Origin of the sequence: Sphingomonas sp. CCH21-G11 (assembly GCF_001555965.1) — a bacterium.
In the GTDB taxonomy this organism is placed as follows: domain Bacteria; phylum Pseudomonadota; class Alphaproteobacteria; order Sphingomonadales; family Sphingomonadaceae; genus Sphingomonas.
In genome coordinates this window covers 57672-113997 of the sequence record NZ_LSHX01000010.1, presented here as the reverse complement: position 1 = coordinate 113997, position 56326 = coordinate 57672, and the positions used below count along the sequence as shown (strand labels likewise).

54 protein-coding genes and 2 tRNA genes (2 of these 56 only partly in view) are annotated in these 56326 nt (G+C 67.8%); 26 read left to right on the top strand and 30 right to left on the bottom strand.

Features of this window, described 5'->3' with window-relative positions; translation table 11 throughout:
- Nucleotides 1–349: the 5' portion of a NepR family anti-sigma factor gene (locus AX676_RS18205; protein WP_156437835.1), read on the bottom strand. The gene continues 14 nt to the left of window position 1, outside the view; the window shows 349 of its 363 coding nt (coding positions 1–349); it begins with the start codon at nt 347–349; the stop codon falls past the left edge of the window.
- Nucleotides 350–434: 85 nt separating this feature from the next.
- Between AX676_RS18205 and AX676_RS02050 the strand changes: the two genes are divergently transcribed.
- The 3 genes from AX676_RS02050 (at nt 435) to AX676_RS02040 (ending at nt 2206) form a co-directional block, all read left to right on the top strand.
- Nucleotides 435–1241, top strand: coding sequence for a response regulator (locus tag AX676_RS02050; RefSeq protein ID WP_066482537.1), 807 nt, complete (start codon nt 435–437; stop codon nt 1239–1241).
- Between the two features lie 90 nt (nt 1242–1331).
- On the top strand, nt 1332–1469 hold the full coding sequence (locus AX676_RS18000; protein ID WP_197417178.1) for a hypothetical protein: 138 nt from the start codon (nt 1332–1334) through the stop codon (nt 1467–1469).
- Between the two features lie 98 nt (nt 1470–1567).
- Nucleotides 1568–2206: a sigma-70 family RNA polymerase sigma factor gene (locus tag AX676_RS02040; protein ID WP_066482815.1), complete on the top strand. Its 639-nt coding sequence runs from the start codon at nt 1568–1570 to the stop codon at nt 2204–2206.
- Between the two features lie 29 nt (nt 2207–2235).
- Here the strand turns inward: AX676_RS02040 and AX676_RS02035 are convergent, their stop codons facing one another.
- Entirely contained in the window at nt 2236–2436 is a 201-nt protein-coding gene (locus AX676_RS02035) for a hypothetical protein (protein ID WP_066482536.1), read from the bottom strand.
- 65 nt (nt 2437–2501) lie between these two features.
- Here AX676_RS02035 and AX676_RS02030 point away from each other — a divergent pair, with 65 nt between their 5' ends.
- The 7 genes from AX676_RS02030 to AX676_RS02000 all read left to right on the top strand — a co-directional run bounded on the left by AX676_RS02030 (nt 2502) and on the right by AX676_RS02000 (nt 9449).
- Nucleotides 2502–5204: a bifunctional [glutamine synthetase] adenylyltransferase/[glutamine synthetase]-adenylyl-L-tyrosine phosphorylase gene (locus tag AX676_RS02030; RefSeq protein WP_066482535.1), complete on the top strand. Its 2703-nt coding sequence runs from the start codon at nt 2502–2504 to the stop codon at nt 5202–5204.
- Nucleotides 5201–5683 carry a peroxiredoxin gene (locus AX676_RS02025; protein WP_066482533.1) on the top strand — a complete coding sequence of 161 codons (483 nt, stop codon included), beginning with the start codon at nt 5201–5203 and terminating at the stop codon, nt 5681–5683. The genes AX676_RS02030 and AX676_RS02025 overlap by 4 nt, the downstream gene beginning before the upstream one ends.
- Nucleotides 5680–6477, top strand: coding sequence for a ferritin-like domain-containing protein (locus tag AX676_RS02020; protein WP_066482528.1), 798 nt, complete (start codon nt 5680–5682; stop codon nt 6475–6477). The genes AX676_RS02025 and AX676_RS02020 overlap by 4 nt, the downstream gene beginning before the upstream one ends.
- A 95-nt stretch (nt 6478–6572) precedes the next feature.
- Nucleotides 6573–7787, top strand: coding sequence for a M23 family metallopeptidase (locus AX676_RS02015; protein ID WP_231726532.1), 1215 nt, complete (start codon nt 6573–6575; stop codon nt 7785–7787).
- A 63-nt stretch (nt 7788–7850) separates the two neighbouring features.
- Nucleotides 7851–8189: an iron-sulfur cluster insertion protein ErpA gene (gene erpA / locus AX676_RS02010; protein ID WP_066482809.1), complete on the top strand. Its 339-nt coding sequence runs from the start codon at nt 7851–7853 to the stop codon at nt 8187–8189.
- Between the two features lie 15 nt (nt 8190–8204).
- A complete protein-coding gene (xth, locus tag AX676_RS02005) occupies nt 8205–8975 on the top strand; it encodes an exodeoxyribonuclease III (RefSeq protein WP_066482522.1) in 771 nt (256 codons plus the stop codon).
- A 228-nt stretch (nt 8976–9203) separates the two neighbouring features.
- Entirely contained in the window at nt 9204–9449 is a 246-nt protein-coding gene (locus tag AX676_RS02000; protein ID WP_066482520.1) for a hypothetical protein, read from the top strand.
- Nucleotides 9450–9577: 128 nt separating this feature from the next.
- Here AX676_RS02000 and AX676_RS01995 read toward each other — a convergent pair whose 3' ends face one another.
- Nucleotides 9578–10735 carry a hypothetical protein gene (locus AX676_RS01995; protein WP_066482517.1) on the bottom strand — a complete coding sequence of 386 codons (1158 nt, stop codon included), beginning with the start codon at nt 10733–10735 and terminating at the stop codon, nt 9578–9580.
- A gap of 123 nt (nt 10736–10858) precedes the next feature.
- On the opposite strand from AX676_RS01995, the gene AX676_RS01990 reads away from it, so the two are divergent.
- Complete coding sequence (locus tag AX676_RS01990; RefSeq protein ID WP_066482515.1) at nt 10859–11965, top strand: fatty acid desaturase family protein; 1107 nt, start codon at nt 10859–10861, stop codon at nt 11963–11965.
- A 4-nt stretch (nt 11966–11969) separates the two neighbouring features.
- On the opposite strand, the gene lptG is transcribed toward AX676_RS01990, so the two are convergent.
- From lptG to AX676_RS01950, 8 genes are all read right to left on the bottom strand, one after another.
- The gene (gene lptG, locus AX676_RS01985) at nt 11970–13067 is read right to left on the bottom strand and encodes an LPS export ABC transporter permease LptG (protein WP_066482511.1); all 1098 of its coding nucleotides are present in this window, start codon (nt 13065–13067) and stop codon (nt 11970–11972) included.
- A gap of 19 nt (nt 13068–13086) precedes the next feature.
- Nucleotides 13087–14277 (bottom strand): LPS export ABC transporter permease LptF, encoded by a 1191-nt coding sequence (gene lptF / locus AX676_RS01980; RefSeq protein ID WP_197417179.1) that lies wholly within the window; start codon nt 14275–14277, stop codon nt 13087–13089.
- A 66-nt stretch (nt 14278–14343) separates the two neighbouring features.
- Nucleotides 14344–16347 (bottom strand): ATP-binding protein, encoded by a 2004-nt coding sequence (locus tag AX676_RS01975; protein WP_156437833.1) that lies wholly within the window; start codon nt 16345–16347, stop codon nt 14344–14346.
- Between the two features lie 80 nt (nt 16348–16427).
- Nucleotides 16428–17696 carry a serine palmitoyltransferase gene (gene spt / locus AX676_RS01970; protein WP_066482507.1) on the bottom strand — a complete coding sequence of 423 codons (1269 nt, stop codon included), beginning with the start codon at nt 17694–17696 and terminating at the stop codon, nt 16428–16430.
- Nucleotides 17697–17737: 41 nt separating this feature from the next.
- Nucleotides 17738–17983, bottom strand: a complete 246-nt coding sequence (locus tag AX676_RS01965) for an acyl carrier protein (RefSeq protein ID WP_066482804.1) — start codon at nt 17981–17983, stop codon at nt 17738–17740.
- 73 nt (nt 17984–18056) lie between these two features.
- Nucleotides 18057–18956 carry an SDR family oxidoreductase gene (locus AX676_RS01960; protein ID WP_066482802.1) on the bottom strand — a complete coding sequence of 300 codons (900 nt, stop codon included), beginning with the start codon at nt 18954–18956 and terminating at the stop codon, nt 18057–18059.
- A gap of 5 nt (nt 18957–18961) precedes the next feature.
- The gene (proB, locus tag AX676_RS01955) at nt 18962–20062 is read right to left on the bottom strand and encodes a glutamate 5-kinase (protein ID WP_066482506.1); all 1101 of its coding nucleotides are present in this window, start codon (nt 20060–20062) and stop codon (nt 18962–18964) included.
- A 33-nt stretch (nt 20063–20095) separates the two neighbouring features.
- Entirely contained in the window at nt 20096–20671 is a 576-nt protein-coding gene (locus AX676_RS01950) for a hypothetical protein (protein ID WP_156437832.1), read from the bottom strand.
- A gap of 87 nt (nt 20672–20758) precedes the next feature.
- Here AX676_RS01950 and AX676_RS01945 point away from each other — a divergent pair, with 87 nt between their 5' ends.
- Nucleotides 20759–21832, top strand: a complete 1074-nt coding sequence (locus AX676_RS01945) for a winged helix-turn-helix domain-containing protein (protein WP_066482503.1) — start codon at nt 20759–20761, stop codon at nt 21830–21832.
- A gap of 104 nt (nt 21833–21936) precedes the next feature.
- Here AX676_RS01945 and obgE read toward each other — a convergent pair whose 3' ends face one another.
- Both obgE and AX676_RS01935 read right to left on the bottom strand, forming a co-directional pair.
- Nucleotides 21937–22986, bottom strand: a complete 1050-nt coding sequence (obgE, locus tag AX676_RS01940; RefSeq protein ID WP_066482502.1) for a GTPase ObgE — start codon at nt 22984–22986, stop codon at nt 21937–21939.
- 135 nt (nt 22987–23121) lie between these two features.
- Nucleotides 23122–23715, bottom strand: coding sequence for a TetR/AcrR family transcriptional regulator (locus tag AX676_RS01935; protein ID WP_066482500.1), 594 nt, complete (start codon nt 23713–23715; stop codon nt 23122–23124).
- 55 nt (nt 23716–23770) lie between these two features.
- Between AX676_RS01935 and AX676_RS01930 the strand changes: the two genes are divergently transcribed.
- Nucleotides 23771–24637, top strand: a complete 867-nt coding sequence (locus AX676_RS01930; RefSeq protein WP_066482495.1) for a metal-dependent hydrolase — start codon at nt 23771–23773, stop codon at nt 24635–24637.
- Nucleotides 24638–24915: 278 nt separating this feature from the next.
- On the opposite strand, the gene AX676_RS01925 is transcribed toward AX676_RS01930, so the two are convergent.
- The 3 genes from AX676_RS01925 to rplU form a co-directional block, all read right to left on the bottom strand.
- Nucleotides 24916–25452 (bottom strand): GNAT family N-acetyltransferase, encoded by a 537-nt coding sequence (locus AX676_RS01925; RefSeq protein WP_156437831.1) that lies wholly within the window; start codon nt 25450–25452, stop codon nt 24916–24918.
- 180 nt (nt 25453–25632) lie between these two features.
- On the bottom strand, nt 25633–25902 hold the full coding sequence (rpmA, locus tag AX676_RS01920; protein WP_066482492.1) for a 50S ribosomal protein L27: 270 nt from the start codon (nt 25900–25902) through the stop codon (nt 25633–25635).
- Between the two features lie 28 nt (nt 25903–25930).
- Nucleotides 25931–26305 (bottom strand): 50S ribosomal protein L21, encoded by a 375-nt coding sequence (rplU, locus tag AX676_RS01915; protein WP_066482490.1) that lies wholly within the window; start codon nt 26303–26305, stop codon nt 25931–25933.
- A 350-nt stretch (nt 26306–26655) separates the two neighbouring features.
- On the opposite strand from rplU, the gene AX676_RS01910 reads away from it, so the two are divergent.
- Entirely contained in the window at nt 26656–29214 is a 2559-nt protein-coding gene (locus AX676_RS01910; protein ID WP_082730951.1) for a TonB-dependent receptor plug domain-containing protein, read from the top strand.
- A gap of 95 nt (nt 29215–29309) precedes the next feature.
- Nucleotides 29310–29385: transfer RNA gene (locus AX676_RS01905), tRNA-Glu, on the top strand.
- Nucleotides 29386–29408: 23 nt separating this feature from the next.
- On the opposite strand, the gene hspQ is transcribed toward AX676_RS01905, so the two are convergent.
- On the bottom strand, nt 29409–29780 hold the full coding sequence (gene hspQ, locus AX676_RS01900; protein ID WP_066482486.1) for a heat shock protein HspQ: 372 nt from the start codon (nt 29778–29780) through the stop codon (nt 29409–29411).
- A 134-nt stretch (nt 29781–29914) separates the two neighbouring features.
- Between hspQ and AX676_RS01895 the strand changes: the two genes are divergently transcribed.
- Nucleotides 29915–30004 (top strand) — tRNA-Ser (locus AX676_RS01895).
- A gap of 27 nt (nt 30005–30031) precedes the next feature.
- Here AX676_RS01895 and AX676_RS01890 read toward each other — a convergent pair.
- Entirely contained in the window at nt 30032–31174 is a 1143-nt protein-coding gene (locus tag AX676_RS01890) for an SDR family oxidoreductase (protein WP_082730950.1), read from the bottom strand.
- A 153-nt stretch (nt 31175–31327) separates the two neighbouring features.
- Nucleotides 31328–34258, bottom strand: coding sequence for a TonB-dependent receptor plug domain-containing protein (locus AX676_RS01885; protein ID WP_231726110.1), 2931 nt, complete (start codon nt 34256–34258; stop codon nt 31328–31330).
- 520 nt (nt 34259–34778) lie between these two features.
- Here AX676_RS01885 and AX676_RS01880 point away from each other — a divergent pair.
- Both AX676_RS01880 and AX676_RS01875 read left to right on the top strand, forming a co-directional pair.
- A complete protein-coding gene (locus AX676_RS01880; RefSeq protein ID WP_082730949.1) occupies nt 34779–37190 on the top strand; it encodes a penicillin acylase family protein in 2412 nt (803 codons plus the stop codon).
- Nucleotides 37187–38797, top strand: a complete 1611-nt coding sequence (locus AX676_RS01875; protein WP_066482484.1) for an N-acyl-D-amino-acid deacylase family protein — start codon at nt 37187–37189, stop codon at nt 38795–38797. The genes AX676_RS01880 and AX676_RS01875 overlap by 4 nt, the downstream gene beginning before the upstream one ends.
- 90 nt (nt 38798–38887) lie before the next feature.
- Here AX676_RS01875 and dinB read toward each other — a convergent pair whose 3' ends face one another.
- The 5 genes from dinB to AX676_RS01850 form a co-directional block, all read right to left on the bottom strand.
- Nucleotides 38888–39985: a DNA polymerase IV gene (gene dinB, locus AX676_RS01870; protein ID WP_066482482.1), complete on the bottom strand. Its 1098-nt coding sequence runs from the start codon at nt 39983–39985 to the stop codon at nt 38888–38890.
- A gap of 238 nt (nt 39986–40223) precedes the next feature.
- Nucleotides 40224–41636: an efflux transporter outer membrane subunit gene (locus AX676_RS01865; RefSeq protein ID WP_066482479.1), complete on the bottom strand. Its 1413-nt coding sequence runs from the start codon at nt 41634–41636 to the stop codon at nt 40224–40226.
- Nucleotides 41633–42613 carry an efflux RND transporter periplasmic adaptor subunit gene (locus AX676_RS01860; RefSeq protein ID WP_066482477.1) on the bottom strand — a complete coding sequence of 327 codons (981 nt, stop codon included), beginning with the start codon at nt 42611–42613 and terminating at the stop codon, nt 41633–41635. The genes AX676_RS01865 and AX676_RS01860 overlap by 4 nt, the downstream gene beginning before the upstream one ends.
- 4 nt (nt 42614–42617) lie before the next feature.
- Nucleotides 42618–43328: an ABC transporter ATP-binding protein gene (locus AX676_RS01855; RefSeq protein WP_066482475.1), complete on the bottom strand. Its 711-nt coding sequence runs from the start codon at nt 43326–43328 to the stop codon at nt 42618–42620.
- Nucleotides 43325–44443 (bottom strand): ABC transporter permease, encoded by a 1119-nt coding sequence (locus AX676_RS01850; protein WP_066482474.1) that lies wholly within the window; start codon nt 44441–44443, stop codon nt 43325–43327. The genes AX676_RS01855 and AX676_RS01850 overlap by 4 nt, the downstream gene beginning before the upstream one ends.
- Before the next feature lie 147 nt (nt 44444–44590).
- On the opposite strand from AX676_RS01850, the gene AX676_RS01845 reads away from it, so the two are divergent.
- Together AX676_RS01845 and AX676_RS01840 are read left to right on the top strand one after the other, a co-directional pair.
- Nucleotides 44591–45241, top strand: coding sequence for a TetR/AcrR family transcriptional regulator (locus AX676_RS01845; RefSeq protein WP_066482471.1), 651 nt, complete (start codon nt 44591–44593; stop codon nt 45239–45241).
- Between the two features lie 38 nt (nt 45242–45279).
- On the top strand, nt 45280–45615 hold the full coding sequence (locus AX676_RS01840) for a hypothetical protein (RefSeq protein WP_156437830.1): 336 nt from the start codon (nt 45280–45282) through the stop codon (nt 45613–45615).
- A gap of 99 nt (nt 45616–45714) precedes the next feature.
- Here the strand turns inward: AX676_RS01840 and AX676_RS01835 are convergent, their stop codons facing one another.
- Nucleotides 45715–48207, bottom strand: coding sequence for a PhoX family protein (locus tag AX676_RS01835; protein ID WP_066482467.1), 2493 nt, complete (start codon nt 48205–48207; stop codon nt 45715–45717).
- Between the two features lie 313 nt (nt 48208–48520).
- Here AX676_RS01835 and AX676_RS01830 point away from each other — a divergent pair, with 313 nt between their 5' ends.
- The 3 genes from AX676_RS01830 to AX676_RS01820 all read left to right on the top strand — a co-directional run bounded on the left by AX676_RS01830 (nt 48521) and on the right by AX676_RS01820 (nt 49751).
- Nucleotides 48521–48922 carry a hypothetical protein gene (locus tag AX676_RS01830; RefSeq protein ID WP_066482465.1) on the top strand — a complete coding sequence of 134 codons (402 nt, stop codon included), beginning with the start codon at nt 48521–48523 and terminating at the stop codon, nt 48920–48922.
- Nucleotides 48919–49377: a hypothetical protein gene (locus tag AX676_RS01825; RefSeq protein ID WP_066482463.1), complete on the top strand. Its 459-nt coding sequence runs from the start codon at nt 48919–48921 to the stop codon at nt 49375–49377. The genes AX676_RS01830 and AX676_RS01825 overlap by 4 nt, the downstream gene beginning before the upstream one ends.
- Before the next feature lie 71 nt (nt 49378–49448).
- Complete coding sequence (locus tag AX676_RS01820; protein ID WP_066644403.1) at nt 49449–49751, top strand: hypothetical protein; 303 nt, start codon at nt 49449–49451, stop codon at nt 49749–49751.
- On the opposite strand, the gene gspD is transcribed toward AX676_RS01820, so the two are convergent.
- The 5 genes from gspD to gspG are packed head-to-tail and all read right to left on the bottom strand — an operon-like array spanning nt 49745 to nt 53949.
- Nucleotides 49745–51820 carry a type II secretion system secretin GspD gene (gene gspD, locus AX676_RS01815; RefSeq protein ID WP_066482461.1) on the bottom strand — a complete coding sequence of 692 codons (2076 nt, stop codon included), beginning with the start codon at nt 51818–51820 and terminating at the stop codon, nt 49745–49747. The genes AX676_RS01820 and gspD overlap by 7 nt on opposite strands.
- Before the next feature lie 10 nt (nt 51821–51830).
- The gene (locus AX676_RS01810) at nt 51831–52637 is read right to left on the bottom strand and encodes a type II secretion system protein N (protein ID WP_066482458.1); all 807 of its coding nucleotides are present in this window, start codon (nt 52635–52637) and stop codon (nt 51831–51833) included.
- Entirely contained in the window at nt 52634–53011 is a 378-nt protein-coding gene (gene gspI, locus AX676_RS01805) for a type II secretion system minor pseudopilin GspI (RefSeq protein WP_066482456.1), read from the bottom strand. Before gspI ends, AX676_RS01810 begins: the two co-directional genes overlap by 4 nt.
- Nucleotides 53008–53466, bottom strand: coding sequence for a prepilin-type N-terminal cleavage/methylation domain-containing protein (locus AX676_RS01800; protein WP_066482453.1), 459 nt, complete (start codon nt 53464–53466; stop codon nt 53008–53010). The genes gspI and AX676_RS01800 overlap by 4 nt, the downstream gene beginning before the upstream one ends.
- Nucleotides 53467–53472: 6 nt before the next feature.
- A complete protein-coding gene (gene gspG / locus AX676_RS01795; RefSeq protein WP_066482450.1) occupies nt 53473–53949 on the bottom strand; it encodes a type II secretion system major pseudopilin GspG in 477 nt (158 codons plus the stop codon).
- Between the two features lie 90 nt (nt 53950–54039).
- On the opposite strand from gspG, the gene gspL reads away from it, so the two are divergent.
- The 3 genes in view from gspL to AX676_RS01780 are tightly spaced (each overlapping or abutting the next) and all read left to right on the top strand, a layout consistent with a single transcriptional unit that may run on beyond the window.
- Nucleotides 54040–55143 carry a type II secretion system protein GspL gene (gene gspL / locus AX676_RS01790; protein WP_066482788.1) on the top strand — a complete coding sequence of 368 codons (1104 nt, stop codon included), beginning with the start codon at nt 54040–54042 and terminating at the stop codon, nt 55141–55143.
- Nucleotides 55143–55622 (top strand): type II secretion system protein GspM, encoded by a 480-nt coding sequence (gene gspM, locus AX676_RS01785; RefSeq protein ID WP_066482447.1) that lies wholly within the window; start codon nt 55143–55145, stop codon nt 55620–55622. Before gspL ends, gspM begins: the two co-directional genes overlap by 1 nt.
- Nucleotides 55619–56326: the beginning of a GspE/PulE family protein gene (locus AX676_RS01780; RefSeq protein WP_066482445.1), read on the top strand. Its footprint extends 819 nt past the window's final position; the window shows 708 of its 1527 coding nt (coding positions 1–708); its start codon is at nt 55619–55621; its stop codon lies off the right edge, out of view. Before gspM ends, AX676_RS01780 begins: the two co-directional genes overlap by 4 nt.

The following is a 56326-nucleotide window of genomic DNA, read 5'->3' as shown; positions in this document are numbered from 1 at the left end:
GCAGCAGGTCGAGCATTTCGTCGGGAACCGCCTCGTCGATCGTCTCGCGATAGACAGCGCGCAGCGCGTCGCCGACATCGCCCGGGGTCTTGGGCTTGGCCTTTTCCCTGCGCGCGTCCTCGTTCGATGGCTTTTCCGTCATCTTGTCTTTCCGACCACTCGCCGACTGCACCACGTCCCCCATATCCCAATTTTTCCAGGCGCGGCGTATCCGCCCGTCATCGAACCTCGTATCGAACGGAGCGATGCGCGACGCCCCTTCCGGCCACAGTAACTGCGTCGGATTGACGATGAAACAAAAACCGCGTTCGATGGTTCCATGTTTTCGGTGCATTGTGGGGGTGCGCATTGTCCTCCATGGAAACCACGATTGAAGTTGGCTTGCGCCGTGCACCGTCAGGGGTCACGTCGCGCTATGGGAGATTGACGATATTATGTCGCTTGGACAGCAGCTTGCGCCGCACCTTCCGTTTCTGCGCCGTTACGGCCGCGCGCTGACGGGAAGCCAGCAGCAGGGGGACCGTTACGTCCGTACCGCGCTGGAGGCGATCGTCGCGGCCCCCGATGAATTTCCGCGCAACGTCGATCCCAGACTGGGCCTGTACCGCACGTTCCAGGTGATCTGGAATTCAGCCAACAGCGACGTATCGGACGATTTCCCCGGGGACGGGCCGGACGGCGAGAACGAGTCGATCGCGCGGGCGCGACTGGCGCGGGTCGCACCGCTGTCGCGGCAGGCGCTGCTGCTGACCGCGATGGAGGGCTTTACCTCCGAGGACACGGCATTCCTGATCGACTCGTCCGCCGACGAGGTCGAGACGCTGGTCGCGGAGGCTTTGGCCGAAATTGAGCGACAGACGCGGGCGCGCGTTTTGATCATCGAGGACGAGCCGATGATCGCGATGGACCTCGAGGGGATCGTCCGTGACCTCGGCCATGACGTAACCGGGGTTGCGGTTACGCGCGACGAGGCGGTGGCGCTGGCCATGGAGGATCGGCCCGGTCTGGTCCTCGCCGATATCCAGTTGGCCGACGACAGCAGCGGCATTGATGCGGTCAAGGACATTCTGAGCGAGTTCAACGTACCGGTCATTTTCATCACCGCGTTCCCGGAACGGTTGCTGACCGGGGAGCGCCCCGAGCCCACCTTCATGATCACGAAGCCGTTCCAGCGGTCGACGGTCAAGGCAGCGATCAGCCAGGCGCTGTTTTTCGATCAGGCGACGGTGCCGGCGCAATAACGAACGGATATTTGTCGTCGTTCGGGGGTCGAAACGAATTGTTTGCGGGTCCAACGCGGAGCCAATTCGATTTTCGTCGGTTATAGCGATATGACTGATCCCCGAAACGAACCCCATATTGATGGGGAAAAGGCACGGGCTGGCGCGACGCCGCACATGACCCGATATATCCTGGCGATCTCGCTGACGCTGATCGTCGTGATTTTTGCCGTGTTGTTCTGGAAATAGGTGGCTACGGTCCGGCCGGGACGACGCAAGCGGACTGATGCGGCATGGCGTTCCCATCCCGCAATCCGGGCGTTGACTGACTTTTTCGTGCGGGAATGATGGTGTCAGAAGAAGTGCAATCGCAAGACGAGCCCGCAGCTGACGTTCCCCACGTGGCGTTGTCCGACGCGGCGTTCAAGGAAGAACTGGGCAATGTCATCCCGCATCTGCGCGCCTTTGGCCGTTCGCTGTCGGGCAATCGCGATCTCGCCGATGACTTGGTGCAGGAAACCCTGATGAAGGCATGGGCGGCGCGTCAGCGTTTCCAGGCCGGCACCAACATGCGCGCATGGACCTTTATCATTCTGCGCAACCTTTATCTTTCCCAGATGCGGCGTTCGCGCTTCAAGGGCGAGTGGGACGATCTGGTTGCCGACCGGCTCCTCGCCGCGCCGGCGAGCCAGGACCGGCACGTCGAACTGGGCGACATGCAGCGCGCGCTGCTGCTGCTTCCCCAGGCGCAGCGTGAGGCGCTCATTCTGGTCGGCGCAGGTGGCTTCGCTTATGAGGAAGCCGCCGAAATCTGCGGCGTCGCGGTGGGCACGATCAAGAGCCGCGTCGCGCGCGGCCGCGTCGCGCTGGAGGCATTGATCGAGGAGGGTCAGTTGCCTTCCCGTCAATCGTCCCGCGACGAGAGCGGCGAAAGCCCGCTCGACGCGATCATGGGTGAGGTAGAGGAGCTGAGCCGGGATCATTGACCGGCGCAGCGATAAATGCCGCGCGGGGATCAGCCGTGCTCGTGACCCCCGCCGCGCCGTGATGATTGGTCGATCGCCGCGAGGAGTTCGATCCAATCGTCCGGCAGCGTGTCGTCCGGATCATAGGCGTCGCGCAATGCTGCGCCGATCGGATCGCGCGCACGCGGGCGCGTCACCTGGATCAGGTCCGGTTGCCTGGGATCGGCAGCAGGGGCGCGTGGCTTCGACATGCCGGGATTAACGGGCCAACGGGAAATTTGTTGCTCAAATCCGCGATTTTGTCGAAGCCGCGATCATGCTTGATCCCGATCGCAACGATCCTGCGGCGCTGGCGGAGGCGGTAGACCGCGCCTGCCGCCACGCCCCGTTCCTGGCCATGATCGCCGAACGCGAACCGGAAATCGTCAGCGATCCGGCGCGTTTCCTTCGCGATCCGCTCGCGGCCAGCCTCGCGCTTGAAGCCGCGACGACCGCACAGCAACTGCGCCTCCAGCGCCGTCGCCTCGCGCTGATCGCGGCGATCGGCGACCTGTCAGGCGCGCTCGATTTTCGCGCGACGACCCGGCTGCTTTCCGACTTTGCCGACCATGCGCTCGATACGGCGATCCGCGCCGCGATCCGCGAACGGACGCCCGAGGCTGACCCGGTCGGCTTTGCCGCGATCGCGCTCGGCAAGCAGGGCAGCCGCGAACTCAACTATTCCTCCGACATCGATCCCATCCTGCTGTTCGACCCGGCGCGGCTGCCGTGCCGCCCGCGCGAGGCCCCCGAAGAGGCTGCGGTGCGGATCGGACGGCGCGTCATCGAATTGCTGCAGGCCCGCGACGGCGACGGCTATGTGCTGCGCATCGACCTGAGGCTGCGTCCCTCGCCCGAGGTGACGCCGATCGCGCTGCCGGTCGACGCGGCGATCACCTATTACGAATCACAGGCGCTGCCATGGGAGCGTGCCGCGTTCATCCGCGCGCGCGCGGCCGCCGGCGACAGCGAGCTCGGCGAGCGCTTCCTCCAGGCGATCCGCCCGTTCATTTGGCGGCGCGCGCTCGATTATGGTGCGATCAACGATATCCGCCTGATCACCCGGCGCATCCGTGACCACCACGCCCAGGGCCAGGCGTTCGGTCCGGGCTATGACCTCAAGCGGGGTCGTGGCGGCATTCGAGAGGTGGAATTTTTTGCCCAGATCCATCAGCTGATTCACGGCGGGCGCGACCCCGCGCTGCGTGTGCCCGCCACGCTCGACGCGATCGACGCCCTCGCCGGGGCAGGCTGGATCGACCCCGTGGCGGCCCGCGACCTGTCCGACGCATATGTCCTGCTGCGCACGATCGAGCACCGGCTGCAGATGATCGACGATCGCCAGACCCATGCGCTGCCGACCCAGGCCGAAGCGATCGACCGCGTGGCCGCGCTGCACGGGTTGGCGGACGGCGACGCGCTGCTTGCCCTGCTGGACGATCCGGTCCGGCGGGTCGGGCGGCATTATGATGCGCTCGACAGCGACGCTGACGACAGCCTGCCGACATCGGTTGAGCGGCTGGCCGACACGCTCGCCACCGCCGGGTTCGGCGATGCGGCGACGGCGGTCGCAAAGCGGATCGAAACCTGGCGCGGTGGACGCTATCCCGCGTTGCGCAGCGCACCTGCGCAGGCGGCGCTGGAAGCGGTGCTGCCCGGCCTGATCGAGGCGTTCGCCTGTGCGCCCGATCCCGCGCTGGCGATCAACCGGCTCGATGCGGTCCTGGCGAAACTGCCCAGCGCGATCAATTTCCTTCGGCTGATGGAGGCGCGCCCCGCGCTGACCCGGCTGCTCAGCATGATCCTGTGCCATGCGCCGACGCTGGCCGACCTGCTTGGCCGCCGCGTCGAGCTGCTCGATGGGCTGATCGACGCGACCGCTCTCGATCCGGTCGGCGACGTCGCCGCCCTGGCGCATGAGATGTGCGCGGTAGAGGCCGGCTGCGACTATCAGGCGATGCTCGATCATGTCCGCCGCGTGGTGAACGAAAAACGCTTTGCGCTGGGTGCACAGATCATTGCGGGCAGCAGCGATCCGCTGAGCGTGTCCGCCGGTTATTCGCGCGTCGCCGAAGCTGCGGTCGAGGTGCTGGCCCGCGCAACCGTCGCCGCGTTCGAGGAACGGCACGGCCGCGTTCGCGACAGCGAGCTGGTGATCCTGGCGCTCGGCCGGCTGGGCGGCGGCGCGCTCACCCATGCGTCCGACCTTGATCTCGTCTTTCTCTTCACCGGCGACTATGCAGCCGAGTCCGATGGCGAAAAGCCGCTGGGGGCGGTGCTCTATTACAATCGGCTGGCGCAGCGGGTGATCGCCGCGCTGTCGGTGCCGACCGCAGCGGGGCCGCTGTACGATGTCGACACCCGGCTGCGGCCGTCGGGCAATCAGGGCCCGATCGCAGTCTCGCTCGACGGCTTTCACGGCTATCAGGCGGAAAGCGCGTGGACGTGGGAGCACATGGCCCTGACGCGTGCGCGGCCGATCTTTGGCAGCGCGGGGGCGCGCGCAGCGGTGGCGGAGGTGATCGGGCGCGTGCTGGCGGGCGAGCGGCCCGACCGCGACCTTCGCGCCGACAGCTGCCGGATGCGCGCGGAGATGGCGACGCACAAGCCGCCCAAAGGGCCGCTCGACGCGAAGCTGCTGCCGGGCGGGCTGGTCGACCTGGAATTTGCCGTGCATGTCCAGCAGCTCGTGCACCGCACCGCCTTTCATCCCGATCTGCGCATGGCGATCGGCGACCTCGCAACCCAAGGGCTGCTGCCCGATGCGCTGGGCGACGCGCACGATCTGCTCAACCGCCTGCTCGTCGTGCTGCGCCTGGTGGCCCCCGACGCGCAGCCGCCGGCGCCGGCGACGCGCACGCTGGTCGCTGGTGCGCTCGGGCTACGGGATTGGGGGCAGGTGGTTGCGTCGCTCGACGCAGCGCGGCAGGAGGTCCGCGCGTGCTGGACCCGCGTGTCCGGCGACCAACCGGGAGAATGACGATGGCGATCGAAATCGGTGATGCATTGCCGGCGCTCACCCTGACCATGGCCGACGACCGCGAGGTCGAATTGACGAGCTTCGCGGGCAAGCCGCTGGTCCTATATTTCTATCCCAAGGACGACACGCCCGGTTGCACCAAGGAAGCGCAGGGCTTTTCGGCGCTGTATCCGGCGTTTCAGGCGGCAGGGGCCGACGTGATCGGTGTGTCGAAGGATCCGCCCGCGAAGCATCGCAAGTTCATCGACAAATATGCGCTGGCAATTTCGCTCGCGAGCGACGGCGACGACAATCGCGTGCTCGAAGCATTCGGCGCGTGGACCGAAAAGAGCATGTACGGCAAGAAATACATGGGCATCGATCGTTCCACGTTCCTGTTCGGCGCCGATGGCCGGCTGGTCCGCGCATGGCGCAAGGTGAAGGTGCCTGGCCATGCCGAGGAAGTGCTCGATGCCGTGAAGGCGCTGGCTGCGACGTGACGACGAGTATCGCCGCCGCGGCGCACGGTGTGCTGACGACCGCCGGACCGACCGCGAAGGTGATGGCGGCGCGCACGGCGGCGCGGGCGTGGCGGCGCGGCGGCCTGGCGCACCGTTTCGATGTCCCGATGCCCCGCGTGCCGGCACGCCCCGCGCATCCTGAATTGCTGCCCGCTGCAGAAATGCCCCGGCGCGGCAGGGGCGGCTCGGCGCGCGGCCGGATCGCGTTGCTCCACGCGCTCGCGCATATCGAGTTCGTCGCGATCGACCTGGCGTTCGACCTGATCGGACGCTTTGGTGCATCGTTCCCGCGCGGCTTCGTCGATGACTGGATTGCGGTCGCGGCGGACGAAGCGATGCATTTCGCACTGCTGCACCGGCGGCTGGTGTCACTGGGCAGCGGCTATGGCGCGCTCCCTGCGCATGACGGCTTGTGGGACGCCGCAATGGCGACCGCTCACGATCCGCTCGCCCGCCTCGCGGTCGTGCCGATGGTGCTCGAAGCACGCGGTCTGGACGTCACGCCGGTGACCATCGAGCGCCTTCAAGCGGCCGGCGACGGGACGAGTGCGCGCATTCTGACCCGGATTTTCAACGATGAGATCCGGCACGTCTCGGCGGGCACGCGCTGGTTCGAATCGGCCTGTCGCGAAGCGGGACATGACGCGCCCCGGCACTGGCAAATGCTTGTCACGCAGCATTTCAGGGGGGCGATCAAACCGCCGTTCAACGACTCGGCGCGGACCACAGCCGGTCTAACGCGCGATTATTACGCTGAGCTTGCGCCTGCCTGATCGACCCGTAACAAGCGTGTCACCAGAGGCGGAGGGGCTGCTGGACAACCCAACTAACGCACGCATCCGCAGCGATGCGCGTCGGAGTCGTGGATTTGAAGAAGATCAAGCCAGCAACTGCCAAGCATCTGCCCACCGTGCGAAATCCGAACGCGAAGATGGTCGAGAAGTTCCGCAAGCTTTTCGTGCCGCGCGATGTGATGTTCCATGACGGGCGCGCACTTCGCCGTATCCGATTGGGCGCGGCCAGCCAGGCGGTGATGGCGGGGGTCGCCGCGGTCACCATCGCTTTTTCCTCCTACGGCGCCGCGCAGGCCGGCTATCATGCGGTGACCGCCACCGGGCTCATCGCCGACGTTTCGCCCGAAGCAAGGTTGCGGCGCATGGAAGCCGAAGTCGCCGCGCTCGAAGCCGACGTCCAGGCCGCGAAGCGGCAGGCACGCGCGCACGCCGCGCGGGTCGAGAAGCGCCAGGCGGTGATCGCGGCGGCGCTTTCGGGCGAGGTCGATCCGGACAGCGTTGAACTGCCCGAGGCGGGCGGAGACGTGCGGGTCAGCCGGATTTCGGCCGAGGTGACCGCGCCGCTCCGTCGGGTCGAGGCCCGCCAGGTCGCTTATGCCGCCAAGGCCCGCGCCGCGATCGAGGCACGTTATCAGGCGACCGCCCAGCAGTTGCGCCGGATGGGCATTCGCCCCGAACGCCTGAACGGCGCGATGGGCGGCCCGTTTGAAGCGGTGGCCGCACCGGCCGGTACCTCGGCGACCGAAGCCGATGCCGAGGCGCAGTTCCGCTCGCTGTTCCAGAGCTGGAAGAAGCTCGACACGCTCGAGGAAGCGGTGATCGCGATCCCGTCGCTGCAGCCGGTCGAGGACCTGACGCTCACCAGCAATTTCGGGGTTCGTTCCGACCCGTTCCGCGGCACTGCCGCGATGCATTCGGGTATCGACATCCCCGGCCCGTTGGGCACCCCGATCTATGCCACCGCCGACGGCATCGTTGCCAAGTCCGAGCGTTCGGGCGGCTATGGCAACATGATCGAAATCAACCATGGCAAGGGGATCGCCACCCGCTACGGCCATTTGTCGAAGCTGATGGTTCGCCCCAATACGCGCGTGCGGCGCGGCCAGATCATCGGCCTGATGGGATCGACCGGCCGTTCGACCGGCAGTCACCTGCATTACGAAGTGCGCATCGACGGCGCGGCGGTGGACCCGATTCCCTACCTGCGCAGCGGCGACCATCTGCTCGCGCTCCAGGACCGGGCCCTGCGCAGCCGCCAGGCGGGCTCGATCGGCGGCCCGGCGAACTGAACCCTCGCGTCCGACGACGCATTGCCGCGCGGGTCCCGCCCACCTATGTTCGGGCGTATGAGCATGGCCACCGACACCGCAGAAATCCGCCTGACCGACGCCGCTGCGGCGCGCGTTGCCGCGATCGCACAGCGCCAGGGCAAGCCCGCCATCCTGCGGCTGTCGGTTGAGGGTGGCGGCTGTTCGGGCTTTCAATACCGCTTTGGGCTGGCCGATGCGGCGGAGCCTGATGACGTGGTGGCGGTTGGCGCGGACGCGACGCTGGTCGTCGATCCGGTCAGCATCGACCTCGTCCGCGGGGCGGCGGTCGATTATGTCGAATCGCTCGGCGGCGCAGCGTTCCGCGTCGAAAATCCCAATGCGGCGTCGGGCTGTGGCTGCGGCACCAGCTTTTCCGTCTGACGGCGCCCGCGCGTCGTGAAGATCGTCAGCTACAATGTGAATGGCATCCGCGCCCGGTTGCCGCGTCTGCTTGAATATCTGGACGAGGAGCGCCCCGACATCGTCTGCCTTCAGGAGCTGAAGACCGCGGATGAGGGGTTTCCCGCCGAGGAGATTGGCGCGCTCGGCTACGGCGCGATTTGGCACGGACAAAAGGGGTTCAACGGCGTCGCCATTCTCGCGCACGGGCGCGAGCCGGTCGAGCGTCAGCGCGGGCTGGCGGGTGACGACGCGGACGATCAGAGCCGCTATCTCGAAGCCGAGGTCGATGGCCTCGTCATCGCGTCGATCTACCTGCCCAACGGCAACCCGGTGCCGGGCCCCAAATTCGACTATAAGCTGCGCTGGTTCGATCGCCTGGCCGCCCGTGCCGCCGACTTGCTCGCGACCGAGCAGCCGGTCGTGCTCGCCGGGGATTACAACGTCATTCCCAATGACGACGACGTGTTTTCGGTGCGCGCGATGGCCGATGACGCGCTGATGCAGCCGGAGTCGCGGCGGGCCTATCGCCGGCTGCTTACGCAGGGCTGGACCGACAGCCTGCGCACGCGCCATCCGGGCGGCGGGCCATGGACATTCTGGGACTATCAAGCCGGCGCGTGGCAGCGCGACGCGGGCTTTCGTATCGATCATCTGCTGCTCAGTCCCCCGGCCGCCGACCGGTTCGTCGATGCCGGCGTCGACAAGGCGCATCGCGGGCGGGAAAAGGCTAGCGATCACGCGCCGACCTGGGTCCGCCTGCGCTAATTCCCCCACTGCCCCGACAGCGGGCGACTCACGACTCGCGCCGATGCTTTCCGGAGCCTGAATGGTGCGGGGTGCGACATTGCGGGAGAAAATCCCGCGACTTGGTGAACTGCACCAGTAACACACCGACTAAGTGTTTGAATCAGAACAATTCTATAAGTTGGCATGGCCAATGCAATGTGTGTGGAGCAGGCAGCCCCCGCCTGCGGAGGGATACAGGAGGATTTCATGAACCGCATCGCTCGCGCGATCGCCGCCGCTTCGTTCGGCGCGCTGGCCACTGTCGCCATCGGTCCGGCCGCCGCCGAGACCAAGGCTTCCGCCCCGGTCGACACCGCCGCGCAGGCGGCGTCCGAACCCAAATATTGCGTGATGGTCGACACGACCGGCTCGCGGATCAAGCGCAAGGTTTGCGCGACGCGCGCCCAATGGATCGAGCGCGAAGGCTACGACCCGCTGGTCGACCTGAAATAAGGTCGATCCGGCTCGATCGACGGTTTCTCCGCATCGGCTGACCCCATGGTCAATGCGGTAAACTCGGGCATGGCGCGACTTTCGGTCACGCCATGCCCTTTCTTTTGTCGGACGGCCCGCGCCCCGGTTCAGAGCGCGCGCGCATATATCTGATAGATGCGGTTGATCCGGCTTTCGATCGCATCGGCGATCGCAATCATGCCCTGATTATCGTCCAGGATCCAGCCGATCTCACCGCGTGTCGCACCGAACTTGGTCGAAGCATCGCGACGGATATATTCGATCATCATGAAGGCGAGCTGGCTTGCAAGCCGTGAGGATTGCAGGCGCTTCACCACGCCCATCAGCGGCACGCGCATCGTGCGCGACTTGGGCGCGCGCAGCCACAGCAACAGCTTGGCCCAGCCGAACGGAAACAGCCGCCCCCTCAATGGCTTCAACGGTTCGTTGAGGTCAGGCAGCGTGATCATGAACGCAACCGGCTCGCCGTCGACCTCGGCGATGCGGATCAGTTCGTTGAACACGATCGGCTTCAGCTTCCGGCCGACCTCCTCGACTTCGGGCGGCGTGAGCGGCACGAAGCCCCAATTGTCCGACCATGCGTCGTTCAGGATGCCGAGGATGATGGCCGCTTCCTCGGCAAAGCGCGACTTGTCGACGCATCGAACGCGGATTTTCGAGCTCTTTTCGCCCGCGGCGACGATCCGCTGGATCAGGGGTGGAAATTCACGACTGATATCGAGCTCATAGGTCACCAGTCGCTTGGCCGGCAGATAGCCGCGCGCCTCGATCCAGCCGCGATATTCGGCGCGATGATGCCCCATCATCACGGTGGGGGGATGATCATATCCCTGGATCAGCAGGCCCGGCTCCTCCCAGATCGACAGGCTGACGGGCCCGACCGCCCGGTTGAGGCCGCGTCCGCGCAACCAGCCCTCTGCCGTATCGATCAGCGCCGCCGTCACCTCCGCGTCCTCGGCCTCGAACAAGCCCCAGAAGCCGGTTCCGGGGCCAAAGCCCTTTTCGGGCGGCATGGTGAGCGCGAGGTGATCGATGTGCGCGCTGATCCGGCCGACCACCCGGGATCCGCGTTCAGCCAGGAACAGCTGCGCCTCGCCATGGCTGAACCAGGCGTTCTTGCTGGGCGTGATCCGTTCGACGACCTCTTGCCTCAGCGGTGCGACCCAGTTCGGATCGTCCGCGTTCAACCGGTAGGCGAGATCGATAAAGGCCGTGCGGTCGCGCGCGGTGACGACCGGGCGGACGGTGACCGGATGTGTTGCCAAGGCTCGAATTCCCCTGATGCGTTGCCGTTCACGTCCGCAGTTGTGGCTTCGCTGTCAAGCACTGCAGGGGCGGGGGCTGTAATGCCACCGTGTTGCCATTATCTTCGGGCAATGAGCGCGCCAATGACGACCAGCCTGACCCTTGACCGCCGCGACATGCCCCGCGCGGCGACCGACAGCCGTGCGACGACCGTGCGTGTCGCGGATGACAAGGCGATGTTGCGCACCGCGGCCGAATTGACGCGCGATCTGCATGCGCCACGGCCCGCCATCTACTGGACCGATTTGATCGTATCGGCCGCCATCGGTTATGCGGGGCTTGCCGGCGCGATCCTGCTGGCGTCGCCCGTCTGGGCGATCGCCGCCGGCGCGATTGCGGTGTTCGCGCTCTACCGCGCCGAAAGCTTCATCCACGAGCTCAGCCATGTGAAGCATTCGTCGCTGCCCGGATTTCGGCTCGGCTGGAACGCGTTGATCGGCGTTCCGCTGTTCGTCCCGTCCTTCATGTACGAAGGGGTGCACAATCTCCATCATGCGCGAACGCGCTATGGCACGGCCGACGACCCCGAATATCTGCCGCTGGCGCGGATGAAGCCGTACAGCCTGCCGCTGTTCCTGCTGGTCGCAGCACTGGCCCCCATTTCGCTGATGTTCCGCTTTGCGGTGCTGACGCCGATCGCGGCGTTGTTTCCGCGTTTCCGTGACGTGCTTGTCACCCGGTTCTCGGCGCTCGCGATCAACCCCGCCTTCCGCCGGCGGGAGCCGGAGGGCGAGGCGCGCAGCCTGTGGCGCTGGCAGGCGGCGGCGACCAGCGTGTGGTCGATCGCGCTGATCGCGGCGGTCGCAACCGGGATCGTACCGCTGCGCGCATTCCTCATTTTTCTGGGCATCCTGTCGACCGCCGCGGTCATCAATCAGGTCCGCACGCTCGTCGCGCATCTGTGGGAAAACGAGGGCGAGCCGATGAGCGTCACCGCCCAGTATCTGGATTCGGTCAACGTGCCGCCGCCGGGGGTGCTGCCGTTCCTGTGGGCGCCGGTTGGCCTGCGCTATCACGCGCTGCATCACCTGCTGCCCGGTCTGCCCTATCATGCACTGGGCACCGCGCACCGTCGTCTCGCGACGGCGCTGGCGGCGCACTCGCCCTATCATGCAGCCAATTATCGCAGCCTGACCGGTCTCCTCCAGCGGCTGGCGGCATCGACGCTGCGCGTGTCGCGCACGCGCTGACGCCCTATTCCTCGGTGCGGATCAGTACCGCCTCGCCGATCAACAGGAACAGCAGGAACGGCGCCCACGCCGCCAGGAAGGGCGGATAGGCACCCAGATTGCCCATCGCCAGCGCGAAATTGTCGGCGACGAAATAGGCAAAGCCCAGCGCCATGCCGATCACCGCGCGCACAAACAGCTTGCCCGACCGCGCGATGCCGAACGCGGCGACCGCGCCGAGCAGCGGCATCAGGATCGACGACAGCGGCCCGGACAATTTGTGCCACAACCCGCCCTCCAGCGCGGCGGTCGGTCGGCCGGCGGCGTCGAGGTCGTCGATCGCCTCGCTCAGTCCCATGAACGACATGCCGTCCGCATTCACGGTCGCCAGCGCGAACTGGTCGGGACGAACCCCCTCGGCGAAACGCACCCGGCCAAGCCGCGTGCTGGTGCCGCTGTCGACATCGAAGCGCGTCGCATTGTCGCCGCGCCATCCCGCGCCGTCGCGCACTGCGCGCGGAACGTTGAGCAGCGTGCGCAGCGACCCGTTGCCGCGCTCATAGACGGTGATGTCGTTCAGCACCGCCGCGTCCCCGCGCCCGCGCACCTGACCGACGCGGATCAGGTCGTCGGCATCGCGCACCCACACATTGGTCCGATCGCCGCGATCGATCGGGATGGGTCCGAAATCGACATCCTCCCACTGCGCCAGCGTCGCGGTCGCGCGCGTGACGATGCGTTCGTTGAAGATGAATGACACCGCGGCCACGCCCAGCGCGGCGACGATCAGCGGTGCCAGCACCTGATGCGCGGACAGCCCCGCGGCCTTGAGCGAGACGATCTCGCTGTTCTGATTGAGCGTGGACAGGGTGATGATCGTGCCCAGCAGCACCGAGAAGGGCAGGAAGCGCGCGATGATCTGCGGCGTGCGCAGGCCGACATAGCGCCAGATTTCGGCGTTGCCGTTGCCCGGATAGGCCAGCACCTTGCCCGACTCGCTCAGCAGGTCGAGGGTCTGCAGAACGAGGACGAGCATGAACAGGACCGCGAGCGTCCGGGTCAGGAACATCCGCGCCATGTACCAGGCGACCGTTCGCGAGGGGAAAAGGTTGAGCTGGTTCATCGCGGTGCCCGGATATCGATCATGCCGGCTGACGCCGGCCGGGCAGGTAGCGCGCCAGCGCCTTCACCGCCCGTGAGAAGACACGCTCGAGCGCACCGATCGGCTGGCCGCCGGGTACATAGGCGATGACATAATACATCCAGAAGACGAGCCCCGCGAACAGAAGGAACGGCCCCCACAATGCGATGATCGGATCGACCCGGCCGAGCGCGCCGATCGCTTCGCCATATTCGTTCACCTTGTGATAGGTGACGATGATGATGATCGACAGAAAGACCCCCAGCGCCGATGTCGACCGCTTGGGCGGCACGCCCAGCGCAAGCGCGAGCAGCGGGAGCAGGAAGATCGTCGCGACCTCGACCAGGCGGAAATGAAGGTTGGCGCGGCTTTCGTCGCGCGTCATTTTCGGCTTGGATGAATCACCGCCCTGCTTGACCAGTTCGGGCAGGGTGAGTTCGAGGTTGCGGCCCCCGCGCATGCGGAACGCGCCGAATTTCGGCAGGTCGATCGGCAGGTCGTGCGAGGTGAAGGTGAGCACCCGGGGCTGCGCAAAGCCCGGCGCGTTGTGGACGAGCGTTCCGTCGGTCAACCGGAACAGGATGACGTCGGGATCGTCGGTCGCCAGGAACTGCCCCGTCTCCGCCGTTACCGCCAGCCAGCTGCCGTCGGGTTGCGCCGCGCGCACGAAGATGCCCGACAGGTCGGACCCGCGGTTGCGGCTTTCCTCGATCCGCAGCGTCATGTTCGCGCCAAGCCGAGTGAATTCGCCGACCTTGATCGACGCGCCAAGCGCACCCGATCGCAGCTCGAAGCGCAGCTCCTCATAGTTGAAGCGCGCAAGCGGTTGCACGAAGCCGACGATCGCCAGGTTCAGTCCCGCCAGCCCGATCGCGAAGAGGTAAGGCACCCGCAGCAACCGGCCATACCCCATGCCGACCGCGCGCAGCACGTCGAGTTCGGACGTCGTTGCCAGCCGTCGAAAGGCGAGCAGCGTGCCGAGCAGCAGGCCGATCGGGATGCCGAGCCCCAGATATTCGGGCAGCAGGTTGGCCAGCATCCGCCACACGACGCTGACCGGCCCGCCTTCGCTCGCGACGAAATCGAAGAGCCGCAGCATCCGGTCGAGCACCAGCAGCATCGCGGAGATGAGCAGCGTCGAGAAAAGCGGCACCGCGATCAGCCTGGCCATATATCGGTCGATTGCTTGCATCGCGGGGACGGGTTGACCTCTCGGCGGACGGCGTGGCGCCGGCTATAGTCAGCTTGTGGGGCGGCGTCAGCCCCGAATTCGAGCGCCGACCGGCCGTGGCGCGCTGGCCATGGACGATGCCGCGACCCCCTTCGCCAGGGCGTGGGAGAGCGCCGAGATCGTGAAGGGCTTGCGCAGCACCGGGGCGTCGCCGAACTCCACCAGATCGTCGGCATCGCCGGCATAGCCGGTCACGAACACAACGCCGACGCCCGGCAGCAACGGCCGCAGTCGCTGGATCATCTCCGGCCCGGTTTCGGCCGGCATCAGCACGTCGGAAATGATGAGGTCGAGCCGCTCCATCCCCGCCGCGACCCGGCCCGCGTCTAGCGGGTCGTCGCACCGCACCGGGCGATGGCCCAGCTCGACCAGCGCCGCGCAGGTGGCTTCGAGCACGCGGGGGTCGTCCTCCACCACCAGGATGTCGAGGCTTTCCAGACTGTCCTGATTGGCTGCGATCTCGGCGGGCCGGGGGGGCGGTGCCGACTGACCGGCCGCTTCGCCCGACTGGCGATGGCGCGGCAGATACAGCGTGACCGCCGTGCCGACGCCCGGGGTCGAATCGATGCCGACATCGCCCCCCGATTGCCGGACGAAGCCGAAGATCTGGGACAGGCCCAGGCCCGTGCCCTTGCCGACCGGCTTGGTGGTAAAGAACGGCTCGAACACGCGGTCGATCACGTCCTGCGTCATGCCGCAGCCGGTGTCGCGGACCTCGATCGTGACATAGTCACCCGCATCGAGGGTGCCGACCTCGTGCGGCGCAAGCGTGCGCCCACCGGTGGTGATGGTCAGCGCGCCGCGCGCATCCATCGCATCGCGTGCATTGACCGCGAGGTTCAGGATCGTGCTTTCGAGCTGGTGCCGGTCGACCCACACGCACCACCCGCGCCCCATGTCGCGCACCGTGACCTCGATCTGGTCGCCGAGCGTGCGATCGAGCAGGTCGCTCATGTTGTCGATGATGTCGCGCGCCTCGACCGCCTGGGGCAACAGGGGTTCGGCGCGGGCAAAGGCGAGCAACCGGCGGGTCAGCGCGGCGGCGCGATTGGCGCCCTCCATCGCATTATCGATATGCCGTGACACATCGGTCGCGCCCGACGCGATATGGCGCTGCGCCAACTCAAGCCCGCCGAGAACAACGGCAAGCATATTGTTGAAATCATGTGCAATACCACCCGTCAGCTGGCCGACCGCCTCCATCTTTTGCATCTGGCGCAACTTGGCTTCGGCCTGGGCGCGCTCGCGCGCTTCCTGGCGCAACTGGTCGGTCGCGGCTTCGACGGCTTCCTCCAGCTCGATTGCACGGATGCGGGCCATCTCCGCTTCGGCGGCCGCCGTGGCGCGATCGCCGACCGCCTTGACGACCAGCCAGCCGAGCACGGCCGTGCCGACCAGGAGGAGAAGCCCGAAGCCCGCAAGCGCGCTCGCGACCTGCGCCGAACGATCGAGCGTCGCCTCCGCCGCGAAGGTGCGCTGGGCGAGCTGGCGGCGTTCGATTGCGATGACCCGGTCGAGCAGCCTGCCGATCGCGGCCAGACTGGCGGTGTCGCGCGCTTGGTAGTATTTCGACAGCGCCTGATCGTTCTGCTTGTAACGCGTGTGCAGCGCGATTTCGGACAGCTCGTTACCGCGCGCGATGAACGCGCTGCGCAGGTCGCGGATCACCTGGCGCTGGGCGGGGTTACGCCCGGCCTCGCGCGCGAACCGGTCGAGCTGGAAACTGGCGTCGCGCCACGCATCATTATAGATGACGCCGAGCGTATTGTCGCCGCTGATCACGTAGCGCCCGAGCGCCGCCTCCGCCCGCGCGACGCTGGCGGACAGGCTGCGCGCACGGATCATCAGTTCGTAGCTGCCCGATTGCAGGCCCAGTGCGCGGTCGCGCGCGCGGTTCGACTGGGTCAGGGTGAAGGCGAAGCCGGCGATTACCAATATGCCGAGGATGCCGATGACGACCAGCAGGACGGTGCGCCAGCCCGATTTGAGCTGCTCCCCAATGCCCTGGTCCCCTGTGACGAACATCGTCATGCGCGCAAGCTAGCCTTTCCCGGCCGGCCTGCAAAGCAAATCCCCATCTGGGGGTGGGTGATGCCGGTCGCTGCAGCCTGTCAGGCGATGGCGCCGACCGCGCGCCCCGCCTGCGCGAAGCGTCCGAGCACCGTCTCGATCTGAGCGGTACTGTGTTCGGCGCACAGCGAGCAGCGCAGCAGGAACGTGCCGGCGGGCGTCGCGGGCGGGCGCGCCATGTTCACATAGACGCCGCTTTCGAGCATTGCCTGCCACATCATCACCGCTTGCTGCTGATCCTTCAGGATCACAGCGACGATCGCGCTATCCGGTTGCACGGTGCCCAGCTCGAAGCCCAGCGCGACCAGCCCCGCGTGAAGCCGCCGCACATTGACCCAGAGCCGCTCGCGCTTCGCGGTCGCGTGCATCAGCTTGCGGATTGACGTCGCGGCGGTCGCAACCACCGACGGCGGCAGCGATGCGGTGAAGATATAGGGGCGACAGGCCAGCCGCATGACCTCGAACTTGGGATGGTTCGACACGCAGAAGCCGCCGACGGTCCCGACCGACTTAGAGAAGGTGCCGATGACGAAATCGACGTCATCGTCGAGCGTCAGACCCTCCGCCTCGTACACCCCACGGCCATGCGCGCCGTAAAAGCCCATCGAATGCGCTTCGTCGACGAGGACCATCGCGCCGTGCTTGCGCGCGACCGCGACCATTTCCTTCAGCGGCGCGATGTCGCCGAGCATCGAATAGACGCCCTCGAGCACCACGAGCTTGCCCGGCTCCGCGGGCAGGCGACCCAGCCGCTTGTCGAGATCCTCCACCGAATTGTGGCGGAAGCGGACGATCTCCGCGTTGCCCATGGCGCAGCCGTCATAGATCGACGCGTGGCTGTCGGCATCGAGGATGATATACTCGCCCTTGCCCGCAATCGTCGAAATGATGCCCAGATTGGCCTGATAGCCGGTCGAGAAAACCATGGCGTGATCGGCGCCATAGAATTCCTTCAACGCTTCCTCCGCATCGACATGATCGCGGAACGTGCCGTTGAGCATCCGGCTGCCGTTGGTGCCCGATCCGAACTGTTCGAGCGCAGCCTTGCCCGCGGCGATGACGTCGGGGTCGAACGTCATGCCCATATAGTTGTAGGTGCCGAGCAGGATGGTTTCTCTGCCCCGGATCACCGCCTGGGTGGGGGAGGTGACCTGATCCATCACGATCGCGAACGGATCGCGCACGCCCGAATCCAGCAGCGCCTGGCGTTCGGCAATCAGCGCGTCGAACTTGCTGAACAGATCGCGTTCGGGCGCGAGCGTGGCGATCTCCTCGGGGATCGCGTGGGCGGTGGCGGCGGCTTCGGTCATGGCTTGGGGGTCCGTGTGATGGGCGGTTACGCGGCGGGGCGTCAGGCGCTTTTCAGCTTTTCGACCGCATCGACCAGCTGGCCGACGGTTTCGATTTCCGCCTGCATGTTCATGGTGATGATGATGTCGAACTCGTCCTCGATCGACGCGACGAAATCCATCACGGTCAGGCTGTCCCACTCCAGGTCGCCGGCGAACGTCGTGGTCTCGCTCAACGCGACGCCCTTTTTGTTGAAGGGCTCGACCAGCCGGGTGACGGTGTCGAATGTGGCGGCACGATCGCTCATCTTGATCCTCATGGTGACTGGCTTTTGCCCTGCGCGCAAAATGCGGCGGCTTTTCGGCCTAAATGGTGCGCGCTTATAGCAGGCCGTTCGCGCGATACCATCGCGCGGTTTCGGCCAGTCCCTGTTCGGTCGCAATCGCCGGCTGCCACAGCTGCGCGGGCGGGCGCCGATCGGCGGAAGCCGCCCAGTCCGGGTGGCAGAAATAGGCGACCCGGTCGGGGGTCAGCTTGGCGCGATCCCCCTGAAACCGCCGCGCGAGGCGCGCCGCGATCGCCAGCACACCCCGCGGCAGCGACAGCGGCAACACGGGCTGGCCCACCGCACGCCCCAGCGCGCGCGCGAAGTCGACATGCGTCCATGCGCCCGCGCGCCCGTCATCGGGTTCCAGCACCATGCCGGCATCGCCGCTGGCGACGAGTACGAGCAGCAGCCGGGCGAGGTCGTCGACATGGATCGCCGAAAAGCGCCCGGGCGGGGGCAGCGGCACGACCCCGCGCCGGGCGAGGCGAAACATTTCGAGCATCTCCAGGTCGCCCGGGCCATAGATTGCGGGCGGGCGTACAACCACCCAGTCGAGCGTGCTCGTCGCCACGATCCGCTCGCCCTCCGCCTTCGACCAGCCATAGATCGACAGCGCGGGCTCACGCGCCGACAGGGAGGAGACATGGACGAAGCGGCGCACGCCGGCGGCTTCGGTGGCGGCAACCATCGCGCGCGTCCCGTCGACATTGCCCGCGACGAACCCCGCCCGGTCGGGTGCATTGACGACGCCGGCGACGTGGATGACCGCGTCCACACCTGCAACCAGCCCGGCCAGGCCGTCGGGGTCGTCGAGCGCGCCCGCGATCCAGGTCACGCCCGCGCGCGCGGGTTGCGGGCGCCGGGTGAGTGCGCGGACGTGATGCCCGTCCGCCAGCGCGCGATCGATCAGCCGCTTGCCGACAAAGCCCGTGCCGCCGGTGATCGCGAGCATGCGCGTCACAACAGGACCATGTGGCTGCGATGGACCAGCGCCGATCGCGGCGCATAGCCCAGGATCTCGCCATGCTCCTCGCTACGCCGGCCAAGCAGCTTCAGCGCCTCGCGCGCATCATATTCGCTCAGGCCGCGTGCGATCGGACCTGCCGGACCCTCGATCGTCACCGCGTCGCCGCGGAAAAAAGCGCCGTGCACCGCGATCGCGCCGGCGGCGAGCAGGCTGCGGCCCGCGGCGAGGGCTTGGGCTGCACCCGCGTCGACGACGATGGTGCCGCGCGCGGTCAGTCGTCCGGCCAGCCAGGCCTTGCGGGCGCGCGTGCGCTTTTCGGGGACGAACAGCGTGTGGCGCGCGGCCGTCGAGAGGGGGCGGTCGACACGTCCAGACGCGATCACGAGCGCCACGCCGGCCCCACAGGCGATCCGGGCCGCCTCGATCTTCGATACCATGCCGCCCGATCCCATGCCGCTCGCCGACCCGCGATCCGCCATCGCCGCGATCGCGGCGTCGATCCGCTCGACCTGCGGGATATGCATTGCGCCGGGTAGATCGGGGTTGCGATCATACAGGCCGTCAATGTCGGACAGCAGGATGATGCCGGTCGCGCCCGCCGCCTGGGCGACGCGCGCAGCCAGGCGGTCATTGTCTCCGAAACGGATTTCGGCGGTGGCGACGCTGTCATTCTCGTTGATGACCGGCACGACATTCAGCGCCAGCAGCCGGTCGAGCGTCGCGGACGCGTTGAGGTAGCGCCGCCGGTCCTCGAGGTCGTCGAGCGTCACCAGCATCTGCGCCGCGATCAGCCCCTGTGCGCCGAGCACCTCCGCCCAGACCTGGCTCAGCGCGATCTGTCCGGTGGCGGCGGCGGCCTGCGCGTCCTCCAGGCTGGCGCGGCCGCCCTTTGCCAGCCCAAGTCGCCGCGCGCCGAGCGCGATCGCGCCCGACGAGACGACCGCAACCTGCTGGCCCGCGCGCACACGATCGGCAATGTCCGCGGCGATGCCGGCCAACCAGTCGCGCCGCACGCCATCGGCATCGACGAGCAGCGCCGACCCGATCTTCACGATCAGGCGGGGGCAGTCGGCGGGCGCGAACAACGGCATGACCGCCGCGTCTAGCGCGCCCGGCCCCCACTGTCAGCCTGTGGCGCGTTCCATGCGCGCGGCGCGCGCGAACAGCGCAGCCGCGGTGCCCCAGACGACCGTGAAGATCACCGTCCCGCCGATAATATCGCGCGGCCAGATCGGCGTATCTTTGCCCCAGCCCATCGCCACCGCGACCGCGCCGATGACCACCTGAACCATAATCGCGGCGACAAGTGCCCGGCACATGCCGTGTGCGCGAAAGCGGCCGATGATGCCGCCGGCCGCGAGCACGGTGGGGACGAGCGCGTAGAGGATGTTCGGCCCGCCTTCGGCACCGATGATGCCGACGGCCAGATTGACCCAGATCAGCATGAAGCAGCCGATCATCATCACGATCGCCCCGATGCGATAGCTGGCATTGCCGCTGGCGCGCATCGCCGCCTCGATCAGCAGGCCGATGCCGCCGATCAGGATGCCCATGATGATGAAGTCGCTGAGCGTCCAGTCGACTTCGCGGGTGAACTGCATCGCGACGAGCGGGAGCAGCAACAGGCCCGCTGCACCGCCCCAGCCGACCAGCCGCCAGATATTCACGCGACCGCGCGCCCGACCGTTTGCTTGCGTCATTTCGTTTCCTCCGTGCATGTTGACCTGCAAGCGGCTAGGGCAATGCGCGATGAGCGGCATGAGCAAGCGATGAGATCGCGCTGAAAAATGACGACGCGGTTCCGCTTTGGCGAGTTTCTGGTCGATCCGCGCGAGCGGCGCCTGTCGCGCGGCGGGGACGATTTGGCGCTCAGCGGTCGGTATTTCGACGCGTTGCTGCTGCTGGTCTGCGAGGCGGGCAATCTGGTCAGCAAAGACCGCTTCATGGCCGAGGTCTGGCGCGGCGTGCCCGTCACCGATGAGGCGCTGACCCAGTGCGTGCGCACATTGCGGCGGGTGCTGGAGGACGATGCCGCCAACCCGCGCTGTATCGAGACCGTGCCGAAGCATGGCTATCGCTTCGTTGCCTCGGTCGATCGGATCGAAGGTGCCGGGGAAGCTGCGCCGGTGCAGGCCCGCCAGGGTGAGGATCGCTGGACGCGGGCGGTGCGGCTGGGTGCGGCGGGCATGGTTGGCGGTGGCCTTGCCGGCATGACCGGAGGGCTGGGCTATGGCCTGATCGCCGCGTCGCTGCCGCTTGCGCCCGGCACCGGTGCCTTGTCGGTGCTGCTCGTGCTGGTCAGCGCCTGCATTCTGGTCGGGGCGGCGGGCGGCGCCGGCGTCGGGTTCGGCCTTGCGCTGGCCATATCCGCGCATCGCCCGCTTTGGGCCTGGGTTGCGGGCGGCGCGGGCGGAGGACTGATCATCGGCGGGCTCGCCAAGCTGCTCGGCATGGACGCGTTTCAGCTGCTGATCGGCCAAAGCCCGGGCGCGATCGCCGGCGCGGGCGAGGGTGTGATGATCGGCGCGGCGCTGGGGCTTGGCGCCTGGACGGCCCGCACGGCGTCGTGGCGGCGCGCAATGGCCTCCGGTGCTGCTGCGGGAGGGGTGGGGGGGCTCCTCATCGCGCTGCTCGGTGGGCGTTTGATGGCGGGCAGCCTGGCCGAAATGGCGGCACGCTTTCCCGCGGCGCGGCTCGACCCGGCGCGGATCACCGGGCCACTCGGCGATACCGGCTTCGGCCCGCTCAGCAACGCGTTGACATCGACGCTGGAAGGCGCGGTGTTCGGCGCGGGGGTGCTGGCCGCGATGGCGGTTGCGCGCCGACAGCTGGGTGACCGGAACGACTCATCCGCAGCTTGATCCGTTCGTGTCGAACGAAGTCGAGACACGTCGGGCCTAATCAAGACCTTGCTCGACGACGCTCGAAACGAACGGAATTTTGGTAATGATGGGGCGGTGCCGCTTTAGACCGGCGACCACTCGATGGCGTCTTCGCCCTCGTCATCCTCGGCGACCTTGCCCGGTTCGGGGCCGATGATTTCGAGCAGCTTGTCGAGCACCCAGTCGACGCCGGTGCCGCTGACCCCGGAAATCGGGATGACTTCGCCGCCGCTCGCTTCTTCCAGCTCGGCGGACAGTGCGGCGATTAGTTCGTCGTCGAGCGTGTCGATCTTGTTGAGCGCGACCACCACCGGCTTGTCGACCAGGCCCTCGCCGTAATTCGCAAGCTCGTCGCGGACGATGCGATAGCTTTCCGCCACGCTTTCGTCATTGGCGTCGACCAGGTGGAGCAGCACCCGGCAGCGTTCGATATGCCCGAGGAACCGGTCGCCGATGCCGGCACCCTCGGCGGCACCCTCGATCAGGCCGGGAATGTCGGCGATGACGAATTCCGAACCCTTGTGTCGCACCACGCCCAGCTGGGGCCGGGTCGTGGTAAACGCATATTCGCCGACCTTGGCCTGGGCGTTGGTCACCTGGTTGATGAAGGTCGATTTGCCGGCATTGGGCAGGCCGACCAGTCCCGCATCGGCCAGCAGCTTGAGCCGCAGCCACACCCACGCTTCCTCGCTCGGCCAGCCGGTACCGTGCTGGCGCGGCGCGCGGTTGGTGCTGGTCTTGTAGCTCGCATTGCCGCGGCCGCCATCGCCGCCGCGCAGGAACACGATGCGCTCGCCCACCCGGGTCAGGTCGGCCAGCAGCGTGCGATCCTCGTCATCGGCCAGGATCTGCGTACCCACCGGCACCTTGATGACCAGATCGTTGCCGCCCGCGCCGGTCTTGTTCGATCCCGATCCGCCCTTGCCGCGCGGGGCGCGGAAATGCTGGGTGTAGCGAAAGTCGATCAGCGTGTTGAGGCCCGCGACCGCTTCGAACACGATGTCGCCGCCCTTGCCGCCGTCGCCGCCGTCGGGGCCGCCATATTCGATGAACTTTTCACGCCGAAAACTGACCGCACCGGGGCCGCCCGCGCCGGACCGCACGAAAATCTTGGCTTGATCGAGGAAATGCATGAGCGGGCGTGTAAACCGTTGCCGCGTTTGGCGATAGGGGCCACGGCGTCGTCCCGGCGGAGGCCGGGACCTATGTGAAATCCGGGCACACCGTAATTGGCCAGAGGCCCCGGCCTTCGCCGGGGCGACGTAGGCCTAGACCTGATGATCCGGATGTCGCGAGCGCATCAGTGCGACGGCCGCCAGCTCGCGCGCCTTTTCGCGCGGCAGGCCGAGCGCGCGCGCCATCGGGCCGCCGAGCAGCGCGTCGCCCAGCGCCATCAGCACAAGCTGCAACGTCTCCTCATGGATCGAATGCTGCTCGGCGAAATGGGAATCGGCGGCGAGCTCGTCGACCAGCCGGTGGATCGCCTCCAGGATCGGATCGAGCGCGTCCTCGTTGCCCGAGAGAATCATCCAGCTCGCAAGTGCGCCCGCCCCCTCGCGGTCGAACGCGTCGAAGGTCAGGTCGACCACTTCGCGCGGATCGTGATCGCCCTCCCGCGCCTTCATCGCCGCCGCGCCGATCCGCGTCGTGATCGTGTCGGCGAGGTGCGCGATCAGCGCCTTTTGCAGCCCCGACGCCGAGCCGAAATGATGAAGGAGATTGGCATGGGTGCGCCCGATCCGCGATGCCACCGCTTTCAGTGTCACGGCCTGCGGTCCCATTTCGATCAGCAGCGTGCGCGCAGCATCGAGCGCGGCGTCACGGGATTCCTCGGGCGTGAGACGGCGGCGGGCTATTGACATCAGTGTAAGTAATGGCCAGATATTGCGGGTATCGGATTAGTGAAGGAAAAGCGTGATGAACGCAAAGACTCCGGCAGACCTGGAAATCCGTCCGCGCGACCGGCGCTTTGGGCGCAATACGAACGTCCGCCGGTGGTGGCATGGCGACGACCCCGTCGCCACCGCGTTTTACAACGCGCTGTCGGTCACCTTTCCCAAGGGCGAGGGCTTTTTCATCGACAGCGTGCGCAAGTTCCGCGACGGCACACCGCCCCGGCTTGAGCGCGAGATCAATGCGTTCGTGAAGCAGGAGGTTATCCACACCCGCGAGCATGTCGCGTTCAACCGCCACGTCACCGACCAGGGTTATGACGTGTCGCGTCTCGAAGCGCGGGTCGACCGCGAACTGGCCATCACCAAGGGGCGCCCGCCAATCGCCAATCTCGCCGCGACGATGGCCCTCGAACATTTCACCGCGATCATCGCGCACCAGCTGATCGCCAATCCCCGCCATCTCGCCGGCGCCGATCCGGAAGCCGCCGCGCTGTGGCGCTGGCACGCGATCGAGGAGATCGAGCACAAGGGCGTGGCCTATGACACCTGGTTGCACGCGACCCGAGACTGGCCGCGCTTCCGCCGCTGGTGGGTCAAGTCGTTGGTGATGGTGATGGCGACGATCAAGTTTTTTCGCGGCCGTACCGAGGGCATGCTCGACCTGCTCGCGCAGGACGGTCTGACTGGTGCAGGCGTCAAATGGCGGGTGTTCCGCTATGCCTTTGGCCGCCCCGGCATGGCGCGCAAGGTGCTGGGCGCATGGTTCGCCTATTTCATGCCGGGCTTCCACCCGTGGAACCATGACGACCGCAAGCTGATCGCGCTGGCCGACAGCGACTATGAAGCCGCGCGGCTTGGGCAGCCGACGCCGGAGCTGGCGGCGGCATAGAGGTTGACCGGGACTGGCGATTGTCCGGAAACCCAGCCACTCTTTCCTCGTCACCCCGGCCTCGTGCCGGGGTCCACCGCGCAACCCGCACTGGCGGATCATCGTCGCGCTCCCCTTGCCCCGCGCCTTGGCTCGGTACCGACTGGCGTGCGACGGGGCCTTGCGGCACGGTGGACCCCTGCACAGGGCCGGGGTGACGATAAGGTCAGCCGGCAGCTATATGGGGTCGCTTGACCCGCGCGATCCGCTTGGGCGTCGGGCGGACCTCATGAACCGCCTCACGCCGCCATTCGCGCATCATCCTCGTCACTGAGCGCCAGCGCATATTCGGCGCACGGCACCTCCGCATCGCGGCCGCGCGAATAGCGCATTGCTGTGCCGGTGGGCACGAACCCCAGCTTGCGCAGCACCGCGCCCGATGCCGGGTTGTCGAGATGATGGCCGCCCTGCAATCGTGGCACCCGCAGCGTGCGGGCGATGTCGATCACTGCACGGCCCGCCTCGGTCGCATAGCCGCGCCCCCAGGCGCTTGGCGTCAGCCAATAGCCGATTTCATGCGGACGATCGTCATAGGGACCGAAGCCGATGCCGCCGACCAGGCGGGGGCAGGGGCCTTCATGCGCGAGGATCACGAAGCTGGCCTCGCAGGTCCGCCGCGGCTGGCGGAGGAACGCCTCCGCGTCCGCGAGCCCGTAGGGCCAGGGCGCACGGCCCAGATTGCGGATCACTTCCCAATGCGCGATCGCCTGGGCCAGCTCGGGCGCGTCCTCGATCCAGCCGGGACGCAGCGTCAATCTGCGGGTACGCACGAACATCGGCACTCTCCTCTTTTGCGCCGTGCCATGCCCCCCGCGGATGACGGGGATGCGACACGAACGGGTTGAGGGAGCAAGAAAAAAGGGAGCCAGGCCGCGACCCGTCTCCCTTGTGCGTTGTCCCCGCCTTGACGCGGGGACCGGGTCGCCCTGGTGGACAACCCGGTTGGTTGCCCGATGTTATTCGGCGGCTTCCGCCATCATTTCTACCGACGCGAACTTGCGGCCCAGTCGGCCCTCATGGAAGGCGACGCGGCCGTCGGTCAGCGCGAACAGGGTGTGGTCCTTGCCCATGCCGACATTGGTGCCCGGATAGAATTTGGTGCCGCGCTGGCGCACGATGATGTTGCCGGCGACGACTTCCTGTCCGCCGAACTTCTTCACGCCAAGACGGCGGCCTGCCGAATCGCGACCGTTGCGCGACGAGCCGCCTGCTTTCTTATGTGCCATTGCCTATACTCCTCGTCTCGCTTGGGTTTCAGGCCTGGGCCGCCGGGGCTTCCGCCTCGACCGGGGCCGCATCCGCCTTCTTGGCCTTCGCCGCCTTCTTCTTCGCTTCGCCGATCGCGACGATCTTCAGGATCGTGTGCTGCTGGCGATGGCCGTTCTTGCGGCGGTAATTGTGGCGGCGGCGCTTCTTGAAGACGATAACCTTCTCGCCCTTCGCCTGCGCGATGATTTCCGCCGAGACCGTCAGGCCGGCGACCGGCTTCAGTTCGCTGCCTTCACCCGCGAGCAGGACGTCGCCCAGCGTGACCGTGGCGCCGGCATCGCCGTCGAGCTTCTCGACGACGATCTTGTCACCCTCGGCAACGCGATACTGCTTGCCGCCCGTGCGTACGACTGCGAACATGATCCTGAAACTCTCTTTATGTCGTGCGATTGAATTGTGCACAGCTCCGCACGAGCCCGGCATGCCCGGCTCCGCGAAACGGAACGCGCCAGCTAGGTCAGACCGCGCGCGAAGTCAACCGTTGATCTGGACGTCACGCGGACCTGGCCTGCAAATTTCCGGATCGGGCGCCACAGTCGCCGCGCCCGTGTCGCTGCCCCACTCGCACTGCGTCACTGTTGCATTGCAGCAACGGTAAGATTGTTTCTTGGGCGCGCGATCCGGTTTCACTTTTATTACGTGAATCGATTGCGCAAGTTGCTGTCGGGAACGGTCGGAGGTCCCGGCCAAAATCTTTCAAGGGGAATCACATGCGCCGTCTTGCGATCGCTTGCCTTGCCGTTTCGACAGCGATGACTGCCGCGACCAGCGCGTTCGCGCAGGAGGCGGAAGCACCGACCGATGAGATCATCGTCACCGGCAGCCGCGCGGCCCAGCGCACCAGCACCGACAGCCCGGTCGCCATCGACGTCATCAGCGGCGAAAGCCTGAAAAGCTCGGGCGCGACCGAAACCAACCGCGTGCTCAACCAGCTCGTCCCGTCGTTCAATTTCCCCCAGCCGTCGCTGACCGACGGCACCGATTCGCTGCGGCCCGCCACGCTGCGCGGCCTGTCGCCCGATCAGGTGCTGGTGCTGGTCAACGGCAAGCGTCGCCATTCCGCGGCACTGCTCAACCTCAACGGTTCGGTCGGGCGCGGGTCGTCGGCAGTCGACCTCAACCAGCTTCCCCCCATTGCCATTGAGCGGATCGAAGTGCTGCGCGACGGTGCAGCGTCACAATATGGGTCGGACGCGATCGCCGGCGTCATCAACCTTCAGCTCAGCCGCGCCACCGGCGTTCGCGGCTCGGTCACCTACGGCAAGTACATCACGACCATGGACGGGGTGCGCGATTATGATGGCGTGCTGACCGGGCCGACTGGGCTGCCCCAGGTGGTCACCGCGGGCGGCGGCACGAACGACATCCTGGCGCTCGACTTCACCGACGAGCGCGATCGGAATGACGGCGACACGGTGACGATCGCCACCAATATCGGCGTGCCGGTCGGGCCGGGCGGCTACCTCAACGTCACCGCGCAGTTCCGCGACCGCGACCGCACCCAGCGTTCGGGCGCCGACCCGCGCCGGCAATATCCGACGATCGGCGACCCGCGCGAGCTGACCTTCGATCGCTTCAATCACGGCTTCGGCGACGGCCAGGCCGAAGATTTCAACTTCGTGGTCAATACCGGCTACGAGCTGGGCGCGTTCGAGCTTTACGCGTTCGGCACCTACGGCATCCGCGACGGCACCGGCGCCGGCTTCTTCCGCCGGCCGAACGACGCGCGCAACCGCGACTTCGCGGCGTCGACGACCAGTTTCGTCCCCTTCTATCCCGACGGCTTCCTGCCGCTGATCGCGAGCGAGATCGAGGACGTTTCGGGCGCGATCGGCATCCGCGGCGATGTCGGCGGGTTCAAGGCCGACCTGTCGGTCATCTATGGCTCGGACGAGCTCAATTACCGGGTCGAGAACAGCTTCAACACCTCGCTCGGCGGTCTGGTCAGCCCGCGTGCGTTCGATGCCGGCGGGCTGGCGGCGGGCCAGACGGTGATCAACCTCGATTTGTCGCGCACGCTCGACACTGATCTGTTCGAGCGCTTCGGCATCGCGCTCGGTGCCGAATATCGCAACGAGAATTTCAAGATCCGCCAGGGCGAGCTCGCCAGCTATGTCAACGGGCCGTTCGTCGCCAACGGCGCGGCGGGCGGGGCCCAGGTGTTCCCCGGCTTCCAGCCGACCAACGCGGTCGATGCGACCCGCGACAGCTGGGCGGTCTATGCCGAAGCCGATTTCGACCCGATCACCGACCTAACCTTCCAGCTCGCGGCGCGCTACGAGAATTATTCGGACTTCGGCGATACCTTCAACCTGAAGGCAGCCGGGCGGTGGGAAGTCGTTCCCGGTGTCGCCATTCGCGGGTCCGCCTCGACCGGCTTCCGCGCGCCGAGCCTGTCCCAGCAATTCTTCACCGCCACCTCGACCAATAACGTCCAGGGGCTGGGCCTGATCGAAGTCGGCACGTTCCCGGTGGCCAGCCCGGTTGCGCGGGCGCTGGGCGCGCAACCCCTCGACGCGGAAAAGTCGCTCAATCTCGGCGGTGGCCTCGTGCTCGATCCGTTCACCGGCTTCACGCTGACCGTCGACTATTACAACATCCGCATTCGCGACCGGGTGACGCTGACCGAAAACCTCACTGGCGCGGCCGTGGTCGCGCTGCTGCAGTCGGCCGGCATCAACAACGTCACCTCCGCGCGCTTCTTCGTGAACGGCGTCGATACGCGCACCCAGGGCATCGACGTGGTTGCGACCTACCGTCTGCCCGAATTCGGGCTTGGCGATTTCCGCCTGACTGCAGGGTACAACTATAACGACACCAAGATCATCGATCGCGCGGTGTTGCCGTCATTGCCGGGGCTGCTGCTTTTCGGTCGGGTCGAATCCTTTCGTCTGACCGACGGCCAGCCGAGCAACAAGCTCAACCTCTCGCTCGACTGGAGCCTGGGCCCGGTCAATGCGGTCATCCGCGCCAACCGCTTCGGCGAGGTGTTCACCGCGGGCGCCGGAGCGATCACCGTTGGCAAGGGGGATGCGCCTGCCGACTTCACGCTGACGCCGAAATGGCTGACCGACCTCCAGGTGACGCTGAAGGTGCATGAGGGCGTGCGCTTCACGGTCGGCGCGGACAATGTGTTCGATGTCTATCCCGACCGTCTGCCGGAACGCGCGCCGTTTACCGCCAACAGCTTCTTCCTGCCCTATTCCAGCCTCTCGCCCTTCGGCTTCAACGGCCGGTTCCTCTATTCGCGCCTCGATTTCGAATTCTGATCGCGACTGCCCCGGCCGGGTCGTGCGATCCGCCGGGGCAGGGGAGGTGCTTGACAAAGCGCGGTGGCACGGCCACCTCGCCGCCTCTGCACGACGGCCCCTTCGTCTAGCGGTCCAGGACGTCGCCCTCTCACGGCGAAAACACGGGTTCGAGTCCCGTAGGGGTCACCAGCCGGCGCAGCCGCCGCGCGCGATCAGTGGCGATGCAGGCGTTTCAGTCGATAACGCCCATTGGCATAATCGTCGAACAGGCCATGGATGGCGGGATGGTCGACCGGTTCGTCGCTGTCGTCGGTCACCAGGTTCTGCTGGCTGACATAGGCGACATAGCTCGATTCCGCGTTCTCGGCGAGGATGTGGTAGAAGGGCTGATCCTTGCGCGGGCGGATATCCTCGGGAATCGACTGATACCATTCCTCGGTATTGCCGAACACGGGATCGACATCGAAAATCACGCCGCGGAAATCGAACATCCGGTGGCGCACGACATCGCCGATCGCGAACCGGGCGTGCGTGATGGGTGGGACCGGCGCGGCGGAGTCGGCGTGGGAATGTTCCTGGACCATATGTGCAATGTAGGCTTTGGCGACGATGACACAAGCATCACGCTTGCCTGCCCCTGACCTTTCGGTTATGCGCCGCCGCTCGATCGACCGGCGCGTGGTTCGTTTACGACGGAATGCGCGGAATTCCTCGCTGCGGAGAGGTGCCAGAGTGGTCGATTGGGACGGTCTCGAAAACCGTTGTGCCTTTACGGGTACCGTGGGTTCGAATCCCACCCTCTCCGCCACTTCTCTCGTGACACGGGTCGGCCTGACTAGGCCGCCGGCACAGCGTCCGGGATCGTCATTTCATCGGCGATGCGTGCGTCGAACGATGCCGAGCTGTCGGTTCCGTCCGGCTGGTGCGCACCCGGCACGGCCGCCCCCGCGGCCGGCGTGCGCGCGCCGGGCCGTGTGGGGCGAAGCATGATCCATGCGAGCGCGCCGGCCGCCCCGATCGCGACGGCCGTGGTCAGCATCGGACGCATCTGCGCCTCGAGCGCCAGGCTGGTCTTGCGCACGAAAATATCCTGGTTCGATCGCTCGCGCCCATCCTTACGGGGCTCGAACAGGTTGTCGCTGGTGCCGTCTTCGGGCGGCTGGTCGATCGACTGGCCGCGTTCGGTCATGAAGCGTTCGGTGAACCAGTCCGCGCCTGCGGGGAACAGGTTGCCGCCCAGCGTCAGCAGGAAGCCCTGGCCCCCCACGACCAGTTCCCGTCGCGGCGTCGTCGCGGCGTGGCAGATCGCCTTGGCGACCAGCTCGGGGTCATAGACGACGGGCGGAATGCGGGCTGGCCGGTCCATCTTGTTGCGCGCATGCTCGGGGTAGGGCGTGTCGATGCCATGCGGCTTGATCAGCGTGATCGACACCGGCAGGCCATCGGCGCCCACCTCGGTGCGTAGCGCCTCGGTAAAGCCCAGCACCGCATGCTTCATGGCCGAATAGGCACCCTGCACCGGCACTGCCCGCTCGGACAAGACCGATCCGACGTTGATCAATGCGCCGCCCCGCGCCTTCAGCCGGTCGACCGCAAACAGGGATGCGCGGACCACGCCGAAATAGCCGACGTCGAAGACGCGGCGCTGCTCGTCGATCGTCGTATCGTCAAGCCGGGCGTAGATGGCGGTCGCGGCGTTATTGACCCAGGTGTCGAAGCCGCCGAACTCGGCATCGGCGACCGCGGCGATCCGTTGTGGCGCATCGTCGTCGGCCATGTCGACCGCGACCCAGGCCGCCTTGCCACCGGACAGGGCGATCCCTTCGACGATCTCACGCAGCGCGTCGCCGTTGCGCGCGGCGAGCACCACGCGTGCCCCGGCGCGCGCGGCACGACGTGCCGTGGCCAGGCCGATGCCCGATGAGGCGCCGGTGATGACGATCGTCTGGTCGGCGATCGGCTTGAGGGCGATGGGCATGGCAATCCTTTCCGCGCGGGGTTGTTCACCCTTCAACGCGGCGGGGAGGCCATGTTTCCCCGGGCTCTTCGCGCCGGGCGTGATGGGCACGCTTGGACGCGCCCAGTCCGACGGGGCGGCGGGGTGCCGGGTCAGGCCCCCCGCCGCACGACGTTACTTGGTCTGCAGTCGGATACCCACGCGGAACGCGCGGCCGAGCAGGTCGGAATAGGTCGTATTGGCCGACAGGCCGCCCTCGGGCAGCAGCAGCGGCGCGCGGTCGAACAGATTGGTGATGTTCAGGAAGACCTGGCCATCGCCCTGATTGTTGATGTTGAGTTTCGCGGTCAGGTTGAGGTCGACGTAAAACAGGCCGGAGACGCTGTTGTCGTCGATCGTCGGGAATTGCGAGACGATCGCCGCCGGCCGCCCGGTCGGGCAGGTGGTCTGGCATTCGATGAAGTTGTTGGAGATGGTCCCCGAACTCACGCCGCGGGCGGTGCCGGTGATCGTGTAGCTCGGGGTGTCGAGGACCGCGTTGAAGCGGAAGATCCACTCGGGCAGACCGCCGCCACCATTCGCCCCGACCGTGTCGACCGGGATGCTGACGCCGCTGTCGGTGATGTTGTCGATATACCGGGTGGCCAGGCCGCGCAGCGTGAACGTGCCTTCGCTGTTGGCGAAGAAGGTGTCGAGCGGGATGCGGTAGCTCGCATCGATGTCGATACCGCGATTGGTGATGCTGGCGAAGTTGAACGGGCTGGCGCGGAAGAACAGCTCGCGGTCGCCGGTCGGGTCGGGGCCGAAGGCGGCGCAGAATTCCTGGCGGCCCTCGAAACAGCGGTTGATGATGTCCTGGGCAAAGAACTGGCCGATCGCGCCCTCGAGCTCGATCAGATACGCGTCGATCGAAGCCGAAAAGCCGGGCAGGAAGCGGGGGGTGAAGATCACGCCGACGCTGGTCGTATCCGCGATTTCGGGATCGAGGTTGAGGTTGCCCGTCGTCGTTTCGCGGAACGTCACGCCGACGCGGTCTGGTTCCGGAAAGGGATCGGTCAGCGTGTTGGTCCGCGACGTACCCGCCTGGAACAGTTCGTTCAGGTTGGGCGCGCGGATGTCGCGCGACCGGGTAACGCGGAAGCGCAGATCCTCGATCGGCTGCCAGGTCGTGCCGACTTTCCATGTCGTGACATAGCCGGACGTGGAATAGTCGGTCGCGCGCACCGCGCCGTTGAACTCGACGCCGCCGCCCAGCGGCACGACGGTTTCGAAATAGGCTTCCTTCACGTCATAGTCGCCGAAGGTCGGCAGGAAGTTGCCGACCGACCAGCCGGTCTGGAACTCGGTGGGCACGAAGCCCGACACTTCCTCGCGCCGATACTCGCCGCCGACCGCGATGCTGACATCGCCCGCCCAGGTCGCGAACGGCGTGAAGGACAGGTTTACCCCGGCGACGGTCTGCTGCAGCTTCTGTTCGCGATAGGGGTCGCCGAGCACATAGTCGATCGCCGCCTGGCTCGTGACGTTGATGCCGAGCCGGTTGAGCGGCACGCAGCCATTGGTCGGGGCCGTCAGCGTCGATCGGCACACGATTGTCCCCGCGGCGATGCCGGCGGCATTTCCGGCAGGCGCGAACACCGCATCGGTCGCCAAGGCGATGCGATTGGTGTTCATGATGCTGCGAAGCTGTTCGCGCGTGTTGGTCTCGCCATATTGGGCATAGGCGCTCCACACCGCGCGCTTGCCGAACATCTCGAAATCGCCGCCGCCGCCGATCGTATAGCGTTGGACGTCGCGCTGGTTGTTGTTGCGCCGGACGGGAAGGTCGACCGCGGTGGTGCCGATCGTCACCGACGTGATGCCGGCGAGGCGCGCCGGACCCAGCGTGTTGATCAGGAACGCGTTGTCCGACCGAAGCGTCACGGCGGTCGAAAGCTGCGGCCCAGCGTTGAAGTCCGATTCCTGCCAGTTATAGGCGGCCTCGGCATAGACTTCCGCCCAGGGCGCGACCTCGTAGCTCACCCGGCCAAAGATGCCGCGGCGGTCATCGGCGGCGTCCAGCCCGATGTTGCGGCTGTTGTCGGCAAGCTGCCAGTCGCCCCCCTGGGTCAGGGTCGGCGCGCCCGCGCTGCCCAGCGCGGGCGAATTGAGCGCGCCATATTGGAACTGGTTCACCGACCCGCCCTGGCCGAAATAAATTCCGCGCAGACGGTTGGCCACACCCCCCGCCGAATTGTTGATGATGCCGCCGGGCAGGGCGTTGGCCGTGCCCGCGCCGGAAACCACCAGATTCTGGGGCAGGCCGTTGGTGTTGGTAAAGGCCGGGTTGGGGATGGTGCGGAAGCCGAACTGGTTCCAGTCACGATCGACCTGGAAAATGCCGTCGCGCTTGGCGAGCTCGGCGCTCACCAGCACGTGGCCGCGCCCGCCGGCGAACTTCAGGCCGCCTGCAACGCTGAACGAATAGTTGAACCCGTCGCCCTCGCCGGTGATGCCGCTGTCGATCGCGACCTTCAGCCCTTCATATTTCTTGTCGAGCACGAAATTGACGACGCCCGCGACCGCGTCGGAGCCATAGGCCGCTGAGGCGCCGCCCGTGACGATCTCGACGCTCTGGACCAGCGCCTGGGGAAAGGTGTTGATGTCGACGAGGCCGGTGACGCTCGATCCCGGCGAACGGCGGCCGTCGAGCAGCACCAGCGTGCGGATCTCGCCCAGCGCGCGCAGGTTGAGCGCGTTGATGCCCGCCAGGCCCGAACTGATCGCCAGGCGGGAATTGGCGGGGCGCAGGCTGCCTGCGACCGATGGGATCTGGTTGACGAAATCGGCGATATTGTTGGTCGGCGACTGGTTCTGGATGTCCTGCTGGGTCAGCACGGTCAGCGGGGTCGGTGCCTGAAAGCCGTCGCGGATGACGCGGGTGCCTGTGACGACGATATCGTCACGCGACTGTGCGTCATCCTCCTGTTCCGCGGGGGCGGGGTCGCTGGTCTGGGCGATCGCCGTCGCAGGAGCCAGGGCGACGAGCGCCATCGCGGTGATGCTGGCATGCAGGGCGTAGCGCCCCGGGCGGCGGCGAAGCTGGACGGTCGCTTGCATCTTCATTCCCCTTAAAATTCCTGAGACGGTATCGGGCGGCGCGCGTGCCGGATACCGAGCCGCAATGTCGCTGCGCCTGTTGGCGTCACGCGTGACGAACCGGTTCCGGTTCGTCGTGCTCGATCGTCATGAAAGCGATGCGGGGTGACTGCCGCCCTTGAGCCCCGCCGCGACGTCGCGGCGGATCGCGGTGAAGCCGATATCTGGTCGCCCCGGCAATTTCCCATTTGACGCATGGCCTCCCCCAAGTGCCGGATCGTGCCGGTCGGCAAGGAAGCACGTCAAGCATTGCCGGTTTTCTTTGCGTTACATCCACCATAACCAAAGGCAATGGACGGGTTCGGCGTACTGCGGTTTGGCACGCAGGCCGCGCAGATGGACCATAGCTTTCCGGCATGCCCGGGCCAACGCTTACCATATGACCTGCCGTCGGGTTGCGATAGCTTTGGGGTCGATACGCTTGGGCATCAGCCCGCCGGTGACGGTACGGGCCACGATCTTGGGGCCAGAGCAGGGGGAAGCCCGGATGAAATTGAATCGCCGCATCTTTCTTGGCGGGACCGCGCTCGTCCTCACCACGGCCGCAGCCGCGCGCGCGATGCAGACCAATGGGGTGCGCGTGAAGCTTCCCGAGCGGCGGCGGCAGGTTGCGGGGATCGCCGGGCAAATCGAGATCGTCGACGACCGTTTCGGCGTGCCGCACATCCGCGCAACGACGAAGGCCGACGCGTTTTTCGGCCAGGGCTATACGGTGGCCCGCGACCGCCTGTTCCAGCTTGACCTTGGCCATCGCCGCGCCATGGGGCGGCTGGCGGAGGCATTCGGCCCGGCTTTCGTCGCGAACGATCACGCCGAACGCCTGTTTCATTATCGCGGTGACCTGGATGCCGAACTGGCCAAGGTGCCGGCGGAGGTGCTGGCGTGCGCGCGCGGCTATGTGGCGGGCGTCAATGCGCGGATCGACGAGGTCATCGCCGACCCCGATCTGCTGCCGGCCGAGTATGGCATCCTCGGTGCGCGCCCGATGAAATGGGACGTGCGCGATCTGGTGCTTCAGCGCGGCGCCTCGATCGGCAACATCGACGACGAAATCCGGCGCGCCCGGCTGGCCGCGCTCGGGATGCTGGAACTCGACACGCTGGTCGCGCCGCTCCGTCCGGCGTGGCGGCTTCGTGTGCCCGACGGGCTGGATGTCGCGTCGATTTCCGAACGCGACCTCGGCGTCCTCGTGACCGCGGAGGGCGCGCTGCCCTTCGGCGCGACACCCAGCCCGGTGCGTGATCCGGACGCGCCATCCGCGGGCCCGGACAATGCCGGATCGAACGCCTGGACGGTGGGCCCAGGGCGCAGCGCGACCGGGCGGCCGATCCTGGCCAACGACCCGCATCTGGGCATCGGCGGCTTCGCGCCGCGCCACGTCGCGCATTTGACCGCCCCGGGACTGGACGTGATCGGCGGCGGCTCCCCCGGGCTGCCCGGCATCATGCAGGGGCACACCGACCGCTTCGCGTTCGGGCGGACCAACTCGCACAACGACCAGAACGACCTGTTCATCCTCGAACTCGATCCGGCCGATCCCGAACGCTATCGCCACGCCGGCGGCTGGAAGCGGTTCGCGACCGTCGAGGAAACCATCGCGGTCAAGGACGCGCCGGCGCAGACGATCCGCATGCGCTATTCGGTGCATGGACCCGTGCTGCGCCACGATGCCGCCGCGCGCCGCGCCGCCGCCATGTCGAGCGTGACGATGATGCCCGGCGCGATGGGCGGCTTCGCCATGATCGCGATCAACCTGGCGCGCGACTGGGAGGATTTGAAACAGGCGTTCCGGCTGCACCCGTCGCCGACCAATTTCCATTATGCCGACATCGACGGCAATCATGGCTGGCAGGTGATCGGCATGGCCCCGCTGCGCAAGGGCGGACATGACGGCCTGCTGCCCGCCCCCGGCGACGGGCGCTATGACTGGACGGGGCGCATCGGTGCGGAGGCACTGCCGCGCGAATATAATCCCGCACGGGGCTGGTTTGCCTCCGCCAACCAGGACAACATCCCGCCCGACTATCCGATGCGCGAACGTCCGCTCGCCTTCTCCTTCCGCGAACCCTATCGCTACGAGCGTATCGTCGAGGTGCTGGAGGCCCAGCCCCGGCACGGCATCGCCGACAGCGCGGCGTTGCAGCAGGACGTGCTGTCGACGCCCGCGCGCCAGCTTGTCGCGCTGATCCCCGCCAGGGTCAGCGACGCTGCCGCTCCGGCCGCCGCGATGCTGCGCGGCTGGGATGGCCAGCTTGGCGCGGGCAGTGCCGCGGCCGCGCTGTTCCGCATCCTGTGGGCGGACCTTGGCACGCGCATTCTCGACACGGTCGTGCCGCCGGCCGCGCGCGAGCTGGTGCCGTCGATCGCGGCGGGCGAGCTGATCCGGGTGATGCGCGACGCGGATCCCCGGCTGGGCGCGAACCCGGCGGCGGTGCGCGACCGCCTGTTCGACCAGGCGCTGGCGTCCGCATGGGCGGAGGCGGTCAAGCTGATGGGACCGGACCCCGCGACGTGGCGCTGGGGCAAGCTGCATCAGGTGCGCATCGCGCATCCCTTGGCCCGCATTCCCGCCATCGCGGCGGCATTTCCGCCGATCGAGGGCGGGGAGTCGGGCGGCGACAACTACACGGTCAACGCCCGCTGGGTGCCGTCGCGCGGCTATCGGACCTCGGGCGGGGCGAGCTACCTTCAGGTGATCGACGTCGGCAACTGGGACGACAGCCTCTACCTCAACCTGCCCGGTCAGTCGGCGGACCCCGCATCGCCGCATTATCGCGATCATTACTCACCATGGATCACCGGGCAGATGCAGAAGCTGCCGTTCAGCCGCAATGCGGTCGAAAAGGCCGCGCAGGCGCGTACGACGCTGATGCCACGGAACAAGGAACCGGCGGAATGAAGCGCAATCGGATCTGGGCATGGGTGCTGCTGGCGGCCGCCAGCGGGTGCGCCACGTTGCCGCCGAGCACTACGGCGACCGCAGACGTCGTCATTCGCGGCGGCACCATCTATGACGGCGGCACCGGGTCGCCGGTGGTCGGCGATGTCGAACTGACCGGCGACCGGATCACTTATGTCGGTCCGTCGCGCGGAACACCCGGCAAGCAGGTGATCGACGCCGCCGGCCGCATCGTCGCGCCGGGTTTCATCGACCCGCACACCCACCCCGACAGCTATATCCGCTCGGACGATCCCGTCGCCCGCCAGAACCTGCCCTGGCTGGCGCAGGGGGTGACGACGATCATCCACGGGGTCGACGGCGGCGGCACGCCCGATGTCGCTGCCGACCTGACCAAGATCGCGCAAAGCGGCGTCGGCACCAATGTCGCGGCGTTCGTCGGCTTCGGCGCAGTGCGCACGCGCGTGCTGGGCGAAGTCGACCGGGCACCGACGCCGGAGGAACTGGCTAGCGAACGCGCGCTGGTCGCCGATGCGATGTGCCAGGGCGCGCTCGGTTTCTCGACCGGCCTGTTCTATGCCCCGCAAAGCTTTGCCAAGACCGACGAAGTGATCGCGCTTGCCCGCGAGGCTGCGTCGCGCGGCGGCATCTATGACACCCATCAGCGCGATGAATCGAGCTACACCATCGGCCTGATCGCCTCGGTGCGCGAAGCGATCCAGATCGGGCGCGAGGCCGGCTTGCCGGTGCATTTCGCGCACCTCAAGGCGCTGGGCGTCGACGTGCATGGCCAGGCGCCGCAACTGATCGCGGAGATCGAGGCGGCACGGCGCGACGGCATCGACGTGACGGCGGATCAGTATCCGTGGAATGCATCGGGCTCCAGCCTTGACGCCGCGCTCGTGCCGCGCTGGGCGGTCGATGGCGGCTATCGCACAATGATCGCCCGGTTCGATGCGCCGGCGACGCTGGCGCGGATCAAGGCGGAGATGGCTGAGAATCTGCGCCGGCGCGGCGGGGCCGCCAGCTTGTTGCTGACCAGCGCCGGGCATCCATGGACCGGGCAGACGCTGGAGCAGATGGCGACGCAGTGGCGCGTCGACCCGATCGATGCCGCGATCCGGATTCTGCGCGTGGCCAGCGCCGACGGCGATCGCGCGGCGGGTACCGGCGTCGCGTCGTTCAACATGATCGACGCCGATATCGACCTGATCATGCGTCAGCCCTGGGTGGTCAGCGGATCGGACGGGTCGAACGGCCATCCGCGCCAATACGCTACCTATCCGCGGCTCTATGCCGAATATGTCCGCAAGCGGGGCGTGATTGATCTGGCCACCATGATCCGCCGGTCGAGCGGCGCGGTCGCCGACATCTATCGCATCGCCGAACGCGGCTATCTGCGCCCCGGCTATTTCGCCGACGTCGTCGTGATCGATCCCGATCGCTATGCGCCGCGCGCCGACTATGTGAATCCGCGCGTGCCGGCGGTCGGCGTCGACGCGCTCTTCGTCAACGGGGTATTGGCACTGGCGCGCGACCAGGCGACCGGCGCACGGGCGGGCAGGGCGTTGCTGCGCCCGCGGCCGGCCGGGTGTGGGGCGAGGTAGGGAGCACGTTTCTCGACTTCGCTCGAAACGAACGGATTCATTTTCACGCTTCTCCGCGTTTCCGTTCGTTTCGAGCGAAGTCGAGAAACTTTACCTTAACGGCAATTCCGGCGCGATCGGGTCGGCCACCACCGCGCCACGAGACAGGTTGGACAGCGTCAGCCCCAGCAGCCGCACCGGCTTCGGCACCGGCAACACGCTGGCCAGCAGGTCACGGCCGACCGCCACGAACTCGGCTTCGTCCCGCACCGGCCGGTCGAGCGAGCGGGCACGGGTGATGATGCGGAAATCCTGATATTTGACCTTCAGCGTGACGGTGCGGCCGGCGACATCGTCCTTGACCGCGATCCGCCGCCATACCGTTGCGCCGATGCGGTCGAGCTCTTCGCCGAGCGCGCGGGGGTCGGACAGGTCGGTGGCGAAGGTGTCCTCCGCGCCGATCGACTTGCGTTCGCGGTCGGCGCGCACCTGGCGGTGACAGATGCCGCGCGCGAGATCATGGTAGTAGCGCGCGCTGCTGCCGAAATGCCGTTCGAGAACGCTCATCTCCACCCCGCGCAGGTCGAGCCCGGTGTGGATGCCCAGCCGCGCCATGCGCTCCGCCGTCTTCGGGCCGACGCCGTGAAAGCGTTTGACCGGCAACCCCGCGACGAAATCGAGCGCGCGGTCGGGTGTGATCACGCACAGCCCGTCGGGCTTGTTCTGGTCGGATGCCAGCTTGGCGAGGAACTTGTTGTAGGAGACGCCGGCGGACGCGGTCAGCCCGGTGTCCGCGCGGATGCGGGCCCGGATTTCACGCGCGATCGGGGTGGCAAGCCCGATGCCCTTCAGGTCGTGGGTCACGTCCAGATAGGCTTCGTCGAGGCTCAGCGGTTCGACATGCGGGGTATAGTCGAGGAAGATCGCGCGGATCTGTTCGCTGACCGCGCGATAGGCGTCGAAGCGCGGCTTGACGAAGATCAGGTCCGGGCACAGCCGCCGCGCGGTGACCGACGGCATGGCCGAGCGCACGCCAAAGCGCCGCGCCTCGTAACTGGCCGCCGCGACCACCCCGCGCGTGCCGCCACCCACCGCGACCGGCAGGCCGCGCAACGCGGGATCGTCACGCTGTTCGACCGACGCGAAGAAGGCGTCCATGTCGACATGGATGATCTTGCGGATCGGTGCTTCGTTCACGCTGTGTTCCATAGCGCGGTTCGTGGGGGTTGGGGAGGGGGGTGCCGAGAATGTCCTTCGATACGCGCCTTCGGCTTCGGCAAAGCCGAAGTTTATCCTGAGCGACGCCGCAGGCGGCGTCGAAGGGCTTAGTCGCTACTCAGGATGAGCGGTCTGGAAAATCTTCCCACCGTAAGCCAAACACCGCTCATCCTGAGTAGCCGCTGAGCCTGTCGAAGCGGCGTATCGAAGGACGTGCGCAACCGCCCCCTCAGCCTTCCCCGCCAACCGCCCGATACAGCGCCACCCGTGCGCGCGCGACTTCCGCCTGGGCGGTGATCGCCGACTGGCGCGAGGCGTAGCTGGTGCGTTCGGCGTCGAGGACGGTGAGGAAGGTATCGAGGCCGCGGCGATAGCGTTCGCGTGCTAGCTGCGCGGCGTCACGGTCGAGTTCGGCCTGGCGCGACAGGGCGCCCGCCCGTTTCGCGGCTGCGTCGAGCGCGCCGAGCGCGGCTTCGGTTTCGCCCAGCGCGGTGAAGAGCGCGCGGCGATAGGTGGCGAATGCTTCGCGCGCTTCCGCCTCGCGCTGGTCGATCCGGGCGCCGATGCGGCCGAAATCGAGCAGCGGCCCGGCGATCGATCCGCCGAGCGACCCGGTAATCGCCTCCTCGTTGAACAGGTCGCCGAACGCCAGCGCGAGCAGGCCGATGCTGCCGGTGATGCTGAACGTCGGGAAGCGCTCGGCCGCGGCGGCTGCGATATCGGCATCGGCAGCGGCGAGGCGGCGTTCGGCCGCCGCGACGTCGGGACGGCGACGCAAGAGCACTGACGGCACTTCGAGCGTCGGCAGGCCAGGGGTGATCGCCGGCACCGGCTGCGCCGGCTCAAGGGCCGCCAGGATCGTATCGGCGGGCGCGCCGGTCAGCGTGACCAATCGGCCGATGATCGCGGCGCGCTCGCCCGCGATCGCGTCGAGCCGCGATTGCGCTTCGGCGGCGAGCGACTGGGCGCGAACCAGGTCGAATCCGGGGACGATGCCCGCCCGGGCGCGCACGCCCGTCACTTCCGCCAGCGCATCCGCACTCGCCAGATCGTCGCGGACCAGCGCCGTGCGCCCGGCGAGATCGCGATAATCGAGTACCGCGCGGGCAATGTCGGTGGCGAGCGCAAGCCGCACCGCCGCGGCATCCGCCGTTGCCGCGTCGAGCCGCGCGGCGGCCGCGCGCTGTCCGGCGCGCAGTCGCCCGAACAGGTCGATGTCCCAGCTGGCATCAGCGGACGCGCTGAAATTGCTGACATAGCGCTGGATCTCGATGCCGTCGGGCAGGCCGGCGAACTGAGCGGCGCTGATTCGCCGCCGCGATCCATCGCCGCCAGCCGTGATGTTGGGCAAGCGTTCCGCGCCCGCGCCGCGCAGCCCCGCGCGGGCGGCATCGATCCGCGCCACCGCGATCGCCAGCTCCGGCGCGTCCGCCATCGCGCGAGCATTCAGCGCGACAAAGGCCGGGTCCTGGCTGGGCAGCAGATCGGGCAGCGTGCCGCTCGCGCTGGCCTGGCGATCGAGCAGCGCGAAGGCATCGGGCAGGGCAATGCTGCCGGGCGCCGGCGGCCGTTCGACCGGGGCGCAGGCGGCGAGCGCCAGCGCGGTCGCGGAGAGGCCGCTCAACAGGTGCCGGCGGCTCATTTCGCGGCACTCGCCCGGCGCGCGGGGACGAACGCGTCGACCTGCTGCCCGACGAACAGCTGATGCCCCTCGGCCGGCAGCGCATAGATCAGCTGGAGCACGCGGATGTCGACCCGCTCGGTCGATGCGTTGGTCAGCGACCGCTTGGGAATGACCAGCGGCTCGGCGCGCACGAAGCTGGCCTGGATGCGGCTCGTGGCATTGCCGCGCGGGCTGATGATCGCGCCGCGTTCGAGCGCGACCTTGTCGATCTCATTCTCGTCGATGTCGACGCGGACGTGCAGCGGGCGGGTGACCCCCAGCGTCAACAGCGGCTCGGCCGAATTGCCCGGCGCCGGCCCGGCAGTCGCATATTGCCCTTCGCGCGTGCGGACCTGCAGCACCTCGGCCGCGCGCGGCGCCCGGACGGTCAGCCGCGCGAGCGTGACGCGCGCGGATTCAAGCTGCGCCTCCGCCTCGCGCACCTCGGCCAGCGCCACGGCGAGCCGCGCCTCCGCGTCCTCGACCACGCCCTGACGATCGATGACCTCCTGGCGCGACACCGCGCGTTCGTCGGTGACGGAGCTGTAGAGTGCGAGCTGGCGGCGCGCGACGTTCAGCGTCGTGCGCGCTGCCGCGACGCTGCGGCGCAGGCGCTCGAGGCGCGCTTCCGCCTCGTTCACCGCGGCACGGGCGTCGCGGCTGTCGATCGAGAAAAGCGGCTGACCCGCCGCGACCTGATCGCCGGCCTGGACATAGACCCGGTCGACCACGCCGGGGATGAACGCCCCCACTTCGATCAGCTCGCTGGACGGTTCGACGACGCCCGAGCCCGCCACGCTGCCGCCACGCTGGGCGGCGGGGGCCTGGGCCGGGGTCTCGACCGGCTGGGTCATGCCGCGATCGGGCTGGCTGCGGGCCACCAGGATCGCGGCGACGATGATGCCGACGATCGCGACGACGGGCAGGATTTGACGCGAAAAGCTGAGTTTTGCCATGGTCTTATCCGTGATCCTTCGGCATTTCCTTGCCGTCATGGGTGATGCGGCCGTCCTCCATCGCCAGGATGCGGTCGGCGAGGTCGAAGACGCGGTTGTCGTGGGTGACGATGATGACCGCGCGGTCCTGGGCCAGCGCAACCTCGCGCAGCAGGTCCATGACGCGGCGGCCCGAACGCGCATCGAGCGCCGCGGTCGGCTCGTCGCAGACGACGAGGCGCGGCGAATGGATGAGCGCGCGGCCGATCGCGACGCGCTGTTGCTGGCCCCCCGACAGCTGGCGCGGCAGCTTGTCGGCCTGGTTGCCGATGTTGAGCTTGTCGAGCAGGTCGCGCGCGCGCTCGATCGCCTCCTTGCGCGGTACGCCGGAGGCGATCAGCGGGACGGCGGCATTGGCGGCGGCGCTGATCGACGGAATCAGGTTGTACTGCTGAAAGATGAAGCCGATCGTGCTCAGCCGGAACTTGACCAGCTGCGTGTCGGTCAGCCGATAGATGTCGGTGCCGAACACGTTCACCTGCCCCTCGGTCGGATAGAGGATGCCCGCGATGATCGAGATCAGCGTCGTCTTGCCCGATCCGGATTCGCCGACCAGATAGGTCAGCTCGCCCGACTTCACGTCGACGCTGATGTCGTGCAGCACGCGAATCCTGTCGTCGCCGACCGGGAAATCCTTGGCGACGTGCTCGACGCGAATGGCGATGTCCGCGCTCACCGGAACACCTCCGCCGGTTCGGTTTTGAGCACCTGGCGCAGCGCCAGGAAGCCGGTGAGCAGGATCATCACCACCACCGTGCCGGCGGCGATCAAGGGGATCTGATAGGGGGTGTAAAAGCCCTTGAACGTGTCTGAATTGGTCGCGCCGGAGACGACGAACATCACCGCCATGATCAGGCCCAGCCCATAGCCGATCAGCGCGACCAGCGCCGACTGCGCGGCGACCATCAGCCGGATCTTGCCGTTGGTCACCCCGATCGCCTTCAGCGCGCCGAACTGCTTGATGTTGTCGCGGATGAACAGGCTGAAGGTCAGGCCGACGATGGCGATGCCGACGATGACGCCCAGCGCGACGGTGATGCCGAAATTGATCGGAATGCCGGTGTTCTGAATGATGTAATCGATGCCGTCGCGGGCGAATTGGTCGGACGTGCGGGCGCGCAACCCGGTCTCGCGCTGGATGCGCGCGGCGACGGTGGCGGGTGCCTCGCCATCGACGGCGCGCACCAGCACGAACGACAGCCGGTTGCGCGTGCCGGGCAGGAAATTCAGCGCGTTGGAATAGCGCGTGTAGAGGATGACGGTCGAGGTGAAGGTTGGGTTGGCATCGACGATGCCCCGGACCACCGCGCGCTGATCGTTCAGCTCGAGCCGGACGTTCATCGCGGCCTCGTCGGACGCAAAAAGCTTGCGCCCGCCAACCCCGTCGATGAACACGGCATCGGGCTCGAACAGCGATTCGCGCGTGCCGCGCAGCATCGTGCGCGGCAGGCCGACCAGCGTCGAATCGTCGACGCCGATCACCGACACGGGCTCCAGATCGCCTTCGGGCGTGCGCACATTGGCCCCGGAGCGGATCATCGGCGTGGCCCAGGCGACCCCGCGCACGCCGCGCACGCGCTGCAGGTCGGTAGATGGCATCGGCAACGTGACGTCGGGCGTCCGCCCGGCCGGGTCCATCACCCAGATGTTCGCGGTCGACACCTCATGCACCGCCGCCGCGCCGCGCAGCAGCAGGTTGACGAAGATCGTCAATTGCTGGGTGATCAGCAGCGTCGAGAAGGCGACGCCGAACACCAGGCCAATGAACTTGACCCGGTCCCCCGTGAGCATCCGGATCGCGATCCAGATCGTGGCGACTTTTTCCCCGTTCGCGCGTATAGCGACTCAAAGCTGTACGCTCGCGTTCACATACCCCACAATTAGTGAACGTCAACGTATTGTTTTTTTCGAAACGAAAACGGAGCATGATCCGAGGCAATGGCCGCAGTAGTCGACAAGCCGGGCGAGGGGAAACGAAGCGGGGCGGGACGGCCGCGCGATCCGGCCAAGCATCATGCAATCATCGCCGCCGCGCTGGCGACGTTTCTCGAACGCGGCTTCAACGCCGCGACGATCGAACATATCGCCGCCCGCGCCGGGGTGTCGAAGGTCACGATCTACAATCGCTTCACCGACAAGGAGACGCTGTTCGAACATGTCGTCAAGGCGCGCACCGACGAGATCGAGGCCGCGATCCTGGCCGACACCCCGCGCAAGGGCGACTTTGAAGGGCTGCTCAACGCCTTTGGCCGCAATCTCCTGGGCTTTCTGTTTGATTCCGCGCATGTCGCGCTCGACCGGATGCTGCCGCAGGAAATTGCGCATCTCCCCACGCTGGCATCGCGCTTTTTCGACGCGGGCCCCGGCCAGTGCCGCGAGCGACTGGCGAGTGTGCTGCGCAAGGCAAGGGAGGCGGGGCTCGTGGAAATCGACGACACGGCGCGTGCAGCGGAGGACCTGATGGCGCTGTGGAAGGGCTTTGCCGATGTCGAATTGAAGTTCGGGGTGCGCGACCGGATGAGCAAGGCCGAAATCGAGGCGCGCGTCCGGCATGGAACCGCGCTATTCCTGCGCGCGTATCGACCCTGAGTTTCGCTGCAACGGAGGATGCAATGCGCGGATATTGGATGGCACCGATGCTCCTGATCGCCGGATGCGAGTCTTCGCCCGACGTCGCTCGCAACGACATGACCGAAACCACGCTCAACTATCAGGCCGAAGTGGCGAAGCTGAACGAGGGTCAGCGCAACGGCGTGATGATCCGCGCGATCCGCGATGCCGGGATCGCGTGCCAGGGCGTGACCGCGACCGTGCCGATCGGCAGCGACAGCCCCGGCGTCTGGCGCGCCACCTGTCAGGACGGCGCGAGCCATGTCATCCAGATCAACCCGGACGGCAGCGCAAACGTGGTGAGTGCCGCCGCCGCCGGCGACGCGCCGGCCGCAGGCGCACCCGAAAGCTGATCGCTTACGGCCGTTTGGTGAATCCAAATCGGGCGACGCCGGCCTGGCCGACGTCGCCCGATTTTGTCATGCCCGCGATTTTGTGATGCCGACGTCGGGTCAGTAACCGACGACGCCGCCATCGTCCTTGGTGATCACCACCGTTGCCGAACGCGGGCGGCTGCCGGCCGCCGGGCCGGTCTGGCTCGCCGGCCAGTTGCTGGTGATGTTGGCGACGCTGCCGCCTTCGCCGGGGTGCTGGATGTTGACGAACAGGGTGCGGCCGTCGGGGGTCGAGTCCACCCCGGTGATCTCGCAGCCGACGGGTCCGACCAGGAAGCGGCGCAGCGTCGTGCCGGGCGTGCGACCGATCAGCGTGGTCACGGTCGAGGAGGTGCCGTTCGCCGCGGTGTTGGTCACCGTGCGGCTGGCGCCGTCGCCGACCGTGCCGGGAATGCCGACCAGCATCTGGTTGTTGGTGACATCGGTGAAGGCGCCGTCATCGGTCTGCACCCACAGCAGCGGCATCACCTGGCCCGACGGATTGGTCGGGCGGCCGAACCACAGCCCGTCGGGGCTGGAGAAGTCATTGGTCGCATCCAGGCCCGACAGGTTGATGTTGGTCGCGTCGAGATCCGACCCCGCACCAAAGGCATAGATATCCCAGGTGAAGGTGAGCGCTTCCGACGTGTTGCCGGTTTCGCGCAGGCGCAGGATGTGGCCGTTGCGGTTGCCGCGCGACGTGCTGGGCGGATCGACATAGACGCGCGGGTTGGCCGCATCGACCAGCCGCTGGCTCGACGTCACCGTGTCGCCGGGGACGCGGCGATTGGCGTTGTTGGTCAGCGTCAGGTACATTTCGCCGGTGACCGGATTGACCGCGGTCCATTCCGGGCGGTCCATCGGCGTCGCGCCCAGCGCATCGGCGGCCAGACGCGCGTGCGTCAGCACATCGGCCTGGTCGGCGAACGCATAGAGCGGGTTGCTGGCAGTCAGCGGGCCCTGGCCGAACACCAGCGGACGCCACGCGCCCGTGCCGTCCGCATTGAACACCGCGACATAGAGCGTGCCGTTGTCGAGATATCGGTCGCCGATCGCGAGCCGGTTGGGCGCCTGGGCATCGGCGGCGGCCCAGGGCGTCGCCGACACGAACTTGTAGACATATTCGTTCTGGGCATCGTCGCCCATGTACCAGGCCGGGCGAACGCCCGCGACGAAGCGCGACGGCCAGGCACCTTCATGGTTCATGCGGCCCAGCGCCGTGCGCTTGCGCGGCGTGGAGGTCGGGTCATAGGGATCGACCTCAACGCACCAGCCATATTGATTGGGCTCGTTGCGATAGTCGGCAGTCGCGCTGCTGCCGGTCGCCTGGGCGTCCCATTTGCGGAAATTGGTGTTGGCGGGATCGGCGGGCGTGACCGACGCCCAGCCGTAATTGCCGGTCGTGCTCGTCACCCCGTAGCGGGTCAGCGCGGTCACTTCGCGCGCGGTGCGGCGGGGATTGTCGGCGGCAGCCGGGCGACGGAAATAACCCGCCCAGTTTTCCTCGCAGGTGATGTTGGTGCCCCACGGCGTATAGCCATTGGCGCAGTTGTTGATCGTGCCGCGACCCGCGACGCCAGTGGGCGAGAAGACGGTCTGGATCAGCGCGTTGCCGCGCACGGGACCGTTGAATGCCATCGGCGTGTTGGGCGTGATGCGCCGGTTGAGCGGGCTGGCCTGGACATAGCTCCAGCGGCCGTCGGTGCCGCGCACGACCTCGACGATGCTCAGCCCGTGCAGATCGATTTCGATCGTTGCTTCGGATTCGGGACGCGCCCCGCCCGCCAGCGTGGTCGGGCCATTGGCGTGCAGATATTGCTCGGTGATGTTCTCATGGTTCATCACCAGCAGACCGCGTGTGCTGTTGTTGTCGTCGCGCGCGGTGCCGGTCGCGGCCAGGCCATAATAATAAAGCGCGTCGCCGTGATCGCCGGCGCGCTGCGCGAAGTTGGTGTCGGTGCCGTCGTTGCGATAGGCGGGCACGCCCGCCGCGATCGGATCGCCCATGCGATAGAGCACGCTCACCGAATAGCCGGCCGGCACCGTGACGACGTCGTTGCGATTGCGCGCGACCGACTGGAAGCCGAGCGACGGCGGCGCGACATTGACGGTCGTATCCGCCTGGAACGCGACGCCGTTGGTATTGGTGGCGGTGTAGCGGAAGGTCAGCGGCGTGCTGGTCGCTACCGCCGGCGCGATGAAGGTCGCGCTGCTGCTGTTCGGATTGGCTAGCGTGACGGTCGGGCCCGACACCTGGGTAAAGCTCTGTCCGGTGACGGTGCCGCCGGTCGCCGATCCGGTCAGCGTGACGACGCGACCGGCCGATGCGGTGCCTTGCGTGCCCGCGCTGACGCTCAACGCTTCCGCATTCGCCGTGCTGCCGTCATCGTCGCACGCCGCGAGCAGCGAGCCGCCGAACACCGCGATCGCGGCGGCCGACGTGCCGCTGCGCATCGTGTCGCGGCGCGAATAGCGCCGGGCGACCAGATCGTTCAGCGTTTCGCGCAGGCTGGGGTTGGTGTCGATATCGCCGTCGCTATAGGCAAGGCTGTTGTCGGGCGTGTCGAGCATGGCGTGTCCCCCAGAAGCGAGAATCGCGCCAGCCGGGAATGCGGCGGCGCCGACGCCGGAATTGGTCTAATCTTGCGACACTATGATGTTGGTGAAGCGACAGAACGGTGAACCAAATAAAACATTCGCATGACAGCCTGGCCCGCGGGCGACAAACGCCTTGTGTTCACGGGGGCAGGGGCTAGGCGACGTCGGGATGACGGACGGCGCGCCGCGATCATTGTTCGACCAGTTGGCCGCGCGTCTTCGTGGGCGACCGTGGCGGCGAACGGGCGCGACCGCACCACGCGCGCCAGCGCATCGGCACGCAGCGATGATCGCGCTGCTGCTTGCATCGATCCCGTTCAGTTCGTGGATCGGTGCCGAATGGCTGACGCGGGACGCGCGGGCGGATGTGGCCGCGATGGCGCGGCGGGCCGCGCCGATGCGGCTGGCCCGCGCGGGGGAGGCGCGCACGCGACGCAACCTGGCAAAGTGGGTCGCCGCGCCGCACGCGGTCCAGCAAGTTGATCGTCTGGGCAGCGCGCTCGACGATGCCGACCGCCTCGTGTCGGTCGAGCGCGCTGCCGATGGCATGCTGGCGGTCGATGTGCTGACGGCCGACCCGGCGCGGCTGCGCACGCGGCTGCGCGCCGTACCGGGCATTCCGCCGCTGCGCACCGTGGCGGAGCGACGTGGCGACGGCGCGCTCATCGTGCGGTTCAGATCGCGATGAGGGGTCTCGTATGGGGCATTGCCGTCGCCGGACTGCTTGCGAGCTTCCCCGCCGTGCGCGCGGTGAACGCGCTCGCCACGGTGCGTGCAGAGCGCGCGGCGCTTGCCGCCGAGCTTGCGGCTGGCCCGCCGCGCTCCACACCGCTGGTCGAACCCGGCCGCGCGCGGGTCGCGGCTGGCCGCAAGTCGGCGCAGGGGATGCTGGCGGACGAAACGCGCCGCCGCGCGCGGGCGGGCGGGGTGCTGGTCGAACGGCTGGACGCCGCGACGGGCCAGGACGCACCGGGGTTGGCGGCAATCCGCGTGCGGCTTTCCGGATCAGAAAAGGCGGTCCTCGCGCTGGTCGGCGAGTTGGAGCGCGACCGCCCGGTCACGCGGTTTCGCGCGTGGCGGCTCGCTGCCGATGCGGACGGTCGGCTGACCCTTGACGCGGTGCTGGTCGCGCCATGGCGATGAAACGCGATCAGCCCCTGGCCCTTGCGCCGGCTCGCCACAGGGCGCCCGCCCCACCGATCCGTATCGTCCCAATGGCGGCCGAGGCGACGCCCCGCCTGTTCAGCCGACCCCTGTTCGCGCCCGATCGATCGGTAAGCGGCGACGGGGTCCCCGCCGATGCGCCCGCGCTGGTCGGCGTGGTTGGTCGAATCGATCGCGACGCGGTGGCACTGGTGCGCGAAGCCGGCGGGACGGGTGCCGCGCGCGCGCTCGCGGTGGGGGAGTCGATCGACGGGTGGCGGCTCGTGTCGCTGACGATCGACGCCGCCTATTTCGAACGGGCGGGCCGGCGCGCGCGCGTGCCGCTGCCCGGCGATCCCGCCGTCGATCAGTAGATGCCGTCGATTTCCAGCGTCAGCCGGGGTGCCTTGCGCCGGATCAGCAGGCTTTCGCGCTTGGTCAGTTCGGCCTCGTCGCGGCGCAGGCGATCATAGCGGCTCTGTGCGGCGGTGGTCGCATCCGCGCCGTCGCGAATGATCGTCGGCTTCAGGAAGATGAACAGCGACCGCTTTGTCCGCGATTCGCGCCGCGCCTTGAACAGCTCGCCCAACAGCGGGATGTCCCCCAGCACCGGCACCTGACTGCGCGACGACCGCTCATCGTCGGAGATCAGACCGCCCAGCACGATCGTCGATCCGTTGTCGGCGAGCACCTTGGTCGTGATCGAGCGCCGGTTGGTGATCAGGTCGGTCGCGTTCTGCACCTGGACGGGCGCGATCGACGATGCTTCCTGTGCGACCTCGAGCTGGATCGTGTCGCCGGCATTGACGCGCGGCAGGATGCGCAGCTTGATCCCGACATCGCGCCGTTCGATGGTTGTGAACGGGTTGACGTTCGCCCCTTCGGTCAGGATCGATCCGGTGACGAAGGGCACTTCCTGGCCGACCGTGATCTCGCCGACTTCGTTGTCGAGCGCCATGATCTGGGGCGTTGAGAGCAAATTGGCCTTTTCCGAAGTGCCGAGCGCCTGGACGAGAATCGAGAAATCATTGCCGAACGCGACGTTGCCGGTCAGCCCGCTGCCCAGCAGCGCGCCCGCCGGCACGCCCAGCGCGGTCAGGATGCCGCCGAGCGAGGGCGAGCCGGTATTGCTGAACGACGTCGCCGCCCCCTCGACCTGATCGAGCACCGCGCCGCTGGTGCCGAGCTGGATCGCGAGCTGTTCGGCATCGTCGCCGGTGATTTCCGCGATCGCCGCCTCGATCAGCACCTGCGGCCGGCGCACGTCCAGGTCGGCGATGATCCCCTCGACCGATGCGATGGCGGCCGGCGTGCCGCGGACGACGATGCCGTTGATCTCGGGCGCGGGCTGGACCGTCAGACTGGGGGTGGAAAAGCCGGCCGGCGTCGCTGCGCGCCCGCCGCCGCTTTCGGACGGGAGCGTCACCGATCCCCCCTGCGACCCGCCCTCGCCGTCGCCGACCGCGTCGCCCAGTGCGGCCTGCGCCGCCGAATTGCGCGCGATCAGGTTGGAAACCGCCGCCGACGGCCGGTTGACCCGTCCGGCACCGCCCTGAAGGCTGCGCGCGACGGGGTTGGTCGCTTCCGCGTCGATCCCCAGTACGCCGCGCAGGATTTCGGTCACCGATTCGGCATCTGCATAGTTCAGCCGGAACAGGCGCGTGCGCGGCGTCGCGCCGCCGGGCGCGTCGAGCACCTGGGCGATGCGCCGCGCTTCGGCCACCGCTGACGGTGTCCCGCGGACGATGACCGTGTTGCTGCGCGCGTCCGCGGCGATGCGCGTCGTGCCCGCGCCGTTGCCTTCGCCCAGCACCCCTTGCAGCGACTCGGCGACCTGCGCCGCATCGCCGTTCTTCAACAGGATGGTGGTAAAGGTCGACCCGCCGCCGCCGTCGAGCGAGCGTGCGACCTGCTCGACGCGGCGCACATTGTCGGCATAGTCCGTCACGACGATCGCATTGGGGCTGGTCAGCGGCTCGACGCTGCCAAAGCTCGCCACGAGCGGACGGACGACCCGCGCCGCGTCGGCAGACGACACGTTCGCCAGGCGAATCATGCGGGTGACCAGTTCCTGGCCGCCGCTCGACCGCGACGGGACCCCGCCGTCGCGAATCGCGTTCGCCTGGGGCACGATACGCCACGCCCGGCCGGATCGCACTGCGGCAAAGCCATTGGCGCGCAGCACCGACAGGAATAATTCCCACGCTCCCGTCGCCGTCAGCGGATCGGCGGACGTCACCGTCACGAGCCCCTTCACATTGGGGTCGAGGATCAGCGTGCGGCCGGTGATGCGCGAAATCTGGTCGGCGACATCGGCGATTTCGACCCCGCGCATGTTGACGACAATGTCGCGCGGCTCGGCGGCGGTCTGCGCCAGCACCGGCTGGAGCGCGACGGCGCTCAACGTCAGGGCGGCGATGGCGGAGCGGATGGGTTGGCGCACGGGTGCAACTCTATTCCAGAGGGATCGTGATCGTAATCTGTTTGCCGTCGCGCAGGATGTTGACCTGCGCCTGCCCCGATTCGACCGCGGCGGCAAGCGCGGATTCGGCAGCTGCGGGGCTGCTGAGCGATGCGCCGTTGATCGACTGGATCACGTCGCCGGGCCGCATCCCCGGCGGCGCGGCGCTGCCCACGGCGAACCCGTTGGCGACGGGGCGCGCGTCGAGGCGTTTCATTGCCTGCATGACTGAAGCCGAGGCCGGGACGGGTCCCGGCGCGCCGCCCGGCCGCGTCGGCGCGGGGGCGGCGGTCGGCGCAGCGGGCGCGGTCGCGGCGGTGCCCGCAGCCGGGCCGGACGCGCCCGGGGTCAGGTTCGGGAAGGCAAGAAACTCGGCCCGACCGGCATTGTCGATCAGCACGCGGTCGCGCAGGATCCCGGTGATCGTGGTGCCTTCCAGCCCTTCACCGACGTGAAAGGCGCGCGCAGGCTGGCCGCCGACCTCGATGAACGCCGCGGCGAGGTCCGGCGACTGCGCGGCGATCACGCCCTTCAGCACTGCCGCAATGCTCGTCGGCTGGCCCGCTTCGGCGACGGTGGCGGCGGTGCCGAACGGCGCGAGCGCCAGGATCTGGCCGGGATCGACGGGCGCGCTGACCGCACCCCGACCGCCCGGCACGGTGATTGCGCCGGTGCCGGCATGGCCGGCAATCCGCCAGGTCAGTCCGGCCAGCGCGACGGCCACCGAAATCACCATCAGCGCCGTCAGGATATCGAGCGTAGTGCGAATCTGGCGCGAGGAGAGCGGAAACCCGGTCACGAGGCCGCACCTGCGACAAAGCCGTCGAGCACGGCAAGCGAAGATTTCTCCCCGCGCGCGAAAACCTCGATCCGCACCCGATCCACCTCGGGGTCGCCGGTGCGGCGGCGATCGACCGTGACGCGCCACGGCTGGCCGAGCAGGTCGACTTCCCCGGTATTCGCTTCCGGCAGGCCGAGCTCGAGCTCCGCCAGCCGATTCTCCGCCACCCACATCGCCGTTGCCCGCCTTTCCAGCGCGCGGGTGGAATCGATATGCGTTTCGACGGTGCGCACCAGGCCGACCGTGGCGATCGCCAGGATCGCCAGCGCGACGAGCGCCTCGATCAGCGAGAATCCCGCCTCCGGTGCCTCCGACGCGCGACGCGGTCTCATCGCCCGGTCGCCGGCCGCGCGGTGGCGGTCAGGCCGTCATAGGTCACGCGCCACCGCTGGGCGCCGCTGGCGATCGTGGCGGACAGCTGCGCGCGGCCGCCGTCGATGCCCAGGATGATCGGCGGGGGCTGGTCCAGCGTGACGACGATCCCGTCCGGCAATTGGTGAAAGGCGAGCGCACCGTCGGTGCGCTGCACCCAGCCGTTGCCGCTGTTGATCGCGAAGCCGTAGCCGTCCTTGGCGGCGGTGAACGCGACCATCCGATCGCCCAGCATCGCGTCGTCCGCGGCTGCCTGGATTCGCCCTGCCAGTCGGCGCGCCTCCGTCTCGACATTCGGCGCGCGGGTCGCCGCCCCGATGCCCAGCGTCACCGCGCCCGCCATCACCCCGATGATCGCCAGCACGATCATCATCTCGATCAGGGTCAACCCGGCTTCGGCGTGGCGTACCCGCATCGGCGATCAGTTCCGCGCGCCGCCGATGTCCGCATCCAGTCCTTCGCCGCCCGGCTTGCCATCCCGCCCGAGCGAGATGAGCGAAAAGGTCGTGCCGTTGGATTCGTAGGCATAGGGATTGCCCCACGGATCGACCGGTGTCTGCGACAGATAGCCGCCCTCGGGAAAGCTTGCCGGCACCGGTGGCGTCGCCGGCCGGACCGCGAGCGCCTTCAGCCCCTGCGACGTCGTCGGATAGGTGCCGTTGTCGAGCCGATAGAGCTTGAGCGCGCCCGAGATGCTCGCGATGTCCGTCGTCGCGGTGGTGACGCGCGCCTGATCCGGGCGGCCGATCACATTGGGGACGATCAATGCCGCCACGAGCGCGATGATCGCCAGCACGACGATGATCTCGACCAGCGTCAGCCCGGCCTCGCCGCTGCGCATGTGCGCGGGACGCTTGCCGTCGCCCGTGCCGGGTGCCACGGTGTCATCGACCAACATGTCGTCGAATTGTCTCAAAACTATGTGCATCCCCGTCCCATGCGTTCGATGAATGAAAGCAATGTTACAGCCGGGCTTCCCGCGGCGGCGATGACCACCGTTCGACACGAGCGCGCAGCCGGCCCGGCCGACGGCGTGTGGACGCTGGCGGACGGGCAGCCGAGCATAGTCGATCCCGATGGCCCCGCAACCGTGCTGGTGCCGAGCGAGCAGGTCCGCGTGATCGCGGTCGACCTGCCGCTGCGCAGCCGCGCCCGCCGGCTGGAGGCGCTGCCCTTTGCGGTCGAGGACCAGATCGCCGATCCCGTCGACAGCGTCCACCTGGCGCTGGGGGCATCGATCGGCGACCAACGCTATCTGGTCGGGGTGGTCAGGCATGCGGTGATGGCGGCCTGGATCGCCGACCTCGAAGCGGCGGGGCTCGACCATGCGGCGCTGGTCCCCGATGCGCTGGCGCTGCCGCAGGCGGCCGACGGCGGCTGGACGGTCGCGCTGGCCGATGGCAGGGCGCGGGTGCGCACCGGCGACGGGGCTGGCTTCGCGGTCAATCCAGGCCTGCTCGCCGCTGCCTGGGATCGGGCGGGGCGGCCGGCGATTTTGTCGCTGGGCGACGCGCTGCCGGGCGCGATGCAGGACGCGGCGCCCGCGGTTCCGGCAGCGGGCGAGACGGATGCGCTGGCGGCGCGACTGCAGCGTCCGCCGCTCGACCTGCGCCAGGGCAACTATGTCCGGCGGGTCCGGATCGGCGGCACCGGTCAGTGGCGCCGCCTGGGCTGGATCGTCGGACTGGGCGTGGCCGCGCACACGCTGATCGCCGTGGCGGATACCGCGATGCTTCGCGTGATCGCCGATCGTCGGGAGGCCGATACCCGCGCGCTCGTCGCGTTGATGGCGCCGGGCGCGGTCATCAGCGAGGATGTCGCGACCGACGCGACCCGGATGTTGCCGGTGCCGCAGGCGCGTGAGCGGTTCCTGCCCCTGCTCGGCCGGGTGTCGGCTGCGCTGGCGCCCGTAGCGCCAGAGCTTTCGGTGCGCGCGATGCGCTTTGCCGGGACGACGCTGACCGTCGAGCTCGACGCGCGCGAGGCCGGGCTGGCCGAGCGGGTCAACGCGGCATTGCGCACCGCCGGGGTCCGCGCACAGGCGACCGCAGGGCCCGACGGCCTGGTCCGCATCGTGGCGGAGGGCGCGTGATGGCCGTGTGGCGCGAACGCCTGTCGGGCCTGTCGCTGTGGTGGGCGGGACTATCGTTGCGGGAGCGCGTGCTCGTTGGCGTGCTCGCCACGCTGCTGGGGCTGGCGGTCCTGATCTACGGCGTGGTGAAGCCGCTGCAGGCCGCGCGCGCCGATGCGATCGCGGATATTCGGGGCTTCGAGACGCTGAACGCCCGCATCCGCGCGGCGGGGACGCTGGTGACCGCGCCGCAGCCCCAGGCCGACGGGCCGATCGAGGCGCAGGTCGCCGCGGCTGCCAGCCGCGCGGGCGTCAGTGCTGCGATCGTTCCGGCCGGCGGCGGCGGCGCGCGCGCGACGATCGCTGATGCGCGCTATGACGCGCTGATCGCGTTCCTGGCCGATGCGCGCCAGTCGAGCGGGGTCGGGATCGCCCGCGCCGACATCACGCGCCTGCCGACAAGCGGCCATGTCGCCGCGACGATCGAGTTCACGCGATGACGTCCGCCGATCCGCTCGCGCTGACCGAGCCCGCCGCCGACGAAGCGCCTGCGCCTGCCGCCGCGCGCCTGCCCTACGCCTATGCGCGCCGCCATGGCGTCGTCCTGTCCGCGGACGATCGGGGACCGGGCTTCGCATGCCGTCATCGCGCCGACGCGCCGCTCGAGGCGCTGCTGGAGGTCCAGCGGATCGCGCCCGATGCGCGGTTCGAGGAAGTCGACGCCGCCGTCTTCGATGCGGCACTGGGCGCGGCCTATGCCGAACGCGCCGGGGCTGCGGCCGAGTTCGAGATGGACGAGGTCGATCTGGCGGCGCTCGCCGACAGCGCGGCATCGGTCGACGACCTGCTCGATACGCGCGACGATTCGCCCGTCATTCGCCTCATCAACGCGATCCTGCTCGAAGCGATCAAGGAAGGGGCGTCCGATGTCCATGTCGAGACGCAGGAACGCCGGCTGGTCGTGCGCTTCCGCATCGACGGGGTGCTGCGCGACATCGTCGAGCCGCAGCGCGCGCTCGCGCCGCTGCTCGTCAGCCGCATCAAGGTGATGGCCAAGCTCGACATCGCCGAACGCCGCGTCCCCCAGGATGGGCGCGTCACGCTGCGCATCGGCGGCCATGATGTCGACGCGCGCGTCTCGACCATCCCGACCCAGCATGGCGAACGAGTGGTGATGCGGTTGCTGGAGCGTGGCGGCATGACG

Bases quoted from the DNA above. Each gene is read 5' to 3' on its own strand.
- AX676_RS02050 (WP_066482537.1), top strand. From the start codon at position 435: ATGTCGCTTGGACAGCAGCTTGCGCCGCACCTTCCGTTTCTGCGCCGT.
- AX676_RS18000 (WP_197417178.1), top strand. From the start codon at position 1,332: ATGACTGATCCCCGAAACGAACCCCATATTGATGGGGAAAAGGCACGG.
- AX676_RS02040 (WP_066482815.1), top strand. From the start codon at position 1,568: ATGGTGTCAGAAGAAGTGCAATCGCAAGACGAGCCCGCAGCTGACGTT.
- AX676_RS02035 (WP_066482536.1), bottom strand. From the start codon at position 2,436: ATGTCGAAGCCACGCGCCCCTGCTGCCGATCCCAGGCAACCGGACCTG.
- AX676_RS02030 (WP_066482535.1), top strand. From the start codon at position 2,502: ATGCTTGATCCCGATCGCAACGATCCTGCGGCGCTGGCGGAGGCGGTA.
- AX676_RS02025 (WP_066482533.1), top strand. From the start codon at position 5,201: ATGACGATGGCGATCGAAATCGGTGATGCATTGCCGGCGCTCACCCTG.
- erpA (WP_066482809.1), top strand. From the start codon at position 7,851: ATGGCCACCGACACCGCAGAAATCCGCCTGACCGACGCCGCTGCGGCG.
- AX676_RS02000 (WP_066482520.1), top strand. From the start codon at position 9,204: ATGAACCGCATCGCTCGCGCGATCGCCGCCGCTTCGTTCGGCGCGCTG.
- AX676_RS01990 (WP_066482515.1), top strand. From the start codon at position 10,859: ATGACGACCAGCCTGACCCTTGACCGCCGCGACATGCCCCGCGCGGCG.
- lptG (WP_066482511.1), bottom strand. From the start codon at position 13,067: ATGAACCAGCTCAACCTTTTCCCCTCGCGAACGGTCGCCTGGTACATG.
- lptF (WP_197417179.1), bottom strand. From the start codon at position 14,277: ATGCAAGCAATCGACCGATATATGGCCAGGCTGATCGCGGTGCCGCTT.
- AX676_RS01975 (WP_156437833.1), bottom strand. From the start codon at position 16,347: ATGACGATGTTCGTCACAGGGGACCAGGGCATTGGGGAGCAGCTCAAA.
- spt (WP_066482507.1), bottom strand. From the start codon at position 17,696: ATGACCGAAGCCGCCGCCACCGCCCACGCGATCCCCGAGGAGATCGCC.
- AX676_RS01965 (WP_066482804.1), bottom strand. From the start codon at position 17,983: ATGAGCGATCGTGCCGCCACATTCGACACCGTCACCCGGCTGGTCGAG.
- AX676_RS01960 (WP_066482802.1), bottom strand. From the start codon at position 18,956: ATGCTCGCGATCACCGGCGGCACGGGCTTTGTCGGCAAGCGGCTGATC.
- proB (WP_066482506.1), bottom strand. From the start codon at position 20,062: ATGCCGTTGTTCGCGCCCGCCGACTGCCCCCGCCTGATCGTGAAGATC.
- AX676_RS01950 (WP_156437832.1), bottom strand. From the start codon at position 20,671: ATGACGCAAGCAAACGGTCGGGCGCGCGGTCGCGTGAATATCTGGCGG.
- AX676_RS01945 (WP_066482503.1), top strand. From the start codon at position 20,759: ATGACGACGCGGTTCCGCTTTGGCGAGTTTCTGGTCGATCCGCGCGAG.
- obgE (WP_066482502.1), bottom strand. From the start codon at position 22,986: ATGCATTTCCTCGATCAAGCCAAGATTTTCGTGCGGTCCGGCGCGGGC.
- AX676_RS01935 (WP_066482500.1), bottom strand. From the start codon at position 23,715: ATGTCAATAGCCCGCCGCCGTCTCACGCCCGAGGAATCCCGTGACGCC.
- AX676_RS01930 (WP_066482495.1), top strand. From the start codon at position 23,771: ATGAACGCAAAGACTCCGGCAGACCTGGAAATCCGTCCGCGCGACCGG.
- AX676_RS01925 (WP_156437831.1), bottom strand. From the start codon at position 25,452: ATGTTCGTGCGTACCCGCAGATTGACGCTGCGTCCCGGCTGGATCGAG.
- rpmA (WP_066482492.1), bottom strand. From the start codon at position 25,902: ATGGCACATAAGAAAGCAGGCGGCTCGTCGCGCAACGGTCGCGATTCG.
- rplU (WP_066482490.1), bottom strand. From the start codon at position 26,305: ATGTTCGCAGTCGTACGCACGGGCGGCAAGCAGTATCGCGTTGCCGAG.
- AX676_RS01910 (WP_082730951.1), top strand. From the start codon at position 26,656: ATGCGCCGTCTTGCGATCGCTTGCCTTGCCGTTTCGACAGCGATGACT.
- hspQ (WP_066482486.1), bottom strand. From the start codon at position 29,780: ATGGTCCAGGAACATTCCCACGCCGACTCCGCCGCGCCGGTCCCACCC.
- AX676_RS01890 (WP_082730950.1), bottom strand. From the start codon at position 31,174: ATGCCCATCGCCCTCAAGCCGATCGCCGACCAGACGATCGTCATCACC.
- AX676_RS01885 (WP_231726110.1), bottom strand. From the start codon at position 34,258: ATGAAGATGCAAGCGACCGTCCAGCTTCGCCGCCGCCCGGGGCGCTAC.
- AX676_RS01880 (WP_082730949.1), top strand. From the start codon at position 34,779: ATGAAATTGAATCGCCGCATCTTTCTTGGCGGGACCGCGCTCGTCCTC.
- AX676_RS01875 (WP_066482484.1), top strand. From the start codon at position 37,187: ATGAAGCGCAATCGGATCTGGGCATGGGTGCTGCTGGCGGCCGCCAGC.
- dinB (WP_066482482.1), bottom strand. From the start codon at position 39,985: ATGGAACACAGCGTGAACGAAGCACCGATCCGCAAGATCATCCATGTC.
- AX676_RS01865 (WP_066482479.1), bottom strand. From the start codon at position 41,636: ATGAGCCGCCGGCACCTGTTGAGCGGCCTCTCCGCGACCGCGCTGGCG.
- AX676_RS01860 (WP_066482477.1), bottom strand. From the start codon at position 42,613: ATGGCAAAACTCAGCTTTTCGCGTCAAATCCTGCCCGTCGTCGCGATC.
- AX676_RS01850 (WP_066482474.1), bottom strand. From the start codon at position 44,443: ATGCTCACGGGGGACCGGGTCAAGTTCATTGGCCTGGTGTTCGGCGTC.
- AX676_RS01845 (WP_066482471.1), top strand. From the start codon at position 44,591: ATGGCCGCAGTAGTCGACAAGCCGGGCGAGGGGAAACGAAGCGGGGCG.
- AX676_RS01840 (WP_156437830.1), top strand. From the start codon at position 45,280: ATGGCACCGATGCTCCTGATCGCCGGATGCGAGTCTTCGCCCGACGTC.
- AX676_RS01835 (WP_066482467.1), bottom strand. From the start codon at position 48,207: ATGCTCGACACGCCCGACAACAGCCTTGCCTATAGCGACGGCGATATC.
- AX676_RS01830 (WP_066482465.1), top strand. From the start codon at position 48,521: ATGATCGCGCTGCTGCTTGCATCGATCCCGTTCAGTTCGTGGATCGGT.
- AX676_RS01825 (WP_066482463.1), top strand. From the start codon at position 48,919: ATGAGGGGTCTCGTATGGGGCATTGCCGTCGCCGGACTGCTTGCGAGC.
- AX676_RS01820 (WP_066644403.1), top strand. From the start codon at position 49,449: ATGGCGGCCGAGGCGACGCCCCGCCTGTTCAGCCGACCCCTGTTCGCG.
- gspI (WP_066482456.1), bottom strand. From the start codon at position 53,011: ATGAGACCGCGTCGCGCGTCGGAGGCACCGGAGGCGGGATTCTCGCTG.
- AX676_RS01800 (WP_066482453.1), bottom strand. From the start codon at position 53,466: ATGCGGGTACGCCACGCCGAAGCCGGGTTGACCCTGATCGAGATGATG.
- gspG (WP_066482450.1), bottom strand. From the start codon at position 53,949: ATGTTGGTCGATGACACCGTGGCACCCGGCACGGGCGACGGCAAGCGT.
- gspL (WP_066482788.1), top strand. From the start codon at position 54,040: ATGACCACCGTTCGACACGAGCGCGCAGCCGGCCCGGCCGACGGCGTG.
- gspM (WP_066482447.1), top strand. From the start codon at position 55,143: ATGGCCGTGTGGCGCGAACGCCTGTCGGGCCTGTCGCTGTGGTGGGCG.